This window comes from Microcoleus sp. T3_A4, from assembly GCF_036700465.1.
In the GTDB taxonomy this organism is placed as follows: Bacteria; Cyanobacteriota; Cyanobacteriia; order Cyanobacteriales; family Microcoleaceae; genus Microcoleus.
In genome coordinates this window covers 1-43,347 of the sequence record NZ_JAUBOY010000056.1, presented here as the reverse complement: position 1 = coordinate 43,347, position 43,347 = coordinate 1, and the positions used below count along the sequence as shown (strand labels likewise).

The window sequence follows — 43,347 nt, the reverse complement described above, 5'->3', positions numbered from 1 at the left end:
ACCCGGTATTTTTTTGCCTGTTGTTGGTTCTCTCATCCCTTCGATTGTGCTGTGGGGAGATCACTTTTGCTTGAGGGCGATCGTACTCTTTAGTCTAAACTCCAGTAATTTACGAATGATTTGCGATCGCTATAGATTTGCTAAGCAACGATTACATTGGACATTACCTAACTTAAGAACTCCCGAACAATCAGAGCGGTGGAGCGATTTAATGCCGTTGATGAGTTGGCAACTCTGGCTGGCTAAGGACTTAGTGGTCGAGAATCGACTGCCTTGACAATCTGAAGCGTATCAATTTAACTCCTGGACGTGTTGCCCAATCAATGTTGTCGATTTTAGTTGATATTGGTACTCCGGCTCAACTGCCTAAACATAGGGGAAAATCCCCTGGTTGAGAAAAAGGAAAGGCACGTACTAAAGCACCGTACTATCCCACTGTTAAAAAACGGGTTTCTCAACGCAAAAAATCTTCAAAATTAGCTGTTTAATCTTCTACCTCTTGAGTTGTTGAGTAACAGTTTGCCTTCTAGTAAAAGGCAGCTACTTTTAGCTGCTACCATTGTTTAGTCTAAACTCCAATTACTAAGCAACTGCAAGTTCATATTGCAGAACTAAAATTTCATTAGCTTTCAACATAGCCATAGCATATTCACTCCTTTGACTATCAGCAAACTCCACTAAATACTGACATTCCTTTCCCGTATCATACACTTCAACAATAGTTCCCACAAGTCCAACTGGCAAACTAGAAATAGATGCGTATTCTGGTTCCACTGGCGCTAATCGCGTATTTGAAATCGGCTTGAGAATTGCAACAGAATCCAAAACTCTAAAGTGTTTGCTCATAGTTTAAGAAAAGCTGAAATTCAACAACGGTTAGAATTAGTTGAACTAATTTCCCAGAAGTACCTTCTCAAGGTTTTTAGGGGCAGGTTTAGTTAGGATATACGCAATCGCAGCGAGTTTACACCTTTCACGCACCCGCCCTCCCCACGCTAGGATTTACCCATTACTTAGGCCTTAAGTTCGCGCTGCTAAACTCAGAAGCCACAATCATCGACCCAATCCCCGCATCCGTAAATATTTCTTGCAGCAAAGCATGAGGAATTCGGCCGTCAATAATGTGAGCACCCTTCACACCCTGAGCCAAACTCCGCACACAACAATTAACTTTCGGAATCATCCCCCCAGAGACAACTCCCGACTCAACCAACTCTCTTGCTTCTTGAATATCTAACTTAGCAATCAGACTATCCGGCTTGTGATAATCCTCTAAAATTCCCGCAGTATCAGTCATCAAAATCAACTTTTCCGCTCCCAAACCAGCCGCAATTTCTCCAGCCACCGTGTCAGCATTAATGTTGTAAGATTGACCGTTTTCATCGGCTGCCACGCTCGACACCACCGGAATATAACCGCTGTTCACCAAAGACTCCAAAATCTGGATTTTCACGCCGCTGACTTCACCCACAAACCCAATTCCCTCGCGGCCATCTGGACGAGCTTGAATCAGATTGGCATCCTTGCCACACAATCCCACTGCTTTGCCACCAGCTTGGTTGATTAAGGAAACAATTTCCTTATTTACTTTCCCCACCAAAACCATTTCTACAACTTCCATTGTCGCCGCATCAGTCACTCTCAAACCATCCTTGAATTGCGGCTCAATTCCCAGTTTTTCCAGCCAAATATTAATTTCCGGGCCGCCGCCGTGAACCACAACCGGACGCATGCCCACGCAAGCTAGCAGCACAATATCTCGAACCACCTTGTCTTTAAGATTGCTATCTTTCATCGCCGCACCGCCATATTTGACCACTATGGTGCGACCGGCAAAGTGTTGAATGTAAGGCAGTGCTTCGGACAGCACCTCTACTCGATTAGTGTCCGAATTCCTAACAAAATCGCTTTGTTTGAGCATGGGTAAATTACACAAGACTAAAAACTTAATTCTAAACTTTAATGGCTAAAGCACATATTAACAGCCACAAAAATCACTTTTTCCCTTGAATTTATCCACGCACAGGCTCGATCGCCTTTATTGAACCCCATCCTCAAAAAATTCATAGGTTTTTTTAATAAAAGCATTAAAATTTATGTATTATAACTTATACATTTTTTGCTACAGTCAAGAAATGTCTAACTCCCTAGATTTACTTAACGTTTTATGTTAACTGCTGTCGCCCAAGACTCCGAAAACCTTCAGTACAAGCTACCATCAGAGGCTGAGTCGTCCCCCCGGATGACGGTATTTTGCGATTTAGACGGGCCCATAGTCGATGTGTCCGATCGCTACTATGCCACCTATCAACAGGGATTGGCCGATACTCAAGCAGCTTATCTCGATCGGGGAATCAACCTCAACCTTCAAATCCTCAGCAAACAGCAGTTTTGGCAAATGAAACAAAACCGCGTACCCGATGCTGAAATAGCCCAAAGTTCCGGCTTGTCGGGAGAAGAAATTCACGTTTTTCTCGGATGCGTCAGTCAAATTGTCAATCAGCCAGACTTGTTGCACTTAGATCGCATCCAGCCGGGAGTGCAATGGGCGATCGGACTTCTGCACTCCCGCGGCGTGCGGCTGATTTTAGTCACCCTGCGGCCGAGAAATCAAGCCGTTCAACTGCTACAAAATTACGGTTTAGCCAGACTGTTTACCAGCATTCGCGGAACTCAGATGGCGGATGCCGCATATCACAACTATACAGCCTTAAAAACTGAATTGTTGGCTGAAGTGGCAGAAGAATTTGAGTCATCGCTGGGTTCGGCTTGGATGATCGGAGATACAGAAGCAGACATCCTCGCAGGAAAAGCATTGGGAATACCTACAATTGCCGTTACCTGCGGAATTCGCAGCCGCTATCAACTGCAAAAGCATCAGCCTAATTTAATTCTCAGCGACTTGATTATTGCCGTTCATCACTTATTAGGTTCCGGCCAACAACTAATAGTAGAATGACTACAGTTAACTGTTGACTGTTAACTGATGAATGATGACTAATGACTAATGACTAATGAGTAATGACTAAGGTTTTTCTACATTCCTGGTCATTTCCCACAAGCGATTGAGCGGAAAATAAATCACCGGAGCCCAAAGACTGCTAAGAATAGCAGAACACAAAGCCACTCGCTGGTGATAGCTCCAAATTTCCAGTAAAGCCCGATCGCCCATAGAAAAAAATTGCAGTCCCATCACCGTTTCCGCTACCACCGCCATCCCAAACACAATTAACGCGATCGGAATCGGATCTCTCTCAACAATATCTGCCGGAATCGACCAGGTTTTCTGCAAAACAACTGTTAAGACTCCTACAACAACTAGACTCACAGCGTGGCTGGGATGAGGAGCCGTCATCGCATCTTGAAGAAACCCCAAAACCAAGCCCATGCTAGCAGCTCCCCAAACTGTACGTTTCCGCTTAATACTCCAAGCTACCAACCAAATTAACAGCCAGTTCGGTCCAATTCCCAGCAATTCCATTCCCGGCATCCGAGTGGGCAATATCAGTATGCACAGCATCACAGATAGAAATGTAACTGCGAAGTTGAGAAATGGGCGCGCTCGCGAAGACATCCGAGATAAAGCTTTCATTGTTGCTGTGCTCCGTCAGATGCTGCTGAAGATTGACTCGGCGAATCCTTCGGTTCGGCTTGCTTAGAGTGCGGGTAAACCACAGCCCACTCCAGAGCATTCATCGGTGCAGAAAACTCAACCACAGCTTCAGGAGCCGGAGTTTTATTCATATCCACCGAAACCACTTTTCCCACAGGCAAACCAGGAGGGAACAACTGACTGTAAGAAGAAGTTGAAACCACATCCCCAGGCTTGACATTGGGAACATTCTCAAAAAACTCCATCACAGCCTGATTTCCGCCTTTCCCGCGCATAAAACCCATGTGGCGACTGCGGGTAATTCCCACACCCAATTGACTTGTAGCGTCGCTGATTAACAGCACCAAGCTAGTATTAGGAGTAACGCTGACAACCCTGCCTACTAAACCGCCGGGGCCCATCACCGTAAAATCTGTTTTGATGCCATCCTTACTGCCGCGCCCCAAGGTTACTTGCTGCCACCAGTGGTCGGCGCTGCGACCGACAATAGGAGCTACAATCCCTGCTGGTTTCTTAGCCGAAACGTAACCTAAAAGCTCTTTTAGCTTCTGATTTTGATTTTCTAATTCTAATACCTGCGCTTGCAATTCTTGAGTGCGCGCCGAGATGAGTTCCTCTTGCCCAGAACCGTTGGCGTGAAACGGACGAGTCACCCAATTGTAAACTTCAAATACTGCCGCACCTTGTGTTTGCCGAACTCCCCAAGCGGCAGTTACAGCTAAACCTAAAACAGCAATTGGCAGTCGCAGATCCCACCACTTTCGGAATGTATTTTTTAGCATAATTTCACTAATCTAAAATTGTTAAGTCAGGATTTTAGATTTGAGATTGCAGCCGTATTTCTAAATCCACAATCCCAAATTTTTTAACTACATATTACGCGACGACTGCCCGCTGAAAACCCGTTCCAACTGTTTGTTTTCCAATACTCTACCAGTTCCCAAAACCACGCAGCACAGCGGATCGGCTGCCACGTGAGTGACAATTCCTGTTTCGTGACTGATCAGAGTATCTAAACCTTTCATCAGCGCGCCACCACCAGCGAGCATAATTCCCCTGTCAATAATATCTGCTGCTAATTCCGGCGGGGTGCGTTCCAAAGTACGCTTGACAGCTTCCACAATTACTGAAAGCGGTTCCGACATACTTTCGCGAATTTCTGGGCCTTTGATAGTAACAGTTCGCGGCAAACCCGACAGTAAGTGCAAGCCCCGCACTTCCATCATTACATCGTCATCCTCTGGAGTTGGATATGCAGAACCAACCTGAATCTTAATTTCTTCAGCAGTGCGTTCGCCGATGACCAAATTGTGAACTTTTTTCATGTATTGGACGATCGCCTCATTGAGTTCGTCGCCGGCTACCCGCACAGACTCACTGATCACCGTACCTTGCAAACTCAAAACCGCAACTTCCGTCGTACCTCCACCTATATCTATAATCATATTGCCAGTCGCCTCAGCAACAGGCAGTCCAGCCCCGATCGCCGCAGCGATGGGTTCATCAATTAACCGTACTTCTCTAGCACCGGCCTGAGTCGCCGCCTCAATGACAGCACGCCTCTCTACTCCGGTGACACCACTGGGGATGCCAATAATTATCCGCGGCGAAACTAAGCTTCGGCCTTCGTGAACTCTGCGGATAAAAGTCTTGAGCATTAGTTCCGCCGTATCGAAGTCTGCAATTACCCCGTCGCGAAGCGGGCGCAGTGCTATGACATTCCCTGGCGTGCGGCCGAGCATTTTTTTTGCTTCTTCTCCAACAGCCAGCGGTATTTTTAAATCTTGGTCGATCGCCACTACAGAAGGTTCCTGCAGAACAATACCTTTGCCCGATACATAAACGAGCGTGTTAGCAGTACCGAGGTCGATACCCATATCTCTAGATAACGAAAATCGATTGAGAAGACCCACTGATTCGTACCCCCCCCAAAAACTAAAATACTATTGTGTGCAATAATGTTGTTACAAAAGTGTAACCGAGGTGGATTCTATTACGTTTTTCATCCTGAGTCTAGTCAGAAATGTACATTGTCGAGCTCAGGTTGAGCGCAGACTCGCCAATCATCCACTATCAATATGTTCTGCTAACTGGGTGTACAATCAGGATGAAGCCTCACAAGCGTTGTTCCAAGTTCGGTTTGGAGGCTAATGCGCGTGTGGACTGTTTAACTACATCACCGATCGACCACATTCCCAAAAAAGTTTATGAGTCTTAATGTTGTGACTTTAGTAGGCCGCGTCGGCGGCGACCCGGACGTGAAGTATTTTGAGTCGGGTACAGTTAAGTGTAGTTTGACCCTGGCAGTGAATCGCAGAACCAAGAACAGCGATCAACCAGACTGGTTCAATCTGGAAATCTGGGGCAAAACAGCGCAGATTGCTGCTGACTACGTTCGCAAAGGCTCTCTAATTGGCGTAACAGGCTCTTTGAAGTTCGATCGCTGGCAAGACCGCAATACCGGTTCCAATCGCTCGAAGCCGGTAATTAAGGTAGATCATTTAGACTTGCTGGGTTCCAAACGCGACAATGAGTCGGGTATGTCGCAACACAACAGCGAATTCTAGCGTTTGGGGGATTGGGGAATTAATATTTGTGAATTGGGTGGGTGCTCGTGACTTCAGAAAAGTTAGAAATTGTTCAAACTGAGTACCAAGCTGGGCAAGTAGCTTTTGAGAGTGGCCGGTATGCTCAAGCTGTGCAGAGTTTAGAAACAGCTACCGGTTTAGTCGATCGAAATTCCCGGTTGGGCGGTGAGGTGCAGATGTGGCTAGTGACAGCCTACGAAGCCTCTGGCAATACAGAAAGGGCGATCGAGCTTTGCCGTGCGCTCACCCGCCATCCCCGCCAAGAAACCCGCCAGCAAGCAAAGCGCTTGCTGTTCATTCTCGAAGCTCCCAAACTCACTATCCCTCCTGAATGGATGGTGAAAATCCCTGATTTGGCAGCTTTAGATGAAAATCAATCAATTAATTTTCAAGCCAATCCCAACGCTGATATCAAGTACGCTAAACCCAAGCCAGTCGTACCAGAGCCTGTAGATTTGAGTCAGGTTAATACGAAAGATAATAGGTTTATCTGGGTGGCGTTAATTGCGATCGGGCTAATTTTAGGCGGATTATTTTTTAGTTATTAATCATTTTTTCATTCCCACAAACTTTATCTCTAGGGTGCGCCTCGGCGCACCTGACCCCTACTGAGAGAAGTTAAGCAATGCCTTTTAGCAAAAAAGTATCAGCGCGGTCGCCAAAGAATTCCAAATTAATTGCCTACGGGATAATTTCATTCTCGAAACAGAATTTGCAGTCAGCAACGTTTTTCGGAATGAATTAGAATTGATTTTCAATGAGGGAGTATTTGACAACTCGGAAATCGCCCTTTGTGAAAATATCATTTATCCTGTATTAAAAGAAGTTTGGAAAAATTATCGCAGTAATTTTCTCCTCTGGAGTCACCAAACCTTCGTCTATAATGAGAATCTGTCAGGAATTCCAGATTATATATTGGCGAAGCGCTCCCCCCTTGGCACAGTAGTTTTGGACAAGCCCTATTTCATATTAGTTGAAGCCAAGAAAGAGAGCGCATTTGATGAAGGATGGGGGCAGTGTTTGGCAGAAATTATCGCCGTGGAGCGACTTAACAATGAACCAGAACAAACTATCTTTGGTATTGTTTATAATGGCGCAATGTAGCAGTTTGGCAAGCTGAAATTAGAAATGTTTACTCAAAATAAATTTTTCTATACAATTCAGGACTTAGAGCGACTGTTTGCAGCCGTTAACTATGTTTTTAAACAGTGTGAATTACAATTAGAGGAGAAGGAAGTTCGGCAACGGATTGTTTAACGGGTGTAACGGATGTAGCGGATGTAGCCGAGGTTAGGAAGAAGGAATAAGGAAGATACCACCAGTGATTTTGACACGGATACACGGATTAATTATCGAGCATGAGGCAGGAGTCAGAAGTTGAATAGCGATAATTGCTAAAATAAAAAAAAGACAAAACCAGAAAGGCGATTATTGTGAGCGATTCAACCGTAGACCAAATTTTAAAATTGGCATCTCAACGCGCCGATGCTGCTGAAGTATACTACCTATCGAGTCAAGACACCCCTATCGAATTTGAAAACAATCGCCTCAAATCCCTGCAAACCAAAGCACTGCAAGGCGTCGCACTCCGGCTGATTTCGCACGGCAAAATCGGTTTTGCTAGTTCCACCGATTTAACGCGGATAGACGATTTAGTAGATGCAGCGATTCAAACAGCCGAAATCGGCGATCCCGCAGAATTTGAACTCGCCTCCAACTTCCACCTAAAAGGCCCGGAAACCACCTACACTCCGCCCACAACTGCTGAATTAGTCGAAAACGGCAAAAACCTAATCGAACAAGTTCACGCCTACAATCCCGATATTATGGTAGATGTCGGCTTCCACGTCCGCAGCGGCAGAGTAAAAATTGCCACGACGCAAGATTTGTATGCCGAAAGAAGCAGCCAAATAGTCAGCGGCTCGCTCTCAGGAAATTTGGTACAGGGAGAAGACTTTATGCAAGCATACAGTTACGACGTTGCGCGCGATCGTCCCCTCGACACCAACAGCATCCTCCAATCACTCCTCGAAAAATACCGCCTCGCCGAAGATTCAGCCACCATCGCCAGCGGTTCCTACCCAGTATTATTTACCCCCAGAGCCGCCGCTAGCACCCTCGGCGGCCTCTTTGATACCATCCTTTCAGGCCAAGCAGTAGTTCAAAAAGCCTCTCCCCTAGCCGACAAAATCGGCGAAACCTTATTTGACGAACGCTTTACCTTTTTTGAAGACCCCACTTTAGGCCCTTCTGCTTGTCCCTTTGACGACGAAGGTACACCCACCACCCGCAAAATCTTGATAGACAAAGGTACTGTCACCGGATTTTATTGGGATCGCAGGTGGGCCGCTCGCGCCGGTGTACAATCAACCGGCAATGGTTTTCGTGGCGGATTGTCTCGCCCAGGCCCTGATTTGACTAACTTTTGCATTTCCCCAGGAAATACCGCCACTCAAGACTTGATTGCTAGCATGGATGAAGGTCTAATAGTAGAGCAGGTTTTAGGTGCCGGTCAGTCCAATCAGTTAGCTGGCGAATTTTCTGTCAATTTGGACTTAGGCTATAAAGTAGAAAAAGGCAAAATTGTGGGTCGCGTCAAGAATACAATGGTGGCAGGCAGCATTTTTGAAGCGTTTAAAAATTTGGCAGATTTAAGCAGCGAAGCCGAATGGGTAGGCGGTGCAGCCTATTTGCCAAGTATGCTGTTTCAACAGTTGGGTGTAGCTTCGAGGCAATAAGTTCAGTGCGTTTTTACTCGTTACCAGGCTCTGCCTGGTAATACATATCATGAGGCTTTGCCTCGAATTTGGATGAAAGCTTGCGAGGCAAAGCCTCTGGACATGGGTTCCCAGGCAGAGCCTAGGAACCAGTTAAACAAACATAGAAACAGTGTCGGCAATTCAACGCTTTGCTAATTCATGCAAATAGGGAAAAATAGGGAAAAATTTATAATGAAAGAGCCAAATGTCAAGGATGGAACGGGGAAGAAGAAAAAGCACTTTTTCTTTCTTTTACCTTTGGTTTTTTGCCTTTTAACTCTAGTGACTGGATGCGTTCAGTACGATGTCGGGGTCAACTTTGAGAGTCAAACTCGCGGCGAAATCGTGCAGCACATTAAACTAGGGGAAAGGTTGACGAGCTTCAGCAGCGAAACTGTTGCAGAATGGTTGAAAAGCGTAGAAAGCCGGGTGAGGTTGCTGGACGGAAAAACTAAACGGGTTTCCCCCACAGAAGTTCTAGTGAGGATTCCTTTCAATAATGGAGCCGAGTTGCAAGACAAGTTCAACCAATTTTACAATCCGATCGCACCAACCACAAAATATCGGGCGGCAAGTCCGCTAGAAACCGATTTGCCGAAGTTTGAATCTCACCTTAGTGTCAAGCAGAATAATTTGTTATTAATGCTGCGAAATCGGTTGAGTTTGGAATTAGATTTGCGCTCTCTTTCTCTGCTTTCTTCTAATGGCAGTCTGCTGCTGAGTCCGGGGGGACTTTTGGAGCTAGACTTTAGCTTGAACACGCCTTGGGGCGCCGAAAGTATTGAAACAGTCGCCGGTGCCCTGGTTCCCGAAAGCTATCAGCAAGGAAAACAGTTAGTTTGGAAGCTCAAACCCGGAGAAGTTAACTATTTGGAGGCGATATTCTGGATTCCCAGTCCCGTAGGAATTGGGGCGCTGATTATTGCCTTATTTGTAGCTGCAGGCATTGCCTTGAAATATCAAATATTGCCAGCACTGGGAATCGGCAAGAAACCCCAAAACATCGGTCAAACCTAAAGAGGATATCTCCTGCAGGGGCGGGTTAACCAATATCTTCAATCAACTCTCAGAACTCCAATAAACCCGCCCCTCCCCGGATAGTATGGTTAATTGACCCGATTTTATATTATCAAAAAAAATGAGAACATCTGCCAAAAAAAGTTGACAAATGGTAAATAATTTGCTTAACCTGAATTGAGAATTAGGAACAGAGAAAATGCGATCGCTAAATTTCTTCTTCATCTTTCTGATTTGCTTGGCTCTAGTATTATTCAGCATCGAAAATACAGAGCCAGTCGCGATTCAAGTTATCAAAGGCGTCCAAGTTAAAGCTCCGCTGTGCGTAGAACTAATTGTGGCGGCTGGATTAGGGGCAACCCTAGCGTGGCTGTTCAGTCTGTGGTCGAGAATGCAGCGAACCCTCGCCTCGCGCCAACAACTCCGCCAAGTTCGCGAAAAAGAGCAGCGGATTCAGGAATTAGAACAAAATCTTGAACGCTATAAAGCAGAAGTAGAAGGCAAACAACCTTTGTTAGAAAGTGCAGAACCGATAAGTTTAGAAATAGCAGCTATTGAGGGCACAACTGCTGAAATGACAGCCAATTAACTTGATATGCTCTCTCGTTTTCTCAGAGGCAAAATCTAAAATCTAAAATATAAAATCTAAAATCTAATGGCCGTTTCCCGAGACCAAGATGGGTTAGAAACGATTTCCGAGGGGATCGCAATTTTAATTGACCTAGCCGAACGGGGAGAAATTGATCCTTGGGACGTTAAGGTAGTTGAAGTGTTCGATCGATGTCTGAGCAAGCTTACGAACGCCTGCGATGCCGATCAGAGTAAGGATTTCTCCGATTTGTCCCACTCCGGCCAAGCGTTTTTGTACGCTTCAATGCTGGTGTTGCTCAAAGCAGAAAGTATCGTCCTCTCCGAACCCCCCGCGAATCCCGACTCGGCCGACGAGCCGGCAGTAGAAGACGCAGAGCACTCAGGCGGGCGACACTTGCCGCAGCATTTAGAGCGACAATTGCGCCGTCGCGGTGTAGCTCAACTACCGCAAAAACGCCCGGTGACTCTCCCAGAACTGATTGAGCAGTTGCAGCTAATGAAAGCAGCAATGGAGCAGACAGTTACTCCCCGACGCCGCCCTACCTCAAAAATGCGATCGCAAGCGGCACAGGCTATCTTTGAGCTAGCTCACCAAGAAAATCTCGTAGAAACTGCTAGTGAACTCGAACGGTTTCTGACTCAGCGGGGCGCGGAAATTGACGAGGGTTGGCTGGACTTGGACAAATTGCTAGAGCTCTGGCATCATAACGATTTGCACTCTCCTGTCAACCCAGAACACCCGGTATCGACTGGGGAAGTTCACTTGCCAAATCATGACCGTGTGGGTATTTTTTGGGCGTTGTTGCTGCTATCGGCTCAGTCTAAAGTAGAGTTGCTTCAAGAGGAGTTTTATCAAGACCTCAAAATCCGCGCGCTTTGAGCTTGCAGGGTATTAGGTTATCGGGCGAAGCGAAACTAATAACTGTGCCGCTGCGTCGGTTAAAATTCCAGACAGAACCTCGCTCGCCGACATTCTGCTGCTGAGTCTCGAATGCGGACAGCGGGAGTGCGAAGTTTTTGCTGATTCCCGATTCCTGGTTTCTTAAATCAAGCAAATAGGGAAGAGTCATTGATAGCCTGGTACGATGTCGCCTATAAACAGGTCAGGATTTTGCCGCGCTCGATCGATTCGATCGCAACCGCTAGCATCTAATTGTTGAGTTTATATCAATTAACAGAGGGTTGAGGAAGTTAAGAATGAAAGCGATGATTCTGGCGGCCGGTAAAGGCACTCGCGTCCGTCCCATTACTCAGACAATACCCAAACCGATGATTCCCATCCTGCAAAAGCCAGTGATGGAGTTTTTGGTTGAATTGCTCCGACAGCACGGATTTGACCAGATTATGGTCAATGTTTCCCATTTGGCAGATGTGATTGAAAACTACTTCCGTGACGGTCAAAAATTTGGGGTACAAATTGCCTATTCTTTTGAAGGGCGAATTAAGGAGGGAGAACTTATTGGAGAAGCTCTGGGTTCGGCTGGTGGTATGAAGCGGATTCAGGACTTCTCGCCGTTTTTTGATGATACTTTTGTGGTGCTGTGCGGCGACGCTTTGATTGACTTGGACTTGACTGCTGCTGTGAAGTGGCATCGGGAAAAAGGGGCGATCGCTACTATTGTTATGAAATCGGTTCCCCGCGAAGAGGTTCCCAGTTACGGAGTGGTCGTAACAGACGAGTCTGGCAAAGTTAAAGCTTTCCAAGAAAAACCTTCTGTAGAAGAAGCTCTGAGTACCGACATTAACACTGGTATTTATATTTTTGAACCGGAAATATTCAAATACATCCCTTCGGGTCAGGAATATGATATCGGTTCGGAGTTATTTCCCAAGCTAGTAGCAGAAGGCGCGCCTTTTTACGGAATTAGCATGGACTTTGAGTGGGTGGATATCGGCAAAGTTCCTGACTATTGGCGGGCAATTCAGAGCGTGCTGCTGGGACAAGTTAAAAATGTTTCGATTCCGGGAATTGAAGTGCGCCCCGGCATTTACGCTGGTTTGAATGTAGCTGTCAACTGGGATAAGGTTGATATTACTGGGCCTGTTTACATTGGTGGGATGACGATCATTGAGGATGGAGCAAAAATTGTCGGCCCGACAATGATTGGCCCAAACTGTTGGCTTTGCAGTGGCGCCACTGTGGAAAACAGCGTGATTTTTGAGTATTCCCGTTTGGGCCCGGAGGTGCGGTTGGTTGACAAACTGGTGTTCGGGCGCTACTGCGTTGATAAAACCGGGGCTGCGATCGATTTGCAAGCGGCGGCTCTCGATTGGCTAATTACTGACGCTCGCCAAGTTTTACCAACTCAGCAGGGAGAAGAGCGGCGGGCGATCGCAGAAATTCTCCGTCCTGAATAATTGGTAATTGCTCAAGGTAAGGTGCGCTAGGCGCACCCTACTTTTACATTTATAAGCTCAGCTTTTAATTCTGGTAATGTGCTTAGGTTGCACCTCACATCTTCCACCATTCTCGCTTAACAGGCTTTCCGGCCTGTTCCACAAGAAAATCTACTCTTTGTGGAACAGGCCGGAAAGCCTGTTCATAAAAGGCTTCTTGACAGTGGTGCAACATCTCAGTTACACCCTACATTTTAAGACTGAAGATAAGTATATTGGCTGAGACTCCGCTCGTAATTTTGCAGCAAAAGCTGGGCCTCGGAAAGAGTAATTTTATTTTGCTGCAAAGCTGCTTCTGTCTGACGGCGAATGCTTTCAACCAAATTTTCTGAATCATACTGTACGTAGCTGAGGACTTCTTTCATAGTGTCTCCTTTCACAACGTGTTCGATATGATAGCCAGAAGGTGTTAGCTGAATGTGAACTGCATTAGCATCGCCGAATAAGTTGTGAAGGTTGCCCATAATTTCTTGATAAGCACCTCCCAAAAATAGCGCCAAATAGTAAGGTTCTCCAGGTTTGAGAGTATGCAGTTCCAAAACCGACTTCACATCTCGCAAATCGATGAATTGGTCGATTTTGCCGTCGCTGTCGCAGGTAAGATCGGCTAAAATACCGCGTTGAGTTGGTTCTTCGTCGAGTCGGTTAATTGGCATAATTGGGAATAATTGGTTAATTGCCCAACTGTCCGGTACTGACTGGAAAACAGATAAGTTGATGTAATAAATGGACGCCATCACCTTTTCTAAGTCTTCCAAATCGTCAGATACATATTCTTTTTGCCGCGCGATCTTCTGTATTTTATCGCAGCAAGCCCAGTACAACTGTTCGGTTTTCGCCCGTTCCGCAATTCCCAAATAGCCTAAGTTAAATAAACTGACTGCTTCTTCCTTGAATTGGATAGCATCGTGATAAACTTCTTGGTAATTTTCGGGACTAATAGATTGGTAAATTTCGTAGAGATTGCGCGGAATTTGGTGCGCGTTTTCATCTACTGGTTCTGGTACTTCTCTGGGGACATCGCTAGTACCGAGTACGTCAAAAACTAACACTGATTGGTGAGAAGCGATCGCCCGCCCGCTTTCGCTAATGATAATGGGAACCGGGATTTTCCGCTCGTCGCAGGCATCTTTCACTCCCGCTACTACGTCGTTAGCGTAGTTTTGCATATTGTAGTTTTTGGAAGCGTGAAAGTTTGTTTTAGACCCGTCGTAGTCAACGCCGAGTCCACCTCCTACGTCCAAGTAGTTCATATTAGCTCCCAATTTAGCTAATTCTACATAAATGTGGCTGGCTTCTCGAATGGCGTCTTTGATGACACTAATTGAGGAAATTTGAGAGCCGATATGGAAGTGCAGTAACTGCAAACAATCGAGCATTCCAGCTTTTTCTAGTTCGCCGACTGCACGGATAATTTCAGGAATTGTCAAGCCAAATTTTGCCCGATCGCCCGTGGAACCTCCCCAGCGGCCAACGCCTTTGGTAGTGAGTTTTGCTCGCACTCCCAAAATCGGTTTAATGCCTAATGTTTTGCTCGCGGCGATTGCGAGTTCTACTTCCTCTATTTGCTCCAGCACAATTACGGAAGTTTGCCCTAGCCGCTGCGCCAAAATAGCAGTTTCTATGTATTCGCGGTCTTTGTAACCATTACAAATTAACAAAGCGCCTGGAGTTTTCAATGTCGCCAAAGCTATCATTAATTCGGGTTTAGATCCGGCTTCCAGTCCGAAGTGATGGGGTTGACCAAAACGCACCAAATCTTGAATTAATTGTCGGTGCTGGTTGCATTTAACTGGAAACACACCGCGATAGACATTTTTGTAATTGTACCGAGCGATCGCTCTGGCAAAACACGAATTTAAGCGCTCGATCCGGTCTTCCAAAATATCAGAAAATCGAATCAGCAGGGGCAAAGCCAAATTTCGCTGTTTGAGAGAGTCTACCAGTTCGCACAAGTCGAGGGAACCGCCGCGATCGCCCTTGGGAGAGACTGTAACGTGACCGGCTGCATTGATCGAAAAATACGGTTCGCCCCAACCTTGAATTCGGTAGAGTTTCTCACTATCTTCTATTGTCCAAGATGCTTGTGGCAGTTGAGCTGCCGTTACCAAGGCACTGTCTGGTGTCGCCAAACTCGTGGCTGTTGGCGAGTGAGTCGATAGCGGATCGAGATCGGAGAAAGCAGCGGTGGCTGGGGAACTCATCTTATCGGAAACCTCTTTTAGGAGTGGTCAAATAGATAGTTTATCGCACATATCGGGTTTCCTGATGCAGTTGAAAAATCACTTTGGGTACACGGGCTGGCGATTTTAGATTTTAGATTTTAGATTTTAGATTTTAGATTTTAGAATTGACTCTACAGATGGATGAAGGTGGGGGATTGAACTAAAATCTCAACCGTAATTGCTTTCCTGGACTTATTTCTTCAAGCAAGTATCCGTATGGAGGTGAATTCGGAAACCTGGTTTCCGAGTTCACCTGCACCAAGAGAGTGGTCGGACGATCGATCGCCCGACACACACTAACCAAAAATCACCTCCGGCGGCGCCATGTCAGCCCCCATCCTCAATCCCCCGTTATTAGACTTCTTCAAACCCGGTTGAGGTGCTTTTTCTGGGGTCTTCTGAGCCGGTGCAACTGAGGCTGGCGGTGTCACCTGCGTTGGAGGTACTGCCTGTGCTCCTGGCACCACGGGTTGCTGTGACAGCCAACCCAAGCCCCCTACAGCCCCAGCCATCAAAGCGGTGTAGCCGATGTACAAATGCACCGGACGCATTTGAAAGCCTTCGCCTGAGTCAGAATCGGAAACAGACACATACATACTGGGAATTGGACTCGGAGCGGGTTTGGGCAAAGCATTCGCCATAGCGCTGCCGTCTAGTCCCAAGGCGTCGCCCAGTCTGCGGATAAAACCTCTAACGTAAATATCTTGGGGCAGTTTGTCGATTTCCCCATTTTCGATCGATTCGATGTGGTGAACCGGCACAAGAGTTTGACTGTGGAGTTGCAGCAGAGATAGGGAGCGAATTTGCCGTCCCTTACGCAATTCTCCACCCAACTCCCGCAGGCACTCTTCTCGCTGTTGAACTGCTATTGCTGCTTCTTCTTCCTTGGTGAGTTTTTTCGGCTTTTTGGGAAAACCGAACCCTGGGAAGGATTTTCCGGGGAGGGTGACAGTTGCAGGTGGAGCCGACTCGACTTTAATTTCGTCTTGGGGCGCTTCTTTGCTGTCTTCAGAGGTGTTACTTTCTCCATCGGAATTTTCTGTGTCGGACTCGGTTTGGGGCGGCGCTTCCACACTAGCGCTGCGCCAATAGAAGACAGGAGCAGCTACTGGTGGCTCCAATTCTTGAATTTCTGTCACCGTCTCAATGGCGGGACTTACAGCAGTAAAACTCTCTGGGGCTACTTGCGGTTCAATTTTGTTTTGTTTGGGAAATCGATCGAATGCGAGCTTGACGGCTTCTCTGCTAACTGCTCTAATTAAAATTTCGGCAGCGGAGGCTGCTTCACCCAACATTGTTTGCAAGCTAGCTAGAGCTTGGCTATAGGTGTCGCTACATACGAGTTCAGCTTCTATTTGACCTAGGACAGAACGAAAACTTTCTTGAGAAATTTCAATAGTTGGGTGATCTGTCACCCCAAAATAAGCCTCGGGTTTCAGTGCCATGATATTCATGTTGTCTTGGTAGAAGGTATCTGAGTACGTTCTTCGACAGGTTGGCAGTGATTCCGGATGTCGGTTGGGGGAGAGTGGGAGAGTGAGAGAGAGTGAGAGAATGAGAGAGTGGGAGAGTGGGAGAGGCGCAATTCCCACTTACCAATTTTCTATTGCTTGTGGATGCGATCGAGCAACCACAGAGCCCCGAAAATCCCGACAAAATGGGCAACAGTGGCGTGAGTATTGGCGAGTACCACAAATATATCTAGGGGCTGAATAAATCGGCCCACATCAACTGCGGCACCGAACAAGGCTTGCGGCTGAGCTAGAGATTTGGCTAAAAGTGTGCCGCTGATGGCTTCTGCGCCGATCAGCGTCAGGATCATTCCTGACAAGTTACTCATCAGTGCCAGCCGCACCTCTTTGATGGTGTCTGCTTTTTTGGGGCGGACTGCGTTACCGGGCGATCGCAGTTGTCTCGACAAGCGAGTGAAGCGGAAAGAGCGATATACGCTGTAAGCGAGTACGGCCAGCCCGCAAATGGCAAAAAATACGCCGCCGCCGGTGCCGGCACTGGTTGAACCCGCACCGGCGGTAGCCCTGGGGAGGGCGAAGGGGATGGCAAAGAGCAAAATGATCGCCGCTACCACCCCTAGCACTACCTGTACCCAGAAGCAAACCCAGCCTGTTGTACGAAGGGCAAAGGCTACTCGCTGTACCGCGACAGGAAGCTTATCGTTATCTAACTGATTAGTCATATTTTGAGCGGGTATAATTAATTGGCATTAGTTGGCAGCAGTTTTTTCTCTTGGGGGACGGTTGACGGCGGTTAACCCTCTTTATAATAGAAGTAGCAATGTTTAAGATTTGTAACTAACATTGGATTTCACATTTGAATAGCGTCGATCGCCAGGTACCCAAAGCAATGACACAACTACAACCCACGGTCACTCCCAAACTGGAACAGCCAAAGTTTGGCTTCAACAGCTACGCGGAACGCCTTAACGGTCGAGCCGCGATGATCGGTTTTTCTCTAACTTTAATTATCGAGTATGTCACAGGCCAGGGCTTGCTGTCCTGGTTAGGTCTCAACTAATTTTAGCAATGGCGCGGTCAGCCTTACACTTTGTCTTGACTCTTCCGGCAGCGGGTGTGACTGCTGCTGACCGCGACAATTTCGGGAATTGATTAAAATATTAATTACAAAGAAGCCCAGCGACTTCTCTGTCGAGAGAGATCGGTTCCCGAATGCAATAGCTGGCTTTTGGAGGTATATATGGGGTGGAATTTTGATTTGACAAGCTTGGCAATTTTGCCTCGCTCCCGTACAATTCCCCACAGGCGAGAAGATTAATTTAGGTGAAGCTAGTCTTTGAGCTAGAAATCCCGATCGTTCCGCCAACTCTAAGTTTTAGAGATTGTAAATAAATATAGAACAGAGTAAAACCAAATGAATGCTTCGTGGACGCGACTTTTGAGGTCAGCTTACCGTAAAGAGCCAATTACCAGCTTTGTTGTGACAGTGGGCGTTGTCGATGCAGCCATCGGCAGCATGGGTGCGAGTGGCTCTTTATTGGCTTTTGGGCTGGGCACGGCTGGGGTGGCGATGGCTCTCCGCTGGTGGCAATTTTACCGCTCTGCAGCCGAACAACCCGCGCCGGCTCCCGAATACTATCTTCCTCCTCAGTCTTCTAGACCTCAGTTGCCTGTGCTTAATGTGTCTAAAAAAAATCCTCCTTATTAAGATTACTGGGCAATGCTGACTGGGCGATGTGCCGATCGACTCCTTGGATCTGAGGCACTAAAAGATAGGGCAAGAAAGTCTTTCGATCTTGGATGCTTGGTTTATGAATATTTCTGTTGCCGAGAAACTGTACAAAATTGGCTCTGTAGCTGCCTGTAGTGGTTTGTCGGTGAAAACTGTTCGTTATTATGAGGAGATGGGCTTGCTGTCTCCTGCGGTAAAGCGATCGCCCGCTGGTTATCGCTTGTTTGGCGAAACGGTATTCAACAGGTTGGCGTTTATTAAACGCTCTCAGGCTCTGGGTTTGAGCCTTCATGAGATTAAGGATATTTTACAAGTTCGCGATCGGGGAGAGTTGCCTTGCTCGGAAGCGAAGCAGCATCTAACGGCTAAGGTAGAGGAAATTTCCGTGCAAATTGCAGCCTTAGAAACTTTGAAGGGGGAGTTGCTAGGCATTCTCAACTGCTGGCAAGAGCAACCCTCACAGGCGAGCATTACTAGCACGATTTGTCCGAACATTCAGCGGGATTGAGCAGCGGAAAGATACAAAAAAAGGGAAGGAATTATGGGTTTCCTTCCCTTGATGGTTTTGTTGGTGGTTTGGTTGGTGGTTTTGTCGATCGTTTGGTCGATCGTGTTGAGCTTTTAACTGTTTTCGCAGAGTTTGCTGTTGCTTTTTAAGTTGCCGAGCCCTGGCTGAGCCGCCTTTACCTTTGGAGTTTCTACCCTCGCTGCGAGGAGACTCCCAACTTTTTAGTCTCATGTTTTTCATTGTTTGCACTACTTCTATAATACACCGCCAGATGTTCACTGTCAAGTATTTTTTAGAGCGATGTTTCGTAGTATCAACTGTTGACTGATGGGGATTTGCTAAAGGCAGAGCGATGGTGCGCCCATAAACACCCTACAGCCCGATGGTGCCCCCATAAGCACCCTACAATTAGAGTTTTTTGTGGGATTCGGTTAACCGCCCTAATTGTGTATATTTATCAGTCCAAATATCCGGCGGGTATTTCAGCATCTGTAAAAATTGGCAGCGTTTCCCAAATTTTCACCCATTCGGGAAATTGGGCTACTTTTTTGAGCTGGAGCGACATTTCTATTAAGGAAAATCCTAAATTGTGGAAATCTTGAATAAGTTCGGCTTTCAAGAAAATTTCATTTTTAGTTAAATCGGGAGCATTAGTCGCAATGACAATGCTATTGCCGGTTTCTAAATTGCATATATAAACTTGTGCGAACACAGTTTGAATTGTTTTCACGGCTGCCGCATTAAACTCTTGTTTGTGGAACAGGTGGACAACTAGAACACCTGCGCTTGACAAGCGAGTTTTGCACAGTTGGTAAAATTCTTGTGTCACCAATTTATAGGGCATATAGCCGCTGCCAAAACCAGCATCCACGATAATTATATCGTTTTTTACTGGGGAATCTTGTTGGGCTAGATATTCGCGCCCGTCTTGAATGGCTACTTTGAGTCTGTCGTCGAGTTGAATGCCAAAAAATTTTTGAGCTACTTCGACTACTTTTTGGTCAATATCTGTACATTCGACTATCGCGTTAGGGAAATAGTGGTGAAAAAATCTGGGGAGGCTGCCGCCACCAAATCCGATTACATAGATTTTTTTTGGGTGAGTTTTCCAGACTAATGCTAGCAGCACGGATCGGGAATAGGGAAAGATTAAATTTAGTGGATTGTTGAGGTCTAGGATTGATTGAGCTACATTTGTGATTAAGGTTTCTCTGTCTGCTAAAAGCAGTAGTAGCACTGAGTTTATTTTTTTTACGGCGATGCAGTTGTCGCCGGAGTTTTGTTGAAATAGGATGCCGTCTGGCTGTTGCTGAAGCCAATTGATTTGTTTTTGAATAGCTGCTAAATTGCTAGTTTGTCGATCGCCTTTATAATCAGTCATACGATTTTAGATTTAAGATGTTAGATTCAGGGTAAACGCATCTTAACTTTAACCCAAAATATGCTACAGTTATATCCGACTAATTTTTTATGTAGTTTATGGTAGCTCATGAGTGTGATCAATGGCAAGAGGTTTTAGTAAAGCTGTAACTTCCCAACAAAAACAAACAGATTCATTGCAAAAGAGTGAATATTTTAAATGCCAGTTCTTTAAAAAATTTGGCCACCTTGAACGACCCAAGAATAGAAAGAAGTAAAGAACATTTGCTCAATGATATTAGATCGATCGCGATTCTAGCTATCATCAGCGGTGCCGACGGATGGGTGGCAATATAAGCCTATGGTAACGCCAAATATGAATGGTTAAAAAGCTTTCTATAATTACCGAATGGTATACCATCTCATGACAGGTTTAGTCTCCTTCTTTGCCGGAATTGAACCGCAGCATTTTCCAGAAAGTTTTTTGAGTTGGGTAAATGCGATAGTCGGGGAATTAGAACTAAACGTGATTGCCATTGATGGCAAAACAATGAAACTATATTATGACCGAAATGAGCCGCAAAAAGCGCTACATAGAGTCACTGCATGGTCTTCATTTCATCAATTAGTGTTAGGGCAAAAAAAAGAGATAAAAAATTTAATGAGCTAGATGAGTATGAACCCGTAGAAGGGCGGCTGAGTGTGTCGGAGTTAGTTTGAATAATTCATGTAGGGGCGATTCCCTACGGGATAGCTGCGGTTCACGCATTTTTTGACAAATTGGGATGTAAGGGCGATCGCTATTAGGTAATTATTCCGCACTGTTTGCTACAATTATTGAAGTCGGCTCTAAAAACTGCCATGACCCAAACTACCTCAATAACAACTGAATATCAAATAAATGTAAGTTCTCCGGTATGGCAAAAAGTTGAGCAAATTGCCGGAGAATTTAACTTGTCAGTTAATGAACTATTGGAACAGATAGGCGAAGGCAAATTGAAAATTGTTGCGGTTCCAAGTAATTCGGAACAAATCAGCGATCAAGATATTGCAAATGCTTTCATTTGGTTAGCCGCGCAAACTAATGTAGAAATCAATGTCTACAAGCTACAAAAACTCTTGTATTACGCTCAAGCTTGGTATTTAGGAGTTTACGGCAAGCCACTCTTTAATGCAGATTTTCAAGCCTGGATTCACGGGCCGGTTATTCCTGATTTATTAGAAAAGTATCAATGCCAATTTAGCTGGGAACCAATTACAGAGAAAATCGAACAACCGAAACTTCCCCAAAAAATTGGGCAATTTATCGAAGAAGTTGCTGAGGCATATTTTGAGTATGATGATGAAACTTTGGAACGAATGATTTGCAGTGAAATGCCTTGGCTAGAAGCGAGAGGGGATGTACCCAGAGAGGAATCTTGTCATGCGATTATTTCTCAAGAATCGATGATAAAATATTATTCTGGCCGTGTTTTCTCTAAATAATATAAGTGAGGGGCGATCGCGCTTTGGGACAAGTTGGGATTTAAGGGCGATCGCCTGTCAGAGAAACCGGCTTAAGTATTATTCACCCTCATTGCTAATAAGCCTAAAGGATGAGTTTCAGCATCAAAAAAAACTAATTTACTTGCCTCGTCAAGTTTTTTATGTAGTTCTGCTTTTATGTGAATAATTTCTTCCGGTGACTTATTGCGACTGATAGAAATAGCTATAGGGCTAGGCTTTGCTCTTTTTATAGCATCCACAATATGCTGCTCACTGTCCCCAAGTGAATGCTCAAATACAACAAGCGCTCCTTTGTGCTGTGCAAATTGAGCATAGGCGAATGAGAGGTAATCAGAACTATATATAGACTTTAGTTTATCTTTTGCATCTCCTTCTGCAATCAACAGAGGTACAGTTCCCCCACTCCATCCTTTGCCAAATGAATCAAGGAGGTTTGTGTTTTCTTCTTGTTTGCGTTTGATTGTTTGTCCTGACGTGCTTCGATCAAGATGCAGCCCACCATGAAGGTAAAGGATTCTTGTGGCGTCTCCGTGAATTTCTGTGTCAGTAATGTCAAAATAATTATTCGCTTTCGCTTGAAAGAAATAATCCTTAAATCCATCTCCATCTGATTCGGACATAACTGCCCAATAAATTAGTAAATCATAATTGGTGCTATAAACGCATTTATAATTTAGCAGTTCTCTTCTGATGTTGTTTAATACACCACTCTCTGTTGCATTTTTCCAGGGAATATGTACACTTCTGACAGCATATCCCAACGCTGATTTAATGCTCTCGTATCGCTCTTTTATAACTGAATAATCTTTATCTAAAAGTTTATTGATCATTCTAGCAGTCGAAAGGGCGAGAAGAACTCTCTCAAAGTTTTTGGTTTCCAGGGCTTTAAATAAATCTTGATCTTCTTTTGAGAGCGGATGCTCACTGGCAACGCAAGCTTTTTCATAAAGTGATGGATATTGAAATTTCCCCCAAACTGCACAGCTAAACCCATTTCCGAGTAAAATACCACTACCACTGAAGTCATTTTTTATATCTTGCCATGATAAAACTTTTTCATCATTCATAGTTACTAAACTCCTCTAAAATCTATTTTTTATTGAAAAATACAATACTTAATGTATCTGCTGTCTCAACTATAGATTATTGCCTAAGTTCCCAAACTTGTCAAGCCATATAAAGTCATATTTAGTAGGTTGTTTATATCCTAACTAGGTCATAAAAAGTCACATTTAGTTGGTTGCTACTGAAACAGCTATATACCGAATTATTTTTAGCTTTTTCTTGGTTTATTTATCGGTAGCATCTAAACGTTTTTGGAGAGGAACTTTATCAATTACATTCTGGAACTGAGGACAATATACTTTTATAGCCGCTCCTTGTATCTCTCGTTCTACCACAAATAAATCTATATTTTCTCGCTCACTCATGGTTCCGTTTTCTAGAGATTTCATATATCTATTCAGTTGTCTATCGTTGTAGGCACGGAATAATTCTTCTTCACTCATACCTTTTGATAAGTCACTGCAATACTCTAGACCATATTGTTTTGCTCTCTCAAAAGTATATACTTCAAACATTTTTTTGTATCCTTCTTGTTGGGACTTTTTCGGGTAGCTATCAAAGGAAGCATATACTTCTCTTTGAAACTTCGCATCTTTATTCAAAAATATCCCACTAATTATTACCAGCGCTATAAATACAATAGCTCTTGTTATCGTTTTTTTGTTTTTTATAATGTACTTGTTGTCTTTGACAAAAACTAAACTTTGTTCATACAGTTTACTGATTATTGGATGACAAAGCAATGTTGTTTGGAGAAAGTTTAAAGCTGACTGAGCTAGTTGTTTTGGCGTATTTTTGTCTGGAATTTTCGCTTGAAAACCTGAAGCTTGATTATTCACGCTTAATTTCGCTGGACTTGATGTCAACTGTACTTGCGCTATCTCAAACTCTCGATTCCACACCGGAAAATCCTCCCCCACCTGCTGCCCGTAAACCTTCACAGAAGCGATCACCCCCGCCTTCAAATTCGTCAACTCCCTGCGGACAATCCTGATAGAAGCCTCCTCATCAGGAACCCGATCGCCCTCCAGCATCACCTGTAAACAACCATCTTGCAAACTCGCAGTCGCACTAATCCCCTTATTCTGTAACGGAAGATTTAACAGACTGGCGATCGCCTCCACATCCCCCAGCTTAGCCCGTTCCTTCAAACTAAGCTGATTTGACTCCGTATTTTCACTAGGACTTGCCCGCCCCTCTGTAACATCCGCAACAGGCAACTTTTGCCCCGCCACTTCAAACTCTTGACTCCACGCCGGCACTCTTGCGCCCGTCTGTCGCCCGTAAACCTTGACTTTCTCAATCGATGCAGCCCCCAAACCAGCGATCGACTTACTCACCCACGGCGCCAAGACTTGCTGACTAGGCGCTTCTGCCGATTCCAGCATCACCTGTAAACAACCATCCTTAAGGGAAGCTGCGGCGGTGATGCCCTTGGCTTGTAGCTGGCGGTTCAGCAGAAGCGCGATCGCCTTTGCATCTCCCTGTTTCGCGAGTTCCAAAATATTCGGTTGTGTCATAACAGGTAGATACAACTAACGCTTAGCATAACTTTTTGTTGTCTTAAGTATAAATTCTTTCCTAAATACCAAAGCTTGTCAAGCCAGATAAAGTCATATTTAGTAGTTGTTTTCCTCCCAACTAGGTCATAAAAAGTCACATTTAGTTGGTTGCTATCGAATAAAGTCATATTTAGTTGGGTTACAATCAGGTCAACCCCTTGCATCTGCCTGACTGATGGACGTTGAAGAAGCCTTAGAATTTGTTGACCATCTAGCTTGGACTACTACGGGAAAACATTTAGATAGTCTGCAAAAAGCTATACTGCGCGGCGCTTGGGAGAATCAGAAATATAAAGAAATTGCACAGCATCACAACCGTTCAGAGAAATACGTTAAAGAGGTTGGCTTTAAATTATGGAAACTTTTATCAGTTGCATTAGAAGATGAAGAGGTTTGCAAAGCAAATTTTCGAGCCAAACTGGAGAATTTACGATTTTTCTCTAATGTTTCACTGGTGGGCAATGGTTGTGTGAAAATTGGTAATTTCTCTGCCGACAACATTCACTACCCAAAAGTCTCACAATCTGAATCGTTACAAGAGGAAACTTTTAACGAAAAAACAACCAGTTCCGAACCGAAAGTACATTTAGATTTAGCTGATGCACCAGAACCCAACCTATTCTATAACCGCACATCCGAACTCACCACCCTCGAAAACTGGATTGTGGGCCGCACCCGCCTCATCACCATTTTAGGCTTATCCGGTATTGGCAAAACCGCCCTTACACTCCAACTAATCTCACAAATTCAACACGAATTCGATTATATTATTATTTACCGGAGTCTCCGCAATTCTCCACCACTGCAAACACTCCAAACCGACTTAATTCAATTCTGTAGGGGCGGTGCCCCCGTGCCCGCCCCCTCCGTGTCCGCCCCCTCTCCCGAAGAAAGGGCAACCACGGGAGGATTGCCCCTACTAGAATATTTACGATCGCACCGCTGTCTCATCATCCTCGATGATATCCAAACCATTTTCAGCAGCCAACAACTCGCAGGAAATTACCAACCTGGATATGAAAATTACGGCGCATTCTTCAAACAAATAACAGAATCATCCCACAACAGTTGCTTAATTCTCCTGAGTTGGGAAAAACCCAGAGAAATCGCTACCTTAGAAAGCGAAAACCGCCCCTGCAAAACTCTGCAACTCAACGGCTTAGGCCCCGAAGCACAAGAAATCTTTAGAGAAAAAGGTTTAGCAGAACCGGAGAAATGGTCAGAACTAATCGACCTTTACCGAGGCAATCCCCTATGGTTAAATATAGTTGCAACTATGATTCAAGACTTATTAGGCGGTAGCGTTTCCGAATTCCTCTCCTATGATACCCTATTCTTAGGTGACTTAGAATCTCTGCTGCACCAACAGTGCGATCGCCTAACCGCATCCGAACAACAAGCTATGGGTTGGCTAGCAAGTACCCCCGAACCAGCAGACATCTCAAAAATACCAGAAAACCTGCAACTATCAAGGGCAGAACTATTAAATGTCATGCAATCTTTAGGACGACGGTCATTAGTTGAAACAGTACAACAAAATGCGCGATCGCACTTTACTATCGCGCCCGTAATCAGAGAGTATATAACAAACAAAAAATGAAAATCGCCACCTGGAACGTCAACTCAATCCATTAGTAATAAATATGTAGTGAAGTTTAATTACAGTAATTGAATACATATGATAATTTTATAAATGACACAATCAAATTTTGTGATTTTAATATTTATTTGCGCGCTCGAATGTAGATTTAGTTACACTTCTGCTCTCATGACTAAACTATTGCTGGAATCCTTGATATCTGCCAACATTAGTTGAGTCATGTAATATGCTATTTTTACGACCAAACTGCCCTGATTGTGGTTCAAATCACATAGTGAAAACTGGTATTATTCATAATAAAAAACCAAAACACAAATGTCAAAGTTGCGGTCGCCAATTTGTCGATAATCCGACAAACAAAGTAATGAGCTTCGGAAACAAAAGATTTAATCGATCGACTTCTTTTGGAGAAGATTTCTTTGGCTGGTATAGCTAGAAGCACGGGTGTTTCTCAAAAATGGTTACAGGATTATGTAAATAATAAATATGCCTCAATCGAACGCACAGTAAAGGTTAAACCTAAAAAAAATTCAGATTGAATGTTGAATGTGATGAACTGTGGTCATTTGTAGATTGCAAAGAAAATAAGCAATGGGTGTGGTTAGCAAGGGATAGAGAAACCAGAGAAATTATTGGTGTTTATATTGGCGATGGTAGCCAAGAAGGAGCCAAACAATTATGGAATTCTCTACCTCCTGTATATCGACAATGTGCTGTTTGCTATACAGATTTTTGGCAGGCTTATGCTTGTATTTTTCCTTCGCTACGCCATCAACCAGTTGGTAAAGACAGTGGAAAAACTAATCACATTGAAAGATTTAATAATACTTTGCGCCAACGTGTTTCTCGGCTCGTAAGAAAGAATCTTTCATTTTCTAAAAAGTTAGAAAACCATATTGGTGCTATTTGGTATTTTATCCATCATTACAACTATGTTTTGAGCCAATGAATATCTAATCACTACATATTTATCACTACCCAATTTTCGATGGCTTAATGTTTGGCTTGAATCATGAGGATGGTGGAGTGCTGGAATTTTGGCTAGTTTTGGTGGGAGATGGGCCTAGTTTTGGTTCGTATGTAGCTAATGCTGCGCTAAGTTTTTGGATTTCTGGCCATAGCTCTACTATCAAGGCTTCTTTTGCCTCGTTCGATAGTTGCTTTAAGTCGGGGAGTTTTTCCATTCCTTGATCTAATGTCTATCTTGTCTTCTTGTCAAGGGGGTTGAGCAATTACAAATAAAATTACTCTATTTTGCAACTAACCCTAATGGAAACATTAATAGGACTTACGCATAGAGGGATAGAAACCGGGTATTTTACGACAATAGTTGGTTGTGACCTCTGATTCGGTAAAAAACCCGGTTTCTTCGATGGGAGTGTGTAAGTCCTGAGTAAATCAATAAGGGCGGGCAGTGCCAGTCCTCTTACTTCTCATTACTCCGAAATACCGACTTACCCTTCGCTTTCAGAGTATTAGCCGCATCTGCTAAAGTCTGCGCGAAAGGCTGCTGCGAGTGCATGAAAACGCGAGCGGTATTGCGTCCCGGCATCCCCGAAATTGAGCCACCCGGATGCGTTCCCGCCCCCGTGAGGAACAAACCATCGATCGGCGTTTTGTAATTCGCCAACTCCGGCAAAGGACGGAAAAATATCATCTGATCTAGCGTCATATCAACGTGATAATAATTCCCTTTCAAAGCCCCCAAACGCTCTCCCAATTCTGCCGGACTTTCCACGTGGCGTCCTATAATAGAATTTTTGATATTTGGCGCGTATTCTGCTAATTTATCAATGCAGCGATCGGCAACTTTGTTCTTCAGCTCATCCGTCCAACCCGTACCGTGCTGGCCGGTTCCTTCAGCATTTTCGATCATGTAAGGAGCAAAAAATTCAATCCAAGCCGTATGATGTCCGGGGGGAGCCATTGACGGGTCTAGTACCGTCGGAAACACCACATACATCGATGGGTCTGAGTCGGGGATTCTGCCAATTGAAGGGTCGCTGTGAGCGATTTCAACGTGTCTCACCGAGTCGGCAATTAAAACCGAACCGATTAAAAATTCGTCCCGATGATTCCAGCGCTCAAACTTGGGCATTTCATTTAGAGCTAAGTCTATTTTGAGAATAGTCTCGTTGTTGTTAACAATTTTTCGCTCCAATCTTTCCCGCAAATCCGGGTCGGCACTGTCAACATCGCTGGAGTCCATTAAGTGCAGAAACAAGCGCTTAGCATCAATATTAGAAATGACACCTTTTGTCGCGCGGTATTCCGTGCCGTTGGCAACTCGAACTCCCACAGCGCGACCGTCATCAATTAATATTTTCTCGACGTGCTGGTCGGTAAGTACCACACCAGAGTAACTTTTCACTACATTTAGCAGTGCTTGCACTAATGCACCCGTCCCTCCGCGCGGTCTTGCCATGCCGGGATTGTGTCTCATTGCCAGCATAATTGCGCCTACAGCAAGGGTTTTTTGCGAAGGAGGCGCGCCGAGTTCTGAGGCGAATCTTGCTAGGGGTGCTTTGATAAATTCCTCGTCAAACCACTCGTTGACAATGTCTTCAGCGCTGGTGAGCATCGTGCGAATAAAGTCCAGCGTTTTGTCGGGGGAACCGATGACTGACAATAAATCTTTGATCTTTGAAATATCGTAGTTGCCCAGAATATCTATGATGGATTTTGGTGGCGCATTAAACATCGGAACCATTGCACCTAAAGCCCGCTGCCAAAAGTCTGTATATTCGGCATATTTTTTAGCATCGCGCTCGTTGTAGCGCGCAATTTCAGCACAAGTTTTTTCTACAGATTTGTGTGCTAAGAAATATTTACCGTCGGGATGCGGACAAAAGGCAACTGGATCGCAGAAAAGATATTCTAAACCGTGTTTTTCCAGTTCTAATTCTTCGACAACTGGTCCTAAATGGATAAACTCGTGGTCGATTGCGCACATATTGAATTTAAAATCCGGCAATTCCGGAATCGCAGCTTCAGTAGTTGCCGCGCCGCCGGGAACCGAACGTTTTTCTAACAACAGAACGGTATATCCAGCTTTCAGCAGATAAGACGCACAGACGAGTCCGTTGTGACCTGCGCCTATGATAATGACATCATACGTTTGCATAGATGAAGTTCTAGGGAGAGGATATTTTGCTTATTTTACAAATGTTAACAACTTTGCCGTCTCTACCAATAGAAATAGATTCATTGTCAGTAAGCCTTTTTAGCATATTACAAAAGATGGAGCTTTGACAAAACGCTGTTGTGTAAGCGCCTTATTTCTTCTTAAATTTACAGAGCTATCGCCTTTCTTATATCGCGCCAATATTGTACTCTATTTAGCCACATTTATTTGCCTTCAATTAAAAATTTAAGCAAACGAAGCAAGAAGGAAAAAGGAAGAGGAAAGGGGGCAGAGGGAATAGGGAATAGAAACAGTTTTGAGATTGCTTTTTTCCTGGCAACACGGCGATTGGAAGGAGTTAAGCCCTAGGATAATTACTTACTCCACACTCAAAACTGCTAGCCAATTACCTATTAGTACAGTGAGAAATATTACTTCAGTTCCCGCAATGCCGCCTCAGCTTTTTGTACACCATCATTGTTGCCTTGCTGGCGGTAAGTGTCGAGGGCTTGTTGAAAAGCTTCAATTGCTTCGGATTTGCGATCGCGCGCTAGGAGTGCCTTACCCATATTGTAATAAGCTTCTGCCCGGTTTGGATCAAGCTTAATCACTCGCCGAAAAGTAGTAATCGCTCCTGAAAAATCTTGTTTTTCCAGTTGAATTTTCCCCATTCCTGCGTGTGCTTCCACTAAATTAGGTCGCACCGCAATAGCCCGCTGATAAGCTATAAGCGCTCCGTCGAAGTCGTTTTGAGCCTGGAGAAGTTCGCCAATTTCTAGCTGCACTTCTGGATTCCGGGGCTCCAATTTGGCAGCTTCTTCAAAAGCTGCTAGCCCTTCGGAAGTATAGCCGGCACGCAGCAAAGCAGTGCCTAATTTTAACTGGACACCTGCTTGTTTGGGAGCGAGTTCGGCTGCTTGTTGGAGCACGGTGACAGCACTGGCAAAACTTCCCTGCTGGATCAATACTAAACCCATTGAAGAATAAGCTTGCCAATTTTTCGGATCGAGGGCGATCGCCTCTTGGTATGCTTTAAAAGAACCGCTGTAATCTTTTTGCTGAAAGAGTACCACTCCGAGACCGATTCGGGCATTGACATTTTTGCGATCGAGCACAGCGGCGCGGCGGTAAGCTGTGGCTGCTGCGGGATAGTTTTGTAAATTCGCCATAGCATATCCTAATGCGTATTGGAAGTCAGCATTATTCGGTTCGAGACCGATCGCTTGTTGGTAAAATTCTACTGAGGCTTGATAGTTGCCCTGACGCGCTTCTAAATAGCCAATACCCGAAAAAATGCGGGGGTTTTCCGTATCTAAACGCGCCGCTTCTTGATAAATGGCGATCGCCCTAGTGTAGTCTCCTAAATCTACAAACTCGCGCCCTTGTCGCAGCAGATCATCTAAATTTGAATTATTTTGAGGGTTGACTTGAACGGATATTTCTGCTGAGAGCGCTATCTGCGGCGCTGCGACAGCGAATCCTGCTACTAGCAACGTACTGAATACCAAGAGACTTTGTTTGTGCACGGCCATGTGTTTCAAAGAGTATGTGGAATGGAAGAGCGAGTTGCTGTCAGCTTGGCAAGCTGACAACTGATGATTTACCAGGAATGTTTGAGTGGCGAGATGTAGTAAATCTACAGAACAAGACCCACTCAAAATTTTCGCGATTGAGGCCAACTGATGATTGTAACAACAACTGATATCATCCAAGGAGCAGAAATTCAATCTTACCTGGGAATTGTAACTGCTGAGGTTGTCTACGGCACCAATGCCCTGCGAGATTTCTTCGCGGGCATTCGCGACATCATCGGCGGACGCACCGGCAGTTACGAGGAAGTGTTTCTCAAAGGACAGCGAGATGCCCTCGCGGAACTGGAAAAACGGGCCCAGCGCCTCGGCGCCAATGCCGTAATCGGGGTGGAAGTTGACACCGGCACGATTAATGTAGACTCAAACGGGGCTTTGCTGCTGATTACTGCCGTTGGAACGGCTGTAAGATTGCGTTAAGCTGTTTTTTCTGTATACGTCCGCATTTTCTGTATACATCCGGCAAGTTTTCCAACGGGATAAAATAGTTATCAGTCATCAGTCATCAGTCATCAGTCATTAGCTAATAGCGGGTGGCTGGGGGCGGATGACTTTTTCGTTTCTTTCTTCAGACATAGATACTGGTTATTTCCCCAGGCAGATATAGTTTCTATCAATCTCAGCCACAATCAATGCTTAAGTGAAAGATTGTTAAAAATTAAAGCAAATCTCAGAGGAAAAAAAAATCTATGTCATACGTAAATAGACCTGTAGATAACGTTGGTACCGAACCCGTGGTCGTAAATTCAGTGATGGAATACCACGATCGAGTACGTTGGGGCCCGATTTTTTCTGGTTTGGTAATTGCGATCGGCACACAACTGGTGTTAAGTGCATTGGGCGCTGCGATCGGGTTGAGCAACATTGCTGGTTCAGGAGCTCCGCGCACTATTGCCGGGGACGTGGGTACCGGCGTGGGAATTTGGTCAATTATTAGTTTGTTAATTAGCTTGGCCGTTGGCGGTTGGGTAACTGCTCGCGCTTGCGGCCCGATGAACCGCAACACAGCGCTTTTAAATGGAGCAATTTTGTGGGCAACGACCTTAACAATTGGCTCTTGGCTGTTAGCAAATGGCGTGGCCGGCACTTTTGGCGTAATAGCTGCAAATGCGGGAGAAGCAATTAATCAAGCACAGCAGGGCGGGGTCGATTTGCCGAACCGAGCACCTAACGTATCTGCTCAGGATACTCGAAATATTGCTGGTAATGCTGCAAAAGCTGGTTGGTCGTTCTTGTTCGGCTCACTATTGGGTTTAGTTGCTTCGATGGTAGGAGCATCTGCCGGCGCCCGCACTCCCCGGAATTACTCGTAAAAGTTTCGTCAGAGACGGAAAGTTTATATTCAGGAAAGCACTTTTTTTAAGGTGCTTTTTTGTTGCTTTAATTCGTAAACTATTTTTGTATTGTTGGCAGGTTATACCTGAAAACGCATTTTTTGAGGCTCGGCATCCCGGTTTTTAAAGGGAGGCAGAGCCTCCAGATCTTTGTTCCCAGGCTCTGCCTGGGAACGAGGATGATGAACTATCAAAGCGAGAGAAAGGTGCTTATAGCGTAGCCTACGAATTAAGCGCTGAAGTATTTGGCGGCTGGGTGATAGGTGATAATTGCCGTTGTTGATTGTTCGGGATAAAGTTGTTCGCTTTCATCCATGTAGAGGTTGATACGATCGCACTTTAACAATTCCAGTTGCTTGTACTGATCCGCCATATTCGGACAAGCAGGATAGCCGAAACTGTACCGCGAACCGCGATATCTTTGTGCCAGCATATCGCGAATGTTGTCCGGTTCCTCGCTACCAAAGCCCAATTCGCGCCGAATTCGCGCGTGAGTCCATTCTGCTATTGCTTCCGCTGTCTGTACCGCTAATCCATGAAAGTAGAGATAGTCGGTATATTGATTGTTAGCAAATAGCTTTTGCGCGTACTCTGTAGCCATCTCTCCCACTGTCGCTACTTGCATCGGAAATACATCGATTTTACCCGATTCTTTGGGCGCAAAGAAGTCGGCAATGCACAGCCGTCGCGCCGATTTTTGCCGGGGAAATGTGAATGTTGCAGCGGGTGTCGATACATCTTGCCCGCCATCCATGATTTCTGGATCGTACAAATGCAAAGAATTACCTTCAGCTTGACAGGGAAAATACCCGTAAATTGCTTGCGGCTGCAGTAAATTTTCGGTGATGACTTTGTGTTTCCACTCTTCCAAGATGGGATAAACTTTTTCCGCTAAGAAAGCGTCGTATTCTTCCCGCGATTGGTCTTTTGGCTTGCGGAATTGCCACTGACCCGCAACTAAAGCTTGCAAATCTAAGTGCCAGAAAATCTCTTCAAAGGGGATGTCTTCTCCCTGCAACAGTTTCGTTCCCCAGAAAGGAGGATTCGGGCGATCGATATCTGCTGCAACTGCTTCGGATCGCCTGGTATCTATCACCACAGGAGTGTCGGCTTTCTTCGCATCTTCTACAGAATTTTCTGGCGCAGCTTTAACTTCTTTAACCGCGCCATTATCCTGTCCTATTTCATCTAAAAATCCTTGCAAATCTTCCCATTTACCCGCAGATTTTGCAGGCATGAGTTTGTCCATAAAGTGCAAGTCGGAAAACGCATCTTTGCCGTAAACGACTTTACCTTTGTAGGTATTTTGGCAGTCTTCATGTACAAATTTGGGAGTCAAAGCCGCGCCGCCCAAAATTACCGGAACGGTGATGCCTTTCTGGTTGAATACTTCCAGATTTTCTTTCATGAATGCGGTGGATTTTACCAGCAAGCCACTCATGGCAATACAGTCTGCTTTGTGCTTTTCGTAAGCTTCGATGATATTGTCAACCGACTGTTTAATTCCCAAGTTGATCACTCGGTAGCCGTTGTTTGATAAAATAATATCAACCAAGTTTTTGCCGATATCGTGAACGTCGCCTTTGACAGTAGCGATGATGAATGTCCCTTTGGCATTGTCCCCGGATTCGGACTTTTCCATGTGCGGTTCTAAATAGGCAACTGCCGCTTTCATTGTTTCTGCTGACTGCAAAACAAAGGGCAGTTGCATTTGTCCCGAACCGAACAATTCTCCGACTACTTTCATGCCGTCTAACAGGAAAGTATTGATAATGTGGAGAGGCGGATAGGTTTCTAATGCTTTGGCGAGTTGGATATCTAGTCCAATGCGTTCGCCGTCGATGATGTGCTGCTTCAGGCGTTCTTCTACCGGAAGGCTTGCGTCTTCTGTCCGATCGCGCTTGGTAGTTTTGCCCGCAAACACCGTTGTCAGCTCGCCCAAGGGGTCGTAAACGCAAATTTCGCCGTCAAACTCCCGTTCGTCGTAAATGAGTTTACGGCAGATTTCTTGGTGTTTGGGGTCGATTTTGGCGAGGGGTAAAATCTTATTAGCGCTGACAATTGCCGAGTCCATCCCGGCTTGCATCGCTTCGTGCAAAAACATGGAATTCAAAACTTGCCGCGCCGCCGGATTCAAGCCGAAGGAAATATTAGAAACTCCTAAAATTACGTGACAGCCTGGTAATTCTTGGCGGATGCGGCGGATGGATTCGATCGTAGCTTTGCCGTTTTTTCTGTCTTCTTCAATCCCGGTGGAAATGGGCAATGCTAGGGTATCAAAAAAGATTTCTTGGGGGGGAATGCCGTAGGCGACGGCGGCGTTATAGGCGCGTTGGGCGATCGCAAATTTTTGGTCAGCAGTTCTGGCCATTCCGTCTTCGTCAATTGTACCGATAACTATGCCCGCGCCGTATTTTTTCGCCAACTCCAAAACTTGATAAAAACGCGGTTCTCCGTCTTCGTAGTTAGTGGAATTCAGCAAACATTTGCCGCCCGCCACTTTTAAGCCGGCTTCCATTTTTTCCCATTCGGTGGAATCCAGCATTAAAGGGAGAGTGGCATTAGTCACCACGCGGGAAACTAATTCTTTCATATCTCGCACGCCGTCGCGGCCGACATAATCAACGTTGACATCGAGAACGTGCGCGCCTTCTCGCACTTGTTCCCTAGCCATTGCTACTAAACCATCCCAGTCTTCAGCATTTAGCAAATCGCGGCATTTTTTGGAACCGCTGGCGTTGAGTCTTTCGCCGACAATTAAGAAGGAATTCTCTTGTTCGTAGGGTTGGGCGGTGTAAATTGAAGCGGCGGATGGTTCCCAAGTAATTTCGCGGATTTTGGGTTTAAGAGTTTTACCAATTTCTGATAGTTCGCGGATGTGATCGTAGCGGGTGCCGCAGCAGCCACCGATGACTTGCACGCCTAAGTCTTCGACAAACCGCATCAAGGCCATTTTTAATTCTATTGGCGTGAGTTTGTAGTGCGCGTGTCCGCCGATGTTTTCGGGTAAACCAGCGTTGGGCACGCAGGAAACTACGAAGGGCGAATGTTCGGAAAGGTATTTGACGTGTTCGGCCATGCGATCGGGCCCGGTGGCGCAGTTGAGGCCTAAAATGTCTATGGGATAGGGCTGCAAAATGGCTAGGGCGGCACTGATGTCGGAACCGACTAACATTGTGCCGGTGGCTTCCATTGTGACTGATACCATTAACGGAATTCGCGCACCTTTTTTCTTAAATACTTCTTCAATGGCATTTAATGCTGATTTAATTTGCAGCACATCTTGACAAGTTTCGACAATAAATAAGTCAACGCCGCCGTCATAAAGTCCTTCTGCTTGTTCGGCAAAAGCGGCGGTGAGTGTGTCAAAATCAATGTGTCCTAATGTTGGCAATTTGGTGCCTGGCCCGATCGATCCTGCGACAAATCTAGGTTTTTCTGGCGTAGAAAATTCGGCGGCGATACCCTTGGCGAGTTCGGCTGCTGTTTTGTTGAGATAATATGCTTTGTCTGCCAAATCGTATTCGGCGAGTACGATGGAAGCGCCGCCAAAGGTGTCTGTTTCGATGACATCGGCCCCTGCTTCGAGGAATCCCCGGTGCACGTTGGCGACGGCTTCCGGCTTGGTGTGGACGAGATATTCGTTGCAGCCTTCGTATTCTTTGCCGCCGAAGTCTTCTGCGGTGAGGTTTTGGACTTGCAGGTTGGTTCCCATCGCGCCGTCGAAGACGATGACGGGGCGTGAGGGGTGGTGGAGTCGATCGAGGAATCTACTATTCATAAGCGGTAAAGAAAGGCAGGTGCTATATATTTACAATTTTATCTATTGTGCAATATTGTCAACAATTATGTGACTGTTGGCAAACGACTAATGACTGAAGGATTTAATGCTGCTGACAATAGTTCGATCGTACCTGTAATTTTACCGATCGCCCTGGATAATTGTCAAAATTCTGTTGTGGGCGAGGCTGCGGGGGGAAAACGGGCGAGTTGTGAGGGATTTTTTCGCTTAACTGTTGAGGAATTTTGCGAAAATGCGATCGCCACAATTAAACGAGTGATGTTAAAGGGCGATCGAATTTTCGGCTATCTCGTAGTTATGCTGATAAGTGCGATCGCGAGCGCTACTCCTAGCACAAGCCATTGTTTGAATGTTTCTTCTACGAATGGACAGAATGCGGTCAGCTCCCATTAGTTGTTCATTAGAAGTCTCCTTCCAAATTCCACGATTTTATCAATGAGTCTCGAACAGCATGGGTTAGTTTGAAAGCAGCGAGTTGCTTTTTGTTAATTGGTTCAAGACTATAATCGATAACTCCAGCTAACTCCACCATCTGTTTTTATATACTTTTTGCCCTCACTAAAGATGCGCCCAGAACTAGCGAAGCTAAGCTAATCCGCATTTAAGTTGCATAGTAAAATAAATTTTTCCTCTTGTGGGGAGTAGGGGTTGGGCAGGAGAGCCCGCCCTCAACATACAAATTAAATGCACAACAGCTTAATATGAGCATAAAAAAACGACCTGGTATTTGCACCAAGGTCGAGTTGATTAATGGAGATCGTCTATACAAGCTTTCATCGATCTGTGAATGTTGCTAGAGTGTAAAGCTGATTGTCTATACCAACACCAACCAAAGTTCCATCTCCCATCGTAGCAACACTAAGTAGGTTGCCTCCCTCTCCTACAAGCTTCCATTTATCTGTGAATGTTGCTAGAGTGTAAAGCTTATTGTCTATACCAACACCAACTAAAGTTCCATCTTGCATCGTAGCAACACTAAGTAGGTTGCCTCCCTCTCCTACCAGCTTCCATTTATCTGTGAATGTTGCTAGAGTGTAAAGCTTATTGTCTATACCAACACCAACTAAAGTTCCATCTCGCATCGTAGCAACACTAAGTAGGTTGCCTCCCTCTCCTACAAGCTGCCATCGATACGGCAAGAAAAGACCTGCCAAGGAAACAGTTTTGAAATTGCCTCGGTCTCCAGCCTGTCCTTCAACATCACCGAAAGGAGACCAAGAACCATCTGTATGACGAATTGTGTGCCACAAATGACCATCATTGGTTACACCATATACCTGTAGTTCACCACCAACTCCTGCACAACTCACATTTATAAAATTGCCATGATTTCCAGCGACTCCTTTTACATCACCGAAAGGAGACCAAGAGCCATCTGCATGACGAATTGTGTGCCATAAATTACCATCACTGGCTACAGCACATACCTGTGGCTCACCACCAACCGCTGCACAACTCACATTTACAAAATTGCCACTATTTCCAGCAGCTACTTTCACATCACCGAAAGGAGACCAAGAGCCATCTGCATGACGAATTGTGTGCCATAGATTACCATCACTGGTTACAGCGCATACCTGTAGCTTACCATCACCCTCTGCACAACTCACATGTACAAAATTGCCACTATTTCCAGCAGCTACTTTCACATCACCGAAAGGAGACCAAGAGCCATCTGCATGACGAATTGTGTGCCATAGATTACCATCACTGGTTACAGCGCATACCTGTAGCTTACCATCACCCCCTGCACAACTCATATTTACAAAATTGCCACGATTTCCAGCAGCTACTTTCACATCAACGAAAGGAGACCAAGAGCCATCTGCCTGACGAATTGTGTGCCACAAGCTGCCTGAATTGTTAATAGCACATAGGTGAATTACATCGCTGATTCCTTGGAGAGCTACATCGGTAATAAAACCACGATCTCCAGTCTGTCCTTCAACATCTCCAAATGATGACCAACTTCCACTGGGAAAACGAATTGAGTGCCACAATTTTCCATCTGATGTTGTGCCTGAAATATGTAGGAGGCTGCCCTTCTCTTGATACGCTAATACTGTGGGTAAAGGGGTTCCTCGCGGAATATTGTCTAGTTCATTATCAGGGATAATAACGACATCTTCCCACTTATAACCTCTAGCTTCAAAGGTAGCAGGATCCGGAATCGATCGACGCTTGCCCGACTCCATGACACAAATTTCCGGGCTGCTTCCTTTGAGCAAAGCTCCATCCCGCCCACCACTTAGCGGCGCTCCTAACGGAATATTGTTTAGCTCATCATCAGGGATAGCTTTCACATCTTCCCATTTAAAACCGTTAATTTTAAAGGTAGCAGGATCAGTAATCCCTCGGCGCTTGCCCGACTCCATGACATAAATTGTTGGGGAACTTCCTTGGAGTAAAACTCCATCCTTCAACAATGCGATTGGAAATAGACGTAGCCCCAAAGGAATATTTGCTAAGTCCGAGTCAGAGATAATGATAACCGCATCCCACTTATAACCTCTAGCTTCAAAGGTAGCAGGATCCGGAATCGATCGACGCTTGCCCGACTCCATGACATAAATTTCCGGGCGACTTCCTTTGATCAAAGCTCCCTCTTTTATTGAGGGTACACCTTGGTAGTTATAGGTGAAAGTCTGTACCCAACTTTTTACGTCATTAGTAATTCCGCGAGTGTAGTCAAAGTTCCACTGTATTCTTACACGAATCTCAAGAATCGGAGGTTTGCCTTTGGGAACTTTAACAATTAGAGCTGGTTTCCAAGTATAACCAGCCGCAGAAGCTGGAAAAGGGTCTGCTGGTATGCCAGGACTTTTAAAACTTATACATGGCAATTTACAGCGCCAAGTTACACCGTTTTCCAAACGACTGGCTAAAAAACTAACATCTGGACTTGCAAAGCTCACACCCCAAGAAGCATTAATTCCTGCTGTACCAGTTGGTTCATCGCCTTTAAAGCCTCCCTGCAACCCTGCTCCTATACTAAAGCTGGTCGTATTTGTACCAACAGTTGAGTCAGGGCCGTATTGGTACACTGTACTCGATTCGGTTAGACAAGTAACTACCAGATCCATCTCTGTAGCATAGTAACCTACAGAGAACACATTGTTTTTCGATGTAGTAACACCATGCGTCATCGACCCCACAAATGCGTAGTAGTCGTAGGAAGGATCATTTCCTGTCAACTTATAGGGCAGAAAGTGGATATATCCGTACAAACGTTGATCTGATGTATTAACAGTTCCCCAGCCAATGTCTGAACGACCATTAAGTGTGATTTGTTGAGTAAAATCTTTGCCACCAGTTTCCCAGGCACCTGCAGGAAGTTTATTTTCTTCGTTGCTCATTTTGTATTCCTTTTATTTGTCCAGTGTGTAGTAGAATGAAGTCCGAAAGTAAAAAAGCTGCTTTACATCTATTGGGTTTAGAGGAAGCAGTGAATCTTTTTACCAAGAAGTTAAGTCTCAACCATTAAAAATTAAATTTTTCATAGCACGAGAAGTTAACATCCTGGCTTGATTCTGCTATTAGAACGATTTCAGAAATAAACTTGTGATTTTTTTGAGTTTGAGGCTTTTTTTCCTAAATAGATGCACCCAATAAACAAAGCCTCAACCCTAAAACCCTCTCAAACCACAATCTACAAACCTTCCAACCCTTCCTTAACCTCCGCACGAGCAGGATAAAACAAATGCCCACTCAAAGCATTACGATAATTCTGCACAGCACCCCCCACATCTCCCAACCCCGACAACGCTCTACCACTCCAGTAATGTGCAACACCGGGATTAAAACTCATCAATTCCAGAGCGCCAACGCACCCCTTCTCCAACCAACCCCGACACTTCTCTTCCTCACCCAGAACCCCATAACTCTCACCCAACCACACCGCTGCCGGGACAGAATGCAAGCCACCCCCCCCTTCTAATAACAACTGCCAACCTTGCTCCAACACCTCCACCGCCTCCCGGTGTCGCCCCGCCAGCCCCAACACCCGCCCATGTCGGAACCAAGCATCTGCTAACTGCGGCTGTAGCTGCATTCCCCGCGCAGACAACGCACATCCGCGCTCCATCTCTTGAAAATGTTCCACCAGTACCCGTCCCGCCGTCGCCCACACACTCCAGCGCTCTGGAAACCGCTCCAACATCTCTTCGACCAAAGGTTTGAGCTCATCTCCTCTCCCCGCCACAGGTAAAATCTCGCACAGCGCCCGATAAATTTCCCCATCATTGGGATACAACCCATACGCCTTCAGCATCGCTTCCGCCGCCGCAATAGAATTCCCCGTGCGGAAGAGACATCGCCCATAGAAATACCAGCCACCCAGGTTAAGCGGATGCTGCTCGACAAACTGCTGCAAAACAGCCACCCCTTTTTTCCACTCCCCTCGAAACAGGTGATACTGCGCCAGCGAATCATGAACATAAGCAGCATTGGGAGCAATTCGCAGCATCGTTTGAATCATTTGCTTTGTCCGCTTACCTTCCTCACCCCCAACTAATCCCGTACCACAGCGACTATCCGCCAGCAGTTTGAGACTCCGCAAATCCTGGGGAAACACCTCCAGCACTCGCTGCAAACGTTGTTCCGCTTCCTGAAAGTTCCCCAACATCATCAACGCATCATAGCTGTGACTATTAGCTACAACGTCATTCGGATTCAGTTGCAAAACCGTATCAAAAGCTTGCAACGCTGCAATCGGAGCTTCTTTTTCCAAATAAATCAATCCCAGAGCCAGCCAGTGAGCCGTATTCTCTGGTTCTAGCAATGTTGCTTGTTCAAAAGACACCGTCGCCTGCTCAATACAACGGCGACACACTGCAATTAATCCATTAATATGATGTCCGACTGCTTCGTTCTCAGATAAACTTTTAGCCGTTTCATAAACTGCAATTGCTTCTGTCTCTTTCCCCATCAACTGCAATATTTTTCCCAATAGCAATTTCACATCAATTAATTGAGGTTGCCGTTGTAGCACTTGGCGATATTCTTCCACTGCTTGCTGCCAGTTGCCCATTGCATATAGCAGTTCGGCTAATTCCTTTCGTTTCTTCCATCCAGTCGGATACTTTTGTACGTATTTAGTTAATGTTTTAAGCTTGATATCTTGCCTGGTGAGTTTCTCATCTAAAACTAGATAAGCATTCATTTCCACCCCGGTAAGCTGATTAAGCTGTACCAGGCAAGTAGCAGTGACTCTAGACATATTGGAGTAAACCTATTATAGTTAATGGCTTTTAAATGCACCCCAATATCTGCAACACTTTCCTTTTAAGGTATGTTGTTACGAGTTAGCGCTCTTATCTGAGTTTTCATAATAGCACTAAAGCGCAACAACGTACCAAAGTCCCCCCTACAATCAGACTTGAAAAGCTCTGTATTCCGTAAGATTTCGGAATTATTTCCAACTCAAAAGGCTGGATGAGCTATATCTCGTATGTAGCAGTGAACCAAGATAAGTACTTGTTACCTTATAATCAATTGGCTGTTGCACATACTCTTCTACCCTCAACATTTCATATCCGGATGTTTTCGGTTCATCCGAGTTCGGTTCCTCGACTTCTGCCGTATCCAAACCTAAACGATAATTGTGCAACTGCTTTTGCAGAATCTCTCGTGCCAGTTGGATGCGTTTACGCACATTATTCTCAGAAAGAGCCAATTTTTTGGCAATATCTCGGTAAGGCATCTCCTCATACCACCGCAAAATGGAAGGGTCTCGCAGTTTGGCAGGTAGACTATTAATAGCACGGCGTATGTGTTGGCTCGTTTCCTGACGGAGCATGGCTGCTTCGGGTGATTCGCTGCTACCAGCAATTCCCTCATCTTCTGAAATATTTTCAATGTTCTCGACACCCTTTGCACCTTTCTTGCGTTCTCGATGTATATCCATGCAGATGTTATGGGTTAGTCGAGCCAGCCAAGCTTTAGGATAAGTAATTGTGCCAGCGAAACAAGGCATTTTTTCCCAGGCTTTTTGCCTTGCTCGGCTCAGTGCTTCTTCAGCCTCTACCCGATCGCCTCCCATCCATGTTTGACAGCAACGGTAGAGATAATCTTGATGCCATATCCATAACTGCCAGAACGCCCTTTTGTCGCCTTGAGACAGGCGTTTTAATAGGAGTTGCTCGTCTAATTTTGTCTCACTTGTGGCTTTTTGAGCGATAAGGGAACGAAATCTGTGGATAGTTACATTCGTTGTTACATTCTCTGTCAAGCTTTCTTTATCTAGCATCAAGTTGTTCCTTCACTAAGACAGCCATTGGCTAAACAAGCTTAAATTCCAGTCTGCCTCTTGTCCTCGCTGTAAACAATCGCAGTTTTCGCAGTTAAAATCCGAAGTTAAGGCTTTTTCCTCCTCAAATCCCCAGCCAATAACACCCGTAGGGGTGTAAAAGTTGGAAAAATTAGTGGCTATCCTTCTATGGCGGGACAATAAACTTCTTTGGAGAAAGGGGTCTATAACCAAAATGTCCCGTTTTAGGTTGGTAGCCAATTTAGCGACCTCATGGGCCCAACTTGCTAAAATTCAGAAAAATTTCATACAATTAGGGAAAATACTCTATTATTTCTGTTGTTTAGCTTAACTAACGGCTCTTAAGCTATTTATTTACTTAAGTTCCAGGCTAATACAGTAGGATTGCAGACGATTTTGGGTGCAAACGAGAGGGATGGAAAGCTTTTCCTCTATTTTTCCAATTTAACAGTTAAATGTACGGTAGCTTAACTTGAATAACCCCATGTATCAGCCTAAATACAGGCGCAGGCGCGGTGTCATCCTTACCCCTCAAGGATCGAGCAAACTTCAGAAAGCGAAATCTGAGGCGGAATTTAAAGAAAACTGTGGCTACCGATACACCCTTGAAAAGTTGAGCGATCGCACAGGCTTAGCTGTAGATACCTTGCTCCGGGTTAATAATGGCTCTACTACCGTTGATAAGCAAACCCTCAAGCGCTATTTCAGGGCTTTTAATCTAATTTTGGAGCAATCTGATTATTCTTGGCCAGAAACTCAGATTAAAGAAGTTGAACCCGATCGTGTAGATGTAAAGCCAGAATTACCGGGGGGTCAAGTACCTCTCGATTCGGCGTTTTATGTAGAACGCCCTCCCATTGAATCTCGCACCTGCGAAGCGATTTTGCAACCTGGTGCCTTAATTCGCATCAAAGCTCCCCAACTAATGGGTAAAACTTCCTTGATGGCAAGAATCCTGGAACGGGGGAGAAAAGAGGGCTATCAAACAGTGGTGTTGAATCTCAAGCTGGCTGATGAAAAAGTATTCACCAATCTGAATCGATTCTTGCAATGGTTTTGTGCTTGCGTGAGTCGGAGCTTGAAGCTACCGAACAAACTAGCAGACTATTGGGATGAGATGTTTGGTAGCAACTATAACACCACAGATTATTTTGAGAATTACAGCGTTTCCCGCTGTTATGAGGTACAGTAGCAGCAATTAGCAAACCAATTTCTTAAATGTTTAGGGTTCATTAA

Annotated in this window: 40 protein-coding genes and 1 pseudogene; 23 read left to right on the top strand and 18 right to left on the bottom strand. The window is 45.1% G+C overall.

The features are described 5' to 3' along the window. Nucleotides 1-277, top strand: a 277-nt coding sequence (locus QUA07_RS25390; protein WP_333330727.1) for a hypothetical protein, incomplete at its 5' end; no start/stop codon positions are given. Between the two features lie 305 nt (nt 278-582). On the opposite strand, the gene QUA07_RS25385 is transcribed toward QUA07_RS25390, so the two are convergent. Further along, nucleotides 583-846: a DUF4926 domain-containing protein gene (locus tag QUA07_RS25385; protein WP_333330725.1), complete on the bottom strand. Its 264-nt coding sequence runs from the start codon at nt 844-846 to the stop codon at nt 583-585. A 163-nt stretch (nt 847-1,009) separates the two neighbouring features. Further along, nucleotides 1,010-1,921: an acetylglutamate kinase gene (gene argB, locus QUA07_RS25380; RefSeq protein ID WP_333034924.1), complete on the bottom strand. Its 912-nt coding sequence runs from the start codon at nt 1,919-1,921 to the stop codon at nt 1,010-1,012. A 246-nt stretch (nt 1,922-2,167) separates the two neighbouring features. Here argB and QUA07_RS25375 point away from each other — a divergent pair, with 246 nt between their 5' ends. Continuing rightward, complete coding sequence (locus QUA07_RS25375) at nt 2,168-2,959, top strand: HAD family hydrolase (protein ID WP_333330722.1); 792 nt, start codon at nt 2,168-2,170, stop codon at nt 2,957-2,959. Between the two features lie 66 nt (nt 2,960-3,025). Here the strand turns inward: QUA07_RS25375 and mreD are convergent, their stop codons facing one another. The 3 genes from mreD to QUA07_RS25360 form a co-directional block, all read right to left on the bottom strand. Further along, a complete protein-coding gene (gene mreD, locus QUA07_RS25370; protein ID WP_333330719.1) occupies nt 3,026-3,592 on the bottom strand; it encodes a rod shape-determining protein MreD in 567 nt (188 codons plus the stop codon). Continuing rightward, entirely contained in the window at nt 3,589-4,395 is an 807-nt protein-coding gene (gene mreC, locus QUA07_RS25365; RefSeq protein ID WP_333330716.1) for a rod shape-determining protein MreC, read from the bottom strand. Before mreC ends, mreD begins: the two co-directional genes overlap by 4 nt. 87 nt (nt 4,396-4,482) lie before the next feature. Further along, nucleotides 4,483-5,490 carry a rod shape-determining protein gene (locus tag QUA07_RS25360; protein ID WP_006632285.1) on the bottom strand — a complete coding sequence of 336 codons (1,008 nt, stop codon included), beginning with the start codon at nt 5,488-5,490 and terminating at the stop codon, nt 4,483-4,485. Nucleotides 5,491-5,820: 330 nt separating this feature from the next. On the opposite strand from QUA07_RS25360, the gene QUA07_RS25355 reads away from it, so the two are divergent. The 8 genes from QUA07_RS25355 to QUA07_RS25320 all read left to right on the top strand — a co-directional run bounded on the left by QUA07_RS25355 (nt 5,821) and on the right by QUA07_RS25320 (nt 12,926). After that, on the top strand, nt 5,821-6,180 hold the full coding sequence (locus tag QUA07_RS25355) for a single-stranded DNA-binding protein (protein ID WP_190663675.1): 360 nt from the start codon (nt 5,821-5,823) through the stop codon (nt 6,178-6,180). 47 nt (nt 6,181-6,227) lie between these two features. Beyond that, nucleotides 6,228-6,749, top strand: a complete 522-nt coding sequence (locus QUA07_RS25350) for a tetratricopeptide repeat protein (RefSeq protein ID WP_333330713.1) — start codon at nt 6,228-6,230, stop codon at nt 6,747-6,749. Between the two features lie 199 nt (nt 6,750-6,948). Next, complete coding sequence (locus QUA07_RS25345) at nt 6,949-7,305, top strand: hypothetical protein (protein WP_333330710.1); 357 nt, start codon at nt 6,949-6,951, stop codon at nt 7,303-7,305. Between the two features lie 329 nt (nt 7,306-7,634). Beyond that, nucleotides 7,635-8,939, top strand: a complete 1,305-nt coding sequence (locus QUA07_RS25340; protein WP_333330707.1) for a TldD/PmbA family protein — start codon at nt 7,635-7,637, stop codon at nt 8,937-8,939. Between the two features lie 213 nt (nt 8,940-9,152). Beyond that, nucleotides 9,153-9,977: a DUF3153 domain-containing protein gene (locus QUA07_RS25335; protein WP_333330703.1), complete on the top strand. Its 825-nt coding sequence runs from the start codon at nt 9,153-9,155 to the stop codon at nt 9,975-9,977. A 199-nt stretch (nt 9,978-10,176) separates the two neighbouring features. Further along, entirely contained in the window at nt 10,177-10,566 is a 390-nt protein-coding gene (locus tag QUA07_RS25330; protein WP_333330700.1) for a LapA family protein, read from the top strand. A 66-nt stretch (nt 10,567-10,632) separates the two neighbouring features. After that, nucleotides 10,633-11,448 (top strand): segregation/condensation protein A, encoded by an 816-nt coding sequence (locus tag QUA07_RS25325; RefSeq protein WP_333330697.1) that lies wholly within the window; start codon nt 10,633-10,635, stop codon nt 11,446-11,448. 317 nt (nt 11,449-11,765) lie between these two features. After that, complete coding sequence (locus tag QUA07_RS25320) at nt 11,766-12,926, top strand: NDP-sugar synthase (protein WP_333084974.1); 1,161 nt, start codon at nt 11,766-11,768, stop codon at nt 12,924-12,926. Between the two features lie 233 nt (nt 12,927-13,159). On the opposite strand, the gene speA is transcribed toward QUA07_RS25320, so the two are convergent. The 3 genes from speA to QUA07_RS25305 all read right to left on the bottom strand — a co-directional run bounded on the left by speA (nt 13,160) and on the right by QUA07_RS25305 (nt 17,384). Next, nucleotides 13,160-15,169 (bottom strand): biosynthetic arginine decarboxylase, encoded by a 2,010-nt coding sequence (gene speA, locus QUA07_RS25315; RefSeq protein ID WP_333330694.1) that lies wholly within the window; start codon nt 15,167-15,169, stop codon nt 13,160-13,162. Nucleotides 15,170-15,486: 317 nt separating this feature from the next. After that, nucleotides 15,487-16,635, bottom strand: a complete 1,149-nt coding sequence (locus QUA07_RS25310; protein ID WP_333330690.1) for a helix-turn-helix domain-containing protein — start codon at nt 16,633-16,635, stop codon at nt 15,487-15,489. A gap of 158 nt (nt 16,636-16,793) precedes the next feature. Continuing rightward, nucleotides 16,794-17,384, bottom strand: a complete 591-nt coding sequence (locus QUA07_RS25305) for a DUF3611 family protein (protein WP_333330687.1) — start codon at nt 17,382-17,384, stop codon at nt 16,794-16,796. A gap of 167 nt (nt 17,385-17,551) precedes the next feature. Here QUA07_RS25305 and QUA07_RS25300 point away from each other — a divergent pair, with 167 nt between their 5' ends. The 4 genes from QUA07_RS25300 (at nt 17,552) to QUA07_RS25285 (ending at nt 19,051) form a co-directional block, all read left to right on the top strand. Next, nucleotides 17,552-17,722: a hypothetical protein gene (locus QUA07_RS25300; RefSeq protein ID WP_172186391.1), complete on the top strand. Its 171-nt coding sequence runs from the start codon at nt 17,552-17,554 to the stop codon at nt 17,720-17,722. Nucleotides 17,723-18,076: 354 nt separating this feature from the next. Next, entirely contained in the window at nt 18,077-18,370 is a 294-nt protein-coding gene (locus QUA07_RS25295) for a hypothetical protein (protein WP_333246171.1), read from the top strand. Between the two features lie 103 nt (nt 18,371-18,473). Continuing rightward, nucleotides 18,474-18,902, top strand: a complete 429-nt coding sequence (locus QUA07_RS25290) for a heavy metal-responsive transcriptional regulator (protein WP_333330684.1) — start codon at nt 18,474-18,476, stop codon at nt 18,900-18,902. After that, nucleotides 18,899-19,051, top strand: a complete 153-nt coding sequence (locus QUA07_RS25285; RefSeq protein WP_333156529.1) for a hypothetical protein — start codon at nt 18,899-18,901, stop codon at nt 19,049-19,051. The genes QUA07_RS25290 and QUA07_RS25285 overlap by 4 nt, the downstream gene beginning before the upstream one ends. A gap of 308 nt (nt 19,052-19,359) precedes the next feature. Here QUA07_RS25285 and QUA07_RS25280 read toward each other — a convergent pair whose 3' ends face one another. Beyond that, the gene (locus QUA07_RS25280) at nt 19,360-20,283 is read right to left on the bottom strand and encodes a fused MFS/spermidine synthase (RefSeq protein WP_333330681.1); all 924 of its coding nucleotides are present in this window, start codon (nt 20,281-20,283) and stop codon (nt 19,360-19,362) included. A gap of 185 nt (nt 20,284-20,468) precedes the next feature. On the opposite strand from QUA07_RS25280, the gene QUA07_RS25275 reads away from it, so the two are divergent. The 3 genes from QUA07_RS25275 (at nt 20,469) to QUA07_RS25265 (ending at nt 21,746) form a co-directional block, all read left to right on the top strand. After that, on the top strand, nt 20,469-20,618 hold the full coding sequence (locus tag QUA07_RS25275) for a transposase family protein (protein ID WP_333330679.1): 150 nt from the start codon (nt 20,469-20,471) through the stop codon (nt 20,616-20,618). Nucleotides 20,619-20,685: 67 nt separating this feature from the next. Then, the gene (locus tag QUA07_RS25270; RefSeq protein ID WP_333330676.1) at nt 20,686-20,931 is read left to right on the top strand and encodes a hypothetical protein; all 246 of its coding nucleotides are present in this window, start codon (nt 20,686-20,688) and stop codon (nt 20,929-20,931) included. A gap of 191 nt (nt 20,932-21,122) precedes the next feature. Next, complete coding sequence (locus tag QUA07_RS25265; RefSeq protein WP_333330673.1) at nt 21,123-21,746, top strand: type II toxin-antitoxin system antitoxin SocA domain-containing protein; 624 nt, start codon at nt 21,123-21,125, stop codon at nt 21,744-21,746. 71 nt (nt 21,747-21,817) lie between these two features. Here the strand turns inward: QUA07_RS25265 and QUA07_RS25260 are convergent, their stop codons facing one another. Together QUA07_RS25260 and QUA07_RS25255 are read right to left on the bottom strand one after the other, a co-directional pair. Next, a complete protein-coding gene (locus QUA07_RS25260; protein ID WP_333330670.1) occupies nt 21,818-22,834 on the bottom strand; it encodes a DUF4917 family protein in 1,017 nt (338 codons plus the stop codon). A 222-nt stretch (nt 22,835-23,056) separates the two neighbouring features. After that, nucleotides 23,057-24,352, bottom strand: a complete 1,296-nt coding sequence (locus QUA07_RS25255; RefSeq protein ID WP_333330668.1) for a hypothetical protein — start codon at nt 24,350-24,352, stop codon at nt 23,057-23,059. Nucleotides 24,353-24,569: 217 nt separating this feature from the next. On the opposite strand from QUA07_RS25255, the gene QUA07_RS25250 reads away from it, so the two are divergent. After that, entirely contained in the window at nt 24,570-25,994 is a 1,425-nt protein-coding gene (locus QUA07_RS25250; RefSeq protein ID WP_333330665.1) for an ATPase, read from the top strand. 226 nt (nt 25,995-26,220) lie between these two features. Next, nucleotides 26,221-26,943, top strand: a pseudogene (locus QUA07_RS25245) (IS1 family transposase). A 61-nt stretch (nt 26,944-27,004) separates the two neighbouring features. Here QUA07_RS25245 and QUA07_RS30125 read toward each other — a convergent pair. From QUA07_RS30125 to QUA07_RS25235, 3 genes are all read right to left on the bottom strand, one after another. Beyond that, nucleotides 27,005-27,178, bottom strand: a complete 174-nt coding sequence (locus tag QUA07_RS30125) for a DUF6444 domain-containing protein (protein WP_445242853.1) — start codon at nt 27,176-27,178, stop codon at nt 27,005-27,007. Nucleotides 27,179-27,420: 242 nt separating this feature from the next. Next, nucleotides 27,421-29,118, bottom strand: coding sequence for a beta-carotene ketolase CrtO (crtO, locus tag QUA07_RS25240; RefSeq protein WP_333082303.1), 1,698 nt, complete (start codon nt 29,116-29,118; stop codon nt 27,421-27,423). A gap of 431 nt (nt 29,119-29,549) precedes the next feature. Next, entirely contained in the window at nt 29,550-30,650 is a 1,101-nt protein-coding gene (locus QUA07_RS25235; protein WP_333330662.1) for a tetratricopeptide repeat protein, read from the bottom strand. A 150-nt stretch (nt 30,651-30,800) separates the two neighbouring features. On the opposite strand from QUA07_RS25235, the gene QUA07_RS25230 reads away from it, so the two are divergent. Together QUA07_RS25230 and QUA07_RS25225 are read left to right on the top strand one after the other, a co-directional pair. Beyond that, entirely contained in the window at nt 30,801-31,127 is a 327-nt protein-coding gene (locus QUA07_RS25230; RefSeq protein ID WP_006634531.1) for a YbjQ family protein, read from the top strand. Between the two features lie 269 nt (nt 31,128-31,396). Beyond that, nucleotides 31,397-32,020, top strand: a complete 624-nt coding sequence (locus QUA07_RS25225; RefSeq protein WP_333216668.1) for a hypothetical protein — start codon at nt 31,397-31,399, stop codon at nt 32,018-32,020. A gap of 250 nt (nt 32,021-32,270) precedes the next feature. Here the strand turns inward: QUA07_RS25225 and metH are convergent, their stop codons facing one another. Further along, a complete protein-coding gene (metH, locus tag QUA07_RS25220; protein WP_333330659.1) occupies nt 32,271-35,822 on the bottom strand; it encodes a methionine synthase in 3,552 nt (1,183 codons plus the stop codon). Between the two features lie 90 nt (nt 35,823-35,912). Here metH and QUA07_RS25215 point away from each other — a divergent pair, with 90 nt between their 5' ends. Beyond that, nucleotides 35,913-36,236 (top strand): hypothetical protein, encoded by a 324-nt coding sequence (locus QUA07_RS25215; protein ID WP_333330656.1) that lies wholly within the window; start codon nt 35,913-35,915, stop codon nt 36,234-36,236. Between the two features lie 380 nt (nt 36,237-36,616). On the opposite strand, the gene QUA07_RS25210 is transcribed toward QUA07_RS25215, so the two are convergent. The 3 genes from QUA07_RS25210 to QUA07_RS25200 all read right to left on the bottom strand — a co-directional run bounded on the left by QUA07_RS25210 (nt 36,617) and on the right by QUA07_RS25200 (nt 42,090). Beyond that, nucleotides 36,617-39,199, bottom strand: a complete 2,583-nt coding sequence (locus tag QUA07_RS25210; RefSeq protein WP_333330653.1) for a hypothetical protein — start codon at nt 39,197-39,199, stop codon at nt 36,617-36,619. A gap of 293 nt (nt 39,200-39,492) precedes the next feature. Next, nucleotides 39,493-41,061 (bottom strand): tetratricopeptide repeat protein, encoded by a 1,569-nt coding sequence (locus tag QUA07_RS25205; protein WP_333330650.1) that lies wholly within the window; start codon nt 41,059-41,061, stop codon nt 39,493-39,495. Between the two features lie 192 nt (nt 41,062-41,253). Beyond that, nucleotides 41,254-42,090 (bottom strand): RNA polymerase sigma factor, encoded by an 837-nt coding sequence (locus QUA07_RS25200; protein ID WP_333330647.1) that lies wholly within the window; start codon nt 42,088-42,090, stop codon nt 41,254-41,256. 505 nt (nt 42,091-42,595) lie between these two features. Here QUA07_RS25200 and QUA07_RS25195 point away from each other — a divergent pair. Continuing rightward, complete coding sequence (locus QUA07_RS25195; protein ID WP_333330644.1) at nt 42,596-43,303, top strand: AAA-like domain-containing protein; 708 nt, start codon at nt 42,596-42,598, stop codon at nt 43,301-43,303. The last annotated feature ends 44 nt before the right edge of the window (nt 43,304-43,347 follow it).

Bases quoted from the DNA above. Each gene is read 5' to 3' on its own strand.
- QUA07_RS25210 (WP_333330653.1), bottom strand. From the start codon at position 39,199: ATGAGCAACGAAGAAAATAAACTTCCTGCAGGTGCCTGGGAAACTGGT.
- QUA07_RS25290 (WP_333330684.1), top strand. From the start codon at position 18,474: ATGAATATTTCTGTTGCCGAGAAACTGTACAAAATTGGCTCTGTAGCT.
- QUA07_RS25295 (WP_333246171.1), top strand. From the start codon at position 18,077: ATGAATGCTTCGTGGACGCGACTTTTGAGGTCAGCTTACCGTAAAGAG.
- mreC (WP_333330716.1), bottom strand. From the start codon at position 4,395: ATGCTAAAAAATACATTCCGAAAGTGGTGGGATCTGCGACTGCCAATT.
- QUA07_RS30125 (WP_445242853.1), bottom strand. From the start codon at position 27,178: ATGGAAAAACTCCCCGACTTAAAGCAACTATCGAACGAGGCAAAAGAA.
- QUA07_RS25385 (WP_333330725.1), bottom strand. From the start codon at position 846: ATGAGCAAACACTTTAGAGTTTTGGATTCTGTTGCAATTCTCAAGCCG.
- QUA07_RS25265 (WP_333330673.1), top strand. From the start codon at position 21,123: ATGACCCAAACTACCTCAATAACAACTGAATATCAAATAAATGTAAGT.
- QUA07_RS25300 (WP_172186391.1), top strand. From the start codon at position 17,552: ATGACACAACTACAACCCACGGTCACTCCCAAACTGGAACAGCCAAAG.
- QUA07_RS25200 (WP_333330647.1), bottom strand. From the start codon at position 42,090: ATGCTAGATAAAGAAAGCTTGACAGAGAATGTAACAACGAATGTAACT.
- crtO (WP_333082303.1), bottom strand. From the start codon at position 29,118: ATGCAAACGTATGATGTCATTATCATAGGCGCAGGTCACAACGGACTC.
- QUA07_RS25360 (WP_006632285.1), bottom strand. From the start codon at position 5,490: ATGGGTATCGACCTCGGTACTGCTAACACGCTCGTTTATGTATCGGGC.
- argB (WP_333034924.1), bottom strand. From the start codon at position 1,921: ATGCTCAAACAAAGCGATTTTGTTAGGAATTCGGACACTAATCGAGTA.
- QUA07_RS25355 (WP_190663675.1), top strand. From the start codon at position 5,821: ATGAGTCTTAATGTTGTGACTTTAGTAGGCCGCGTCGGCGGCGACCCG.
- QUA07_RS25325 (WP_333330697.1), top strand. From the start codon at position 10,633: ATGGCCGTTTCCCGAGACCAAGATGGGTTAGAAACGATTTCCGAGGGG.
- QUA07_RS25205 (WP_333330650.1), bottom strand. From the start codon at position 41,061: ATGTCTAGAGTCACTGCTACTTGCCTGGTACAGCTTAATCAGCTTACC.
- QUA07_RS25335 (WP_333330703.1), top strand. From the start codon at position 9,153: ATGAAAGAGCCAAATGTCAAGGATGGAACGGGGAAGAAGAAAAAGCAC.
- QUA07_RS25320 (WP_333084974.1), top strand. From the start codon at position 11,766: ATGAAAGCGATGATTCTGGCGGCCGGTAAAGGCACTCGCGTCCGTCCC.
- QUA07_RS25330 (WP_333330700.1), top strand. From the start codon at position 10,177: ATGCGATCGCTAAATTTCTTCTTCATCTTTCTGATTTGCTTGGCTCTA.
- QUA07_RS25305 (WP_333330687.1), bottom strand. From the start codon at position 17,384: ATGACTAATCAGTTAGATAACGATAAGCTTCCTGTCGCGGTACAGCGA.
- QUA07_RS25260 (WP_333330670.1), bottom strand. From the start codon at position 22,834: ATGAATGATGAAAAAGTTTTATCATGGCAAGATATAAAAAATGACTTC.
- QUA07_RS25235 (WP_333330662.1), bottom strand. From the start codon at position 30,650: ATGGCCGTGCACAAACAAAGTCTCTTGGTATTCAGTACGTTGCTAGTA.
- QUA07_RS25215 (WP_333330656.1), top strand. From the start codon at position 35,913: ATGACTGAAGGATTTAATGCTGCTGACAATAGTTCGATCGTACCTGTA.
- QUA07_RS25230 (WP_006634531.1), top strand. From the start codon at position 30,801: ATGATTGTAACAACAACTGATATCATCCAAGGAGCAGAAATTCAATCT.
- QUA07_RS25195 (WP_333330644.1), top strand. From the start codon at position 42,596: ATGTATCAGCCTAAATACAGGCGCAGGCGCGGTGTCATCCTTACCCCT.
- QUA07_RS25280 (WP_333330681.1), bottom strand. From the start codon at position 20,283: ATGACTGATTATAAAGGCGATCGACAAACTAGCAATTTAGCAGCTATT.
- metH (WP_333330659.1), bottom strand. From the start codon at position 35,822: ATGAATAGTAGATTCCTCGATCGACTCCACCACCCCTCACGCCCCGTC.
- QUA07_RS25310 (WP_333330690.1), bottom strand. From the start codon at position 16,635: ATGGCACTGAAACCCGAGGCTTATTTTGGGGTGACAGATCACCCAACT.
- mreD (WP_333330719.1), bottom strand. From the start codon at position 3,592: ATGAAAGCTTTATCTCGGATGTCTTCGCGAGCGCGCCCATTTCTCAAC.
- QUA07_RS25255 (WP_333330668.1), bottom strand. From the start codon at position 24,352: ATGACACAACCGAATATTTTGGAACTCGCGAAACAGGGAGATGCAAAG.
- QUA07_RS25375 (WP_333330722.1), top strand. From the start codon at position 2,168: ATGTTAACTGCTGTCGCCCAAGACTCCGAAAACCTTCAGTACAAGCTA.
- QUA07_RS25270 (WP_333330676.1), top strand. From the start codon at position 20,686: ATGACAGGTTTAGTCTCCTTCTTTGCCGGAATTGAACCGCAGCATTTT.
- QUA07_RS25250 (WP_333330665.1), top strand. From the start codon at position 24,570: ATGGACGTTGAAGAAGCCTTAGAATTTGTTGACCATCTAGCTTGGACT.
- QUA07_RS25225 (WP_333216668.1), top strand. From the start codon at position 31,397: ATGTCATACGTAAATAGACCTGTAGATAACGTTGGTACCGAACCCGTG.
- speA (WP_333330694.1), bottom strand. From the start codon at position 15,169: ATGAGTTCCCCAGCCACCGCTGCTTTCTCCGATCTCGATCCGCTATCG.